At 39.5% G+C, this 57,671-nt stretch carries 56 protein-coding genes (1 of these 56 running past the window's edge); 28 read left to right on the forward strand and 28 right to left on the reverse strand.

What is annotated here, in order from left to right:
* The first annotated feature begins 416 nt into the window (after window positions 1–416).
* A complete protein-coding gene (locus ACVRYP_RS07835; RefSeq protein ID WP_447468248.1) occupies window positions 417–1,958 on the forward strand; it encodes an ATP-binding cassette domain-containing protein in 1,542 nt (513 codons plus the stop codon).
* A gap of 52 nt (window positions 1,959–2,010) precedes the next feature.
* Here the strand turns inward: ACVRYP_RS07835 and trxA are convergent, their stop codons facing one another.
* On the reverse strand, window positions 2,011–2,325 hold the full coding sequence (trxA, locus tag ACVRYP_RS07840; protein WP_447468178.1) for a thioredoxin: 315 nt from the start codon (window positions 2,323–2,325) through the stop codon (window positions 2,011–2,013).
* Between the two features lie 111 nt (window positions 2,326–2,436).
* Window positions 2,437–3,297: a helix-turn-helix domain-containing protein gene (locus tag ACVRYP_RS07845; RefSeq protein ID WP_447468179.1), complete on the reverse strand. Its 861-nt coding sequence runs from the start codon at window positions 3,295–3,297 to the stop codon at window positions 2,437–2,439.
* Between the two features lie 563 nt (window positions 3,298–3,860).
* Between ACVRYP_RS07845 and ACVRYP_RS07850 the strand changes: the two genes are divergently transcribed.
* The 3 genes from ACVRYP_RS07850 (at window position 3,861) to ACVRYP_RS07860 (ending at window position 6,151) form a co-directional block, all read left to right on the forward strand.
* Window positions 3,861–4,196, forward strand: a complete 336-nt coding sequence (locus tag ACVRYP_RS07850; RefSeq protein ID WP_447468180.1) for a hypothetical protein — start codon at window positions 3,861–3,863, stop codon at window positions 4,194–4,196.
* A gap of 427 nt (window positions 4,197–4,623) precedes the next feature.
* A complete protein-coding gene (locus ACVRYP_RS07855; RefSeq protein WP_447468181.1) occupies window positions 4,624–5,475 on the forward strand; it encodes a hypothetical protein in 852 nt (283 codons plus the stop codon).
* A complete protein-coding gene (locus ACVRYP_RS07860) occupies window positions 5,468–6,151 on the forward strand; it encodes an ABC transporter ATP-binding protein (RefSeq protein ID WP_447468182.1) in 684 nt (227 codons plus the stop codon). The genes ACVRYP_RS07855 and ACVRYP_RS07860 overlap by 8 nt, the downstream gene beginning before the upstream one ends.
* A 473-nt stretch (window positions 6,152–6,624) precedes the next feature.
* Here the strand turns inward: ACVRYP_RS07860 and ACVRYP_RS07865 are convergent, their stop codons facing one another.
* The 3 genes from ACVRYP_RS07865 to ACVRYP_RS07875 all read right to left on the reverse strand — a co-directional run bounded on the left by ACVRYP_RS07865 (window position 6,625) and on the right by ACVRYP_RS07875 (window position 9,975).
* Window positions 6,625–8,955: an endonuclease MutS2 gene (locus ACVRYP_RS07865; protein WP_447468183.1), complete on the reverse strand. Its 2,331-nt coding sequence runs from the start codon at window positions 8,953–8,955 to the stop codon at window positions 6,625–6,627.
* Between the two features lie 169 nt (window positions 8,956–9,124).
* Entirely contained in the window at window positions 9,125–9,670 is a 546-nt protein-coding gene (locus tag ACVRYP_RS07870) for a CvpA family protein (RefSeq protein ID WP_447468184.1), read from the reverse strand.
* A complete protein-coding gene (locus ACVRYP_RS07875) occupies window positions 9,667–9,975 on the reverse strand; it encodes a hypothetical protein (protein ID WP_447468185.1) in 309 nt (102 codons plus the stop codon). Before ACVRYP_RS07875 ends, ACVRYP_RS07870 begins: the two co-directional genes overlap by 4 nt.
* 89 nt (window positions 9,976–10,064) lie before the next feature.
* Here ACVRYP_RS07875 and rnhC point away from each other — a divergent pair, with 89 nt between their 5' ends.
* From rnhC to ACVRYP_RS07895, 4 genes are all read left to right on the forward strand, one after another.
* Window positions 10,065–10,985, forward strand: coding sequence for a ribonuclease HIII (gene rnhC, locus ACVRYP_RS07880; RefSeq protein ID WP_447468186.1), 921 nt, complete (start codon window positions 10,065–10,067; stop codon window positions 10,983–10,985).
* Between the two features lie 2 nt (window positions 10,986–10,987).
* A complete protein-coding gene (gene lepB, locus ACVRYP_RS07885; protein WP_447468187.1) occupies window positions 10,988–11,611 on the forward strand; it encodes a signal peptidase I in 624 nt (207 codons plus the stop codon).
* A 52-nt stretch (window positions 11,612–11,663) separates the two neighbouring features.
* Window positions 11,664–14,099: an SF1B family DNA helicase RecD2 gene (gene recD2, locus ACVRYP_RS07890; protein WP_447468188.1), complete on the forward strand. Its 2,436-nt coding sequence runs from the start codon at window positions 11,664–11,666 to the stop codon at window positions 14,097–14,099.
* Window positions 14,100–14,289: 190 nt separating this feature from the next.
* Entirely contained in the window at window positions 14,290–14,502 is a 213-nt protein-coding gene (locus ACVRYP_RS07895; protein WP_447468189.1) for a hypothetical protein, read from the forward strand.
* Between the two features lie 12 nt (window positions 14,503–14,514).
* Here the strand turns inward: ACVRYP_RS07895 and dinB are convergent, their stop codons facing one another.
* Window positions 14,515–15,585 (reverse strand): DNA polymerase IV, encoded by a 1,071-nt coding sequence (gene dinB, locus ACVRYP_RS07900; protein WP_447468190.1) that lies wholly within the window; start codon window positions 15,583–15,585, stop codon window positions 14,515–14,517.
* A gap of 260 nt (window positions 15,586–15,845) precedes the next feature.
* On the opposite strand from dinB, the gene pflB reads away from it, so the two are divergent.
* A complete protein-coding gene (gene pflB, locus ACVRYP_RS07905; RefSeq protein ID WP_447468191.1) occupies window positions 15,846–18,188 on the forward strand; it encodes a formate C-acetyltransferase in 2,343 nt (780 codons plus the stop codon).
* A 272-nt stretch (window positions 18,189–18,460) separates the two neighbouring features.
* On the forward strand, window positions 18,461–20,059 hold the full coding sequence (locus ACVRYP_RS07910; protein WP_447468192.1) for a hypothetical protein: 1,599 nt from the start codon (window positions 18,461–18,463) through the stop codon (window positions 20,057–20,059).
* Window positions 20,060–20,607: 548 nt separating this feature from the next.
* On the opposite strand, the gene ACVRYP_RS07915 is transcribed toward ACVRYP_RS07910, so the two are convergent.
* Together ACVRYP_RS07915 and ACVRYP_RS07920 are read right to left on the reverse strand one after the other, a co-directional pair.
* Window positions 20,608–21,549 (reverse strand): serine hydrolase domain-containing protein, encoded by a 942-nt coding sequence (locus ACVRYP_RS07915; RefSeq protein ID WP_447468193.1) that lies wholly within the window; start codon window positions 21,547–21,549, stop codon window positions 20,608–20,610.
* On the reverse strand, window positions 21,546–22,295 hold the full coding sequence (locus ACVRYP_RS07920; protein WP_447468194.1) for a CppA N-terminal domain-containing protein: 750 nt from the start codon (window positions 22,293–22,295) through the stop codon (window positions 21,546–21,548). The genes ACVRYP_RS07915 and ACVRYP_RS07920 overlap by 4 nt, the downstream gene beginning before the upstream one ends.
* A 368-nt stretch (window positions 22,296–22,663) precedes the next feature.
* On the opposite strand from ACVRYP_RS07920, the gene ACVRYP_RS07925 reads away from it, so the two are divergent.
* Together ACVRYP_RS07925 and ACVRYP_RS07930 are read left to right on the forward strand one after the other, a co-directional pair.
* Window positions 22,664–24,961 carry a Xaa-Pro dipeptidyl-peptidase gene (locus ACVRYP_RS07925; RefSeq protein WP_447468195.1) on the forward strand — a complete coding sequence of 766 codons (2,298 nt, stop codon included), beginning with the start codon at window positions 22,664–22,666 and terminating at the stop codon, window positions 24,959–24,961.
* A gap of 93 nt (window positions 24,962–25,054) precedes the next feature.
* Window positions 25,055–25,981, forward strand: coding sequence for a polysaccharide deacetylase family protein (locus ACVRYP_RS07930; RefSeq protein WP_447468196.1), 927 nt, complete (start codon window positions 25,055–25,057; stop codon window positions 25,979–25,981).
* Window positions 25,982–26,356: 375 nt separating this feature from the next.
* On the opposite strand, the gene hisE is transcribed toward ACVRYP_RS07930, so the two are convergent.
* From hisE to hisC, 10 genes are all read right to left on the reverse strand, one after another.
* Window positions 26,357–26,671 (reverse strand): phosphoribosyl-ATP diphosphatase, encoded by a 315-nt coding sequence (hisE, locus tag ACVRYP_RS07935; RefSeq protein WP_447468249.1) that lies wholly within the window; start codon window positions 26,669–26,671, stop codon window positions 26,357–26,359.
* Between the two features lie 2 nt (window positions 26,672–26,673).
* Window positions 26,674–27,012: a phosphoribosyl-AMP cyclohydrolase gene (hisI, locus tag ACVRYP_RS07940; protein ID WP_447468197.1), complete on the reverse strand. Its 339-nt coding sequence runs from the start codon at window positions 27,010–27,012 to the stop codon at window positions 26,674–26,676.
* Window positions 27,009–27,770, reverse strand: coding sequence for an imidazole glycerol phosphate synthase subunit HisF (gene hisF / locus ACVRYP_RS07945; RefSeq protein ID WP_447468198.1), 762 nt, complete (start codon window positions 27,768–27,770; stop codon window positions 27,009–27,011). Before hisF ends, hisI begins: the two co-directional genes overlap by 4 nt.
* Window position 27,771: 1 nt before the next feature.
* On the reverse strand, window positions 27,772–28,491 hold the full coding sequence (gene hisA / locus ACVRYP_RS07950) for a 1-(5-phosphoribosyl)-5-[(5-phosphoribosylamino)methylideneamino]imidazole-4-carboxamide isomerase (protein WP_447468199.1): 720 nt from the start codon (window positions 28,489–28,491) through the stop codon (window positions 27,772–27,774).
* 108 nt (window positions 28,492–28,599) lie between these two features.
* On the reverse strand, window positions 28,600–29,205 hold the full coding sequence (gene hisH, locus ACVRYP_RS07955) for an imidazole glycerol phosphate synthase subunit HisH (RefSeq protein WP_447468200.1): 606 nt from the start codon (window positions 29,203–29,205) through the stop codon (window positions 28,600–28,602).
* Entirely contained in the window at window positions 29,202–29,786 is a 585-nt protein-coding gene (gene hisB / locus ACVRYP_RS07960; protein WP_447468201.1) for an imidazoleglycerol-phosphate dehydratase HisB, read from the reverse strand. Before hisB ends, hisH begins: the two co-directional genes overlap by 4 nt.
* 3 nt (window positions 29,787–29,789) lie before the next feature.
* Window positions 29,790–31,067 carry a histidinol dehydrogenase gene (hisD, locus tag ACVRYP_RS07965; protein ID WP_447468202.1) on the reverse strand — a complete coding sequence of 426 codons (1,278 nt, stop codon included), beginning with the start codon at window positions 31,065–31,067 and terminating at the stop codon, window positions 29,790–29,792.
* Window positions 31,064–31,711, reverse strand: coding sequence for an ATP phosphoribosyltransferase (gene hisG, locus ACVRYP_RS07970; RefSeq protein ID WP_447468203.1), 648 nt, complete (start codon window positions 31,709–31,711; stop codon window positions 31,064–31,066). The genes hisD and hisG overlap by 4 nt, the downstream gene beginning before the upstream one ends.
* Window positions 31,711–32,688, reverse strand: coding sequence for an ATP phosphoribosyltransferase regulatory subunit (locus tag ACVRYP_RS07975; protein WP_447468204.1), 978 nt, complete (start codon window positions 32,686–32,688; stop codon window positions 31,711–31,713). Before ACVRYP_RS07975 ends, hisG begins: the two co-directional genes overlap by 1 nt.
* On the reverse strand, window positions 32,681–33,739 hold the full coding sequence (gene hisC, locus ACVRYP_RS07980) for a histidinol-phosphate transaminase (RefSeq protein WP_447468205.1): 1,059 nt from the start codon (window positions 33,737–33,739) through the stop codon (window positions 32,681–32,683). The genes ACVRYP_RS07975 and hisC overlap by 8 nt, the downstream gene beginning before the upstream one ends.
* A gap of 537 nt (window positions 33,740–34,276) precedes the next feature.
* Between hisC and ACVRYP_RS07985 the strand changes: the two genes are divergently transcribed.
* Complete coding sequence (locus ACVRYP_RS07985; RefSeq protein ID WP_447468206.1) at window positions 34,277–35,011, forward strand: PHP domain-containing protein; 735 nt, start codon at window positions 34,277–34,279, stop codon at window positions 35,009–35,011.
* Window positions 35,012–35,421: 410 nt separating this feature from the next.
* On the opposite strand, the gene ACVRYP_RS07990 is transcribed toward ACVRYP_RS07985, so the two are convergent.
* The 3 genes from ACVRYP_RS07990 to ACVRYP_RS08000 all read right to left on the reverse strand — a co-directional run bounded on the left by ACVRYP_RS07990 (window position 35,422) and on the right by ACVRYP_RS08000 (window position 38,305).
* Window positions 35,422–36,864, reverse strand: a complete 1,443-nt coding sequence (locus ACVRYP_RS07990) for a HEPN domain-containing protein (RefSeq protein ID WP_447468207.1) — start codon at window positions 36,862–36,864, stop codon at window positions 35,422–35,424.
* A 69-nt stretch (window positions 36,865–36,933) separates the two neighbouring features.
* Window positions 36,934–38,058, reverse strand: coding sequence for a hypothetical protein (locus ACVRYP_RS07995; protein ID WP_447468208.1), 1,125 nt, complete (start codon window positions 38,056–38,058; stop codon window positions 36,934–36,936).
* Window positions 38,059–38,131: 73 nt separating this feature from the next.
* The gene (locus tag ACVRYP_RS08000; RefSeq protein ID WP_018376428.1) at window positions 38,132–38,305 is read right to left on the reverse strand and encodes a YlcI/YnfO family protein; all 174 of its coding nucleotides are present in this window, start codon (window positions 38,303–38,305) and stop codon (window positions 38,132–38,134) included.
* 125 nt (window positions 38,306–38,430) lie between these two features.
* Between ACVRYP_RS08000 and ACVRYP_RS08005 the strand changes: the two genes are divergently transcribed.
* From ACVRYP_RS08005 to ACVRYP_RS08015, 3 genes are read left to right on the forward strand one after another with little or no spacing between them, the layout of a single operon-like run.
* Window positions 38,431–39,408 (forward strand): hypothetical protein, encoded by a 978-nt coding sequence (locus ACVRYP_RS08005; RefSeq protein ID WP_447468209.1) that lies wholly within the window; start codon window positions 38,431–38,433, stop codon window positions 39,406–39,408.
* Between the two features lie 15 nt (window positions 39,409–39,423).
* Entirely contained in the window at window positions 39,424–40,263 is an 840-nt protein-coding gene (locus ACVRYP_RS08010; RefSeq protein WP_447468210.1) for a hypothetical protein, read from the forward strand.
* A 16-nt stretch (window positions 40,264–40,279) separates the two neighbouring features.
* On the forward strand, window positions 40,280–40,687 hold the full coding sequence (locus ACVRYP_RS08015) for a hypothetical protein (RefSeq protein WP_447468211.1): 408 nt from the start codon (window positions 40,280–40,282) through the stop codon (window positions 40,685–40,687).
* A gap of 158 nt (window positions 40,688–40,845) precedes the next feature.
* Here ACVRYP_RS08015 and tnpA read toward each other — a convergent pair whose 3' ends face one another.
* Window positions 40,846–41,310, reverse strand: coding sequence for an IS200/IS605 family transposase (gene tnpA, locus ACVRYP_RS08020; RefSeq protein ID WP_447468212.1), 465 nt, complete (start codon window positions 41,308–41,310; stop codon window positions 40,846–40,848).
* Window positions 41,311–41,526: 216 nt separating this feature from the next.
* The gene (locus tag ACVRYP_RS08025; protein ID WP_447468213.1) at window positions 41,527–43,116 is read right to left on the reverse strand and encodes a hypothetical protein; all 1,590 of its coding nucleotides are present in this window, start codon (window positions 43,114–43,116) and stop codon (window positions 41,527–41,529) included.
* A gap of 273 nt (window positions 43,117–43,389) precedes the next feature.
* On the opposite strand from ACVRYP_RS08025, the gene ACVRYP_RS08030 reads away from it, so the two are divergent.
* The 3 genes from ACVRYP_RS08030 to ACVRYP_RS08040 all read left to right on the forward strand — a co-directional run bounded on the left by ACVRYP_RS08030 (window position 43,390) and on the right by ACVRYP_RS08040 (window position 46,035).
* On the forward strand, window positions 43,390–43,914 hold the full coding sequence (locus ACVRYP_RS08030; RefSeq protein WP_447468214.1) for a hypothetical protein: 525 nt from the start codon (window positions 43,390–43,392) through the stop codon (window positions 43,912–43,914).
* A 483-nt stretch (window positions 43,915–44,397) separates the two neighbouring features.
* Window positions 44,398–44,667: a hypothetical protein gene (locus ACVRYP_RS08035; RefSeq protein ID WP_447468215.1), complete on the forward strand. Its 270-nt coding sequence runs from the start codon at window positions 44,398–44,400 to the stop codon at window positions 44,665–44,667.
* Between the two features lie 159 nt (window positions 44,668–44,826).
* On the forward strand, window positions 44,827–46,035 hold the full coding sequence (locus ACVRYP_RS08040) for a replication initiation factor domain-containing protein (protein ID WP_447468216.1): 1,209 nt from the start codon (window positions 44,827–44,829) through the stop codon (window positions 46,033–46,035).
* A 50-nt stretch (window positions 46,036–46,085) separates the two neighbouring features.
* On the opposite strand, the gene ACVRYP_RS08045 is transcribed toward ACVRYP_RS08040, so the two are convergent.
* Together ACVRYP_RS08045 and ACVRYP_RS08050 are read right to left on the reverse strand one after the other, a co-directional pair.
* Window positions 46,086–47,297, reverse strand: coding sequence for a restriction endonuclease subunit S (locus ACVRYP_RS08045; RefSeq protein WP_447468217.1), 1,212 nt, complete (start codon window positions 47,295–47,297; stop codon window positions 46,086–46,088).
* Between the two features lie 2 nt (window positions 47,298–47,299).
* Entirely contained in the window at window positions 47,300–49,378 is a 2,079-nt protein-coding gene (locus ACVRYP_RS08050; RefSeq protein ID WP_447468218.1) for an HsdM family class I SAM-dependent methyltransferase, read from the reverse strand.
* Window positions 49,379–49,754: 376 nt separating this feature from the next.
* On the opposite strand from ACVRYP_RS08050, the gene ACVRYP_RS08055 reads away from it, so the two are divergent.
* From ACVRYP_RS08055 to ACVRYP_RS08095, 9 genes are all read left to right on the forward strand, one after another.
* Window positions 49,755–50,672: an IS1595 family transposase gene (locus tag ACVRYP_RS08055; RefSeq protein WP_447468219.1), complete on the forward strand. Its 918-nt coding sequence runs from the start codon at window positions 49,755–49,757 to the stop codon at window positions 50,670–50,672.
* Window positions 50,662–51,093, forward strand: coding sequence for a hypothetical protein (locus ACVRYP_RS08060; RefSeq protein WP_447468220.1), 432 nt, complete (start codon window positions 50,662–50,664; stop codon window positions 51,091–51,093). The genes ACVRYP_RS08055 and ACVRYP_RS08060 overlap by 11 nt, the downstream gene beginning before the upstream one ends.
* A gap of 211 nt (window positions 51,094–51,304) precedes the next feature.
* Entirely contained in the window at window positions 51,305–51,592 is a 288-nt protein-coding gene (locus ACVRYP_RS08065) for a hypothetical protein (RefSeq protein ID WP_447468221.1), read from the forward strand.
* Window positions 51,585–52,127 (forward strand): DUF6036 family nucleotidyltransferase, encoded by a 543-nt coding sequence (locus ACVRYP_RS08070; protein WP_447468222.1) that lies wholly within the window; start codon window positions 51,585–51,587, stop codon window positions 52,125–52,127. Before ACVRYP_RS08065 ends, ACVRYP_RS08070 begins: the two co-directional genes overlap by 8 nt.
* 243 nt (window positions 52,128–52,370) lie before the next feature.
* On the forward strand, window positions 52,371–52,631 hold the full coding sequence (locus tag ACVRYP_RS08075; RefSeq protein ID WP_447468223.1) for a DUF3173 family protein: 261 nt from the start codon (window positions 52,371–52,373) through the stop codon (window positions 52,629–52,631).
* Window positions 52,618–53,769: a site-specific integrase gene (locus ACVRYP_RS08080; protein ID WP_447468224.1), complete on the forward strand. Its 1,152-nt coding sequence runs from the start codon at window positions 52,618–52,620 to the stop codon at window positions 53,767–53,769. The genes ACVRYP_RS08075 and ACVRYP_RS08080 overlap by 14 nt, the downstream gene beginning before the upstream one ends.
* A gap of 77 nt (window positions 53,770–53,846) precedes the next feature.
* Window positions 53,847–54,146 carry a YbaB/EbfC family nucleoid-associated protein gene (locus tag ACVRYP_RS08085; RefSeq protein WP_447468225.1) on the forward strand — a complete coding sequence of 100 codons (300 nt, stop codon included), beginning with the start codon at window positions 53,847–53,849 and terminating at the stop codon, window positions 54,144–54,146.
* Between the two features lie 185 nt (window positions 54,147–54,331).
* On the forward strand, window positions 54,332–55,117 hold the full coding sequence (locus ACVRYP_RS08090) for an L-threonylcarbamoyladenylate synthase (RefSeq protein WP_447468226.1): 786 nt from the start codon (window positions 54,332–54,334) through the stop codon (window positions 55,115–55,117).
* A 44-nt stretch (window positions 55,118–55,161) separates the two neighbouring features.
* Complete coding sequence (locus ACVRYP_RS08095; protein WP_447468227.1) at window positions 55,162–55,902, forward strand: alpha/beta fold hydrolase; 741 nt, start codon at window positions 55,162–55,164, stop codon at window positions 55,900–55,902.
* Window positions 55,903–56,183: 281 nt separating this feature from the next.
* Here ACVRYP_RS08095 and ACVRYP_RS08100 read toward each other — a convergent pair whose 3' ends face one another.
* The 3 genes from ACVRYP_RS08100 to ACVRYP_RS08110 all read right to left on the reverse strand — a co-directional run.
* A complete protein-coding gene (locus ACVRYP_RS08100) occupies window positions 56,184–56,909 on the reverse strand; it encodes a MerR family transcriptional regulator (RefSeq protein ID WP_447468228.1) in 726 nt (241 codons plus the stop codon).
* 132 nt (window positions 56,910–57,041) lie between these two features.
* Window positions 57,042–57,629: a 3'-5' exonuclease gene (locus tag ACVRYP_RS08105; protein WP_447468229.1), complete on the reverse strand. Its 588-nt coding sequence runs from the start codon at window positions 57,627–57,629 to the stop codon at window positions 57,042–57,044.
* Window positions 57,630–57,668: 39 nt separating this feature from the next.
* Window positions 57,669–57,671, reverse strand: partial view of a DUF536 domain-containing protein gene (locus ACVRYP_RS08110; protein ID WP_447468230.1) — the final stretch only. It continues 516 nt past the right edge of the window; the window shows 3 of its 519 coding nt (coding positions 517–519); its start codon lies off the right edge, out of view — the gene reads right to left on this strand; it ends in the stop codon at window positions 57,669–57,671.

Consider the following 57,671-nt stretch of genomic DNA (forward strand, 5'->3'; position numbering starts at 1 on the left):
TATCTGGCTGAGAAAGAAAATCTTACCCAACCACATACTAGTATAAACTATGTCTCAACAAAATAACAGTGGTTTTGACACAAATAAGACCTAGTTTTGCGGGACATTTTCATTTTCGATTGACAGTAATTTTCAGAAAATATTGATTTTTCTTTCAATGAAAGCGGTTGACGATAGACCTATTATATGCTAAACTAAAGTCAAATGATATGGAGGTAAGGGAGACATGCGCAATTAATCTTTTCCAGCAGTTATACTGAATAGAAAAGATTTTTTGTGTGCCCTTATAACGCTATTTTCCCCAAAGCATGAACCGACAGGGAGATAGTGGGTAGTTTTTGGAGTTCCTTGGTCTTTACTGTTCAGTAAAGACCAATTTTCTTTTCAGTTAAAAGGAGAGCTCTATGACCCAAATGATACTTCAAACTCAAAGCTTAACCATTACTCACCTCAAGGATTTAAAAGACTTGGTCAAGGATCTTACCCTTGTTATTAACAAAGGTGACAAGGTGGCCCTTATCGGCGAAGAAGGGAACGGCAAGTCCACTCTTTTAAAACTATTGGTGAGTCCAGCAGAGATTGCTTCTTACGCCAATTATTCAGGCACGATCCATCGTCAGTTTACAAGCTTTGGCTTTCTGCCACAAAGCTTGCCTGCTGAGGTTCGAAATCTTAGTCTTAACGACTACTTCTTTGGGGATACGATGACTCTGCTCGACTATGGGAAGCTTTATCGCTATGCCAGTGAATTGGCTTTTGACAGTGATCGTTTTGCCAGCAATCAGCAATTAGGAAGCCTATCTGGTGGGGAAAAGGTAAAGGTTCAGCTCATTAAGCTCTTTGCCAGCGACGCTGAGGTTTTCTTTCTTGACGAACCCTCTAATGACCTTGACTTAGACACCTTGAAATGGTTGGAACAGACCATTCAAACATTATCACAGACCGTTGTCTTTGTCTCCCACGATGAAACCTTGCTGAGTCAGGTAGCTACCAAGGTTGTTCACTTGGAACGGATTAAAAAACGAACGGAAGCTCGAACCCAAGTCCAATCTCTCGATTATGAGGATTATAAAAGACAACGAGACCATCAGTTTGAAAAAGACACTAAAGTTGGCAAAAAAGAACGTGAAGAGCATGCGACGACCATGGCCCATAACCAGCAGCAACAGCAGGCCGTTCAGCACCGCCTGAGAACCACTAAAAATGATGTTCTAGGACGACTCCTCGCCAAAAAGATGAAGACCTTACAGTCGCAGGAACGCCGTTTTCTAAGAGAAAGTGAAGACTTCACAGAAATTCCTACTAAAGAAGATAGCATAACATTGAGATTTGACAACATCTCACCTTTGCCAGCCTCAAAAGTCCTTCTTCAGCTTCACAACCTGAAACTCGAAACTCCTGAGCGAATCCTTTCCCAGAATATCCATCTCATGGTCCGAGGGCAGGACCGTATCGGAATTATCGGGGCTAATGGTGTTGGAAAATCAACACTGCTCAAAATCCTTTATCAAGAACTTCAAGGAAGGACTGATATCAAGGTCGCCTATATGCCACAGCACTATGAAACCCTTCTGTCTTTAGAGGAATCTCCCCTAGAATTTCTCAATCCTTCTGGGGAAAAGGGGCATGAAACAAAAATACTCAGTCATTTAGCTCTGCTCAACTTTTCCCGTGAGGAAGCTAGACATCCTATCGCCCAGCTTTCTGGCGGTCAACGCGCTAAACTGCTCCTTTTAAATCTTGTCCTTCAAGAACCAACTGTTCTATTGTTGGATGAACCCAGTCGGAACATTTCTCCAACCTCACAACCCGAACTCCGCCAGCTCTTTCAGACCTTTCCTGGTGCTATTCTCACTATTTCTCACGACCGCCTCTTTCTCAGAGACGTTTGCGAAAGCTTTTATGAGCTTAAACCAGATGGTCTACATATCATTAACAGAGAAGAGTTGGACCATTAGGCTTATCGACTAAAAAAGCCAAGAAACACGAACTGTTTCTTGGCTTTTTTGATTATCCAATCTCAGCTAAAATTGCCTTGATTTGGTCTTTGGTGTGAACACCGGCCACTTGTTTAACCACTTGGCCATCTTTTTTGAACATTAAAGTTGGGATGCTCATAATACCAAATTCACGAGCTGTTGATGGGTTTTCATCTACATCCATCTTCAAGATTTTGAGGTCTGACTCATCGATTTCTTGGGACAGTTGTTCCAAAATTGGCGCTTGCATGCGGCATGGACCACACCAAGTTGCCCAAAAGTCAATCAAGACAACGCCTTCAGCGGTATCTTGTGCAAATGTTGCATCTGTAACGACTTGTGTCATAATATGTCTCCTTTTAAAACTTTATCTACTGCCATTGTACTCCAAAAAAACCATTTTGTCTCAAATCTGCTACAGGACTTAGTACTTCCCTATTTTAGTATTTTCCTATTCTCAAAGAAGACTTATGTTAAACTGCTTAATCAAGTTTAAGCAGTGTTCCTTAGTACTTTCGTCATCAGTGTCATCTGCCATTCTTAAAGCTTTGCGGATTAAGGGGTTATCCTTTCCAACAATTCCTTGGTATAGGACAGCCCTAGTCAAATAATCATACCGCTTTCTGAGTTTTGCCTCTTGCTCTAATAAGGTTGAAAATCGAAGTGCCTCATTAACATTATCATATCTCATAAAAAGGTAGGCCAAATTTCCCAATAAACTCAGTTTTGTCCCTTGAATTTCTTTAAAGTGGTCATACTTAACTAGTCTTTCTAAGATAAGATTCGCTAATTCCGGTAGCTGTTCGATGGGAAAGTAAAAGAGGATACTGGAGATCAGTCTAAAGTCATTTTTATACCAAGTATCATAGGACTTCATCTCATGCCAAATGCTTTCAGCTAAAATAGCTGCTTTTCTAGGCTTAGACAGACCTTCTTCTCGAATTTGGTAAACAACCTGAAGCATAGACAGCCGTCGCCTAATCGGAACATGCCTAGGATTATACTTGAGATAGTCCTCACAGCGATGGATAACTTGCTTTATCATGGCAAATGAAACTGTTCCAAGGAGTTCATCTATATCATTAAGAAGGGCCTGACCATTATCTTGCCGGTAAAGATTGCAAATGTATTCAAATTCGTCCAGATTCATGTCCAGCTGCCGAACGAGAAAGGACATGGTTTCATATCGAGGAGTAGACTTATTCTGCTCAAACTTGACCAAAGTCGTTCGATCAATAGTCTCGCCGCAAATAGCTTCCTGCGTTAATCGCTTAGACTTACGAATAGCCTTATAAACGGAACCATAATCCCATCTCATCTAGCTACCTCCTTACAAAAATGTGATAAAAACCAACATTTTAATCCATTTTCCTAAAATTATTGTACCATAAAAATAGAAAAAGAAAAGGAGATTGATATGAAAATTCAGAATATTCTGTTTACTACTCTCCTGTTACACTGTCTCTTTTGTTTAATGGTTTTTGTTCCTCAAGCAGAAGATGGTTGGTCAATCGGTGAGAGTCATATCATCTGGTCTAAATAAGCCATTTACTACTGAAAAGTTAAGAAAGGACAGGTGGTTCCAATGTACTAATGTTTTTAAATCTTTGCAGAAACTGGATAAGATAGCTATAATAGCTTATTGCTCCCAGAGAAAATAATATAGCGGTTAACGGCATATATAACTACCTCATAGGTGGATAGGATTATATCCAATATCAAATTCTATATTGCTGTCCTTGAGAGATCTTTGCATATAAAAAACCATACCTCGTAAAATATTTACACATTTATTATACTATTGGTTTTTTGATAATTATTAGAAATAGAAAAAAAATACAAAATAAGTATTAATTTTTTAAATTAAATAAGGAGACTATTATGGATATCAAAAAGAAACTTTTTTCAATAGCCTTATTCTTATCTCTAGCTTTTGGAGGAACAGTTTATGCCGCTACTTATTCCTATGGTGACTGGTATAATGGTGTTAGATCTACTGAGCGTTGGCACGATCTTAATTATCTAGCTGAAGCTTGGACAACTCGCCCTGGCCACAAAACAGGAATTTACTATTATCGCAGTGGTAAATATGTAGGTGGTGTAGAAGCTTACAAGGACTCTTGGAGAAGAGACGGATCACGTGTCCACAACAGCACTGTTATTTGGGATTCTTTTAGCCTATATGCCCCAAAAACATCATTTACTTATAAGCTTTAGCAGCTCATTTTAGTCTAGAGAAGGGGAGTTTTGCAATGACCAAAAACTGGTGGTTTTTATATGGTATTGCAGTGACATTGGATTTGGGTTCCTTTTTGGTTTTGGTAATTCTAGTACTAACCAATCGTTTGAACATGCTAGGTACCGTTTTCTTAATCATAGTGCATTCAGGACTGTGTTTGATGGCTATTAAAAGCCGATTATCGTTGTTTCGCACCCACCGATTGCTCGGGATGGCACTGATTGATCCGCTTTATGAGTACATTAAGTGTCATATCATTGGCCTTCTCTTCCCTTTTCTATTGACTATTGTGGCTTTTCGTTTATCTTGGATAGAACGAGGCGTTACATTCCTGATAACAGGTAGCCTTATTCTCATGTACCTGATGTGTATTTTATCGACTTATGTAACATTGAGGAGGCATTTATGACCGCTATCTACTGGTTGATGGTAAAAAAACGTTGGTATGTCTTTCTTGCTATTTTTGTGACTGGTTTTCTCATGAATCTTATAGTTTGGAACGAAACAAGCCAACTGATTCGCAACCTAGTTTCTTTAAAAACAATGCAGGTTGAAGCAGAAAATGATGGCTATGATTTAGTTTACTATCCAAGTCAAGACCAAACTCAAGATAACCCTCAGCAAGCAAAAGACCAGCTATATCAAAAATTAACCGAGTTGAATGAGCAAGGTAAAGTCTTTTACAACAAAGGAGCTTATCTCAATGGTGGTGACTTACTCCCATTAGATGATGAAATCCTAACAAAAGAATTTTCAGAGTCACAAGTATTTGGTGTATTTTTTAATGACCTTCTTTTTAGAAAGCTGAGCGATGAAGAAATTGATGATCTTGAGACTAGTTTTCTAAAACTTGGTGATAAGATAGAGATTGTTCCTTTTCAGAAACAGTACGAGAAACAACAGGACTACTATTGGAACAATATGATTTTTGGTTTAGGGGTAGGGACTTTTCTGTTAGTTATCGGTCTTTTGCTCCTCAGGTGGCTCTTACTTTCTACTTGGCGTATCTGTGAGGAGGAAATAAAAGTTCTCAGACTTATTGGGTTATCCAAGCGCCGATTAGGGCGCTCCATGACACTTTTTCTGCACTCTCCAATCATCTTAGCCTTGCTCGTTTTCATCTTTTCTTCCTATACCATTTTTTATTTTGGCATGATTGGTTGGGATTACATCTATCTAATAGCTATGAGCAGTTTACAATTTTTACTGATTAGCTATATGGTCTCTCGACGGATGAAAGGAGAAACAGATGCTTAAATTAAGTGGATTAACCAAGTCTTACAGAGATAAAACGATTTTTCGCTCAGCAAACTTTGAAGCAATGGCAGGCCAAATGACCTTGCTTTATGGAGCATCTGGGATTGGAAAGACAACTTTATTAGATATTATCGCAGGGCTAACCTCCTTTCAAACAGGGACTTATATGTGGCAAGACATAAATCTTTCCAGGGTTAACGATGAGGTGATGAGTGCTTTTCGTGGTGATACGATTGGATATATTCCACAAGATTTTGCCTTAATCGGTGACTATACCGTCCGTGAAAATCTGACTCTACCGGCTCTTTACCATTCAAAACAAAGCAAACCTGATATGGAAACACAAGCGCTGCGTTTAGCAAAACGCTTAGACATCGGAGAACTCTTAGATAAAAAAGCCCTTCACATCTCCGGTGGGCAAAAGCAACGAACTGCTATTGCTAGAGCTTTGGTAGCTCCATACGAGATATTATTGGCAGACGAACCAACGGCAAATTTAGACAGGGAAAACCATGAGATTGTGCTTAAACTATTAGAAGAGCAAAAATTGGCAGGTCGTACAATTATTATTGCAACCCATGATGACCGTCTGAAAGAGTTGGCAGACCGTGTTTATATTATTGAAGGACAGAAGCTGCATTTGGAAAAGATAAATAGTAATGATAATTTGGAATGAAAAGTTTAATAGTTTAAGAAGACATAGCTAAACTTAATCAACTAGACGCGCTTTTTGTTGTTTTATTCCTCTTAAGAGGGTCATTATTTCTCATCTAACAAGTTGAGAACGTAGACAAACCCTAGTTTTCTATCATCAGGACATAACGAAGTTCTACCAAGGATTTAAAGAGTTGATTTTTTGCGAGCTAAGCGAGCAATTATCGAAACTTTCCGCTGTGATAAAAGTGCCTGAAACTATTGCGTTTCAGGCACTCGGAAGTATTGAGACCTTAGGCTCAAAACTTAGGTTTGGAATCCCGAAGGGAGTCGCTACCGTCCGTTATCACCTAAGGAAAGTTTCAAAAGAGACTTTGTCTTCAATCTGAACAAGTTACTCAGTATTTTTTAATTTTGAAGTCAGAAACTGCTAGTCTAAATTGTCGCATACCAAGCCGTTCAAATCCCAAGCTCAGACGAACTTGGGATTCTTTATTATTTAAATATCGCGATGGTACAGCCAGAGCCACCAGCATTTTGCGGGGCGTAGCCGAAGGATTTGACGTTTTTGTTGCGTCTTAGGTACTTGGTTACTCCTTCGCGGATGACCCCTGTCCCAATCCCATGGATAATGTCGACCTGCGCCATGTTGTTCAAAAGGGCTTGGTCGATAAACTCATCCAACTCCTGCATAGCTGCTTCGTAGCGTTTGCCACGCAGGTCAAGTCTGGCTGAAGGCCCCTTGGTGTTAGCACGTTTGACCACATTGACGGGCTTAGCCTTGACTTGTGGTTCTTCCTTTTTAACCAAGTCAAACTCATCCTTAGCCAACGTCATCTTAATCAAGCCGACCTGGGCTTCCCAGCGACCGTCCTTGAGCTGGTTAACCAAGGTTCCGCGTTGCCCGTAAGCTAGAACTGTGATGTCATCGCCTACCTTAGCCGCTTTTTGACTCTTGGCCTTTTTAAGCACCTTGTTCTTAGCTAACTTGGTCTCTTCAGGGACCAACTGTTTGAGTTGGGTCTTGGCTTCGATGATTTGATGGGGTTTGAGTTGGGCTTGATCGTGAAGGTTTTTGAGGATTTGCTCACTTTCAGCCAGGGCTAAATCTACGATTTCCTGAGCTTCCCCCCTTGCCTTGTCCAGCTCATTTTCTTTTTCTCGGCTAAATTCATTGTAGAGCTTTTTGAGCACACGGTTAAATTTAAGGTTTTCCTGCTCAACTTCCTTAATCTTATCCAGTCTTCTACGACTTTCGGTGGTTTGCTGCTCCAATTTTTCGATAATCTGATTGACATCGGTATTGCCCAGGGTTTGGGATTGGGCTTCCGTGATGATGATGCTCGATAGGCCCAGACGGCGTGCAATTTCAAAGGCATTTGACCGTCCAGGAACCCCTTGCATGAAGCGGTAAGTCGGGCTCAGGGTCGTTGTATCAAACGCCATGCTGGCATTTTCGACATGAGGCGTGTTAATCCCATAAGCCTTGAGCTCCGGGTAATGGGTCGTTGCCATGGTCTTAATCCCGCGGAGACGCAAGTCGTCTAAAATCGCCATGGCCAGAGCCGCCCCTTCTTGGGGATCGGTCCCTGCACCCAGCTCGTCAAAGAGAACGAGGCTGTCTTGATCGACGTCTTCTAAGATGCGAACGATATTGGTCATGTGACTTGAGAAGGTCGATAAGCTTTGCTCAATCGACTGCTCATCACCGATATCCGCAAAAACTTGACGAAACATCCCCACGCGACTTCCTCGGTCAGCTAAAATAGGAAGGCCGGACTGAGCCATGATTTGGGTCAGCCCCAAGGTTTTCAGCATAATGGTCTTACCACCCGTATTGGGACCAGTAATGACTATAGCGATCAAATCCTTGCCAAAATAAAGGTCATTCGGTACTGGCTTTTCCAAGAGAGGATGCCGCACATTTAAGAGTTGAATACTCTGATCTGCCGATACTTCTGGAACGACAGCCTGGTACTTCCTAGCAAAGAGATGTTTGGCGCGCACCAAGTCGATATGACCAATCAGCCAAGCATTGTTTTTAAAGGCAGCATGATGGGGCTGAACCATCTGAGACAGCTCTGTTAAGATTCGGTTAATCTCATGACGTTCATCTGCTCTAGCATTAGTGATGGCTTCGTTTAATGTCACCACTGCTCGCGGCTCGATATAGACAGTTGTTCCTGATGATGAAATGTCATGGACAATTCCTGGTACACGGTTGCGGTAGGTATTCTTAACTGGCAGGACATTGCGCCCGTTACGGTTAACGATAATGCCTTCAACCAACATTTCTCCTTGTTTTTTAAGGATGTCCTGCATGACCTGACGGGACTGGTCTTCGCTTTCTTGGATGGTCCGTCTGATTTTCGCTAATGCTGGGCTGGCAAAGGACTCCACAAAGCCTGCGTCATTAATCGACTGGAGGCTACCTTGGAGGTGTGGGAAGACTTCTAAGTTTTCAAAGAGTCGCGATAACTGCAACAGCTGGACATTTTCCAAGTCCTCGTAAAAATCCTTGAGCTGCTTCGTAACCTCTAAGAGTCGCTTGAGGGCCAAGAATTCCTCTATATTGAGTTGACCTTCTAGAGCTAGACGAGCCACTAAACCACTGACGTCTTTTGTTTCCCCCAGTGCAAACTGGGGCGACTCTACAAAGATGTCAGCCATCTCAGTTAGCTCTTCAAACTGACCCTTGACCCGCTTCATATCTGCCACCGGCCCTAGTAGCTGCAATTCAGAACGTCCTTGGGCTGTGACTAAGAAAGGTTCAAACAGACCCTTGACCTTTTCAAATTCTAATGTTTCTAATATTTTTTCGTTCATTCTTGTTCTTTCAATTATTCGTCATGCTTATCACAGCTGGTTAACTTGATACTACGGTAAGAAGGAGTTAAATCGTAAAACTCATAAACCCAGTATCCTCATCGTTATCTGTGGGTTCTATCGCTATTTACCAACTGATTTTAAGGTTATTAAAAAGGGAGGGCAAGCCCTACCCCAATATTTTTGTGACCCACAGGTTCTTCAAGAAATGAGACACCAATGGTGTGTCAACCATCATACGAACCATTAAACTTTCATGGAGTTTATCTTGAACCAAGCCTATCGGTACAGTTGCCAAGATCGTTAAAACCATCTCAATACCTATCCATGAGATGATAACAGACATAATTCCCGCAATAATCCTGGTATGAGGCACATCTAAACTCTCAAGATCCATAATATGTAGGAAAAGTCCTAGAAAACGGATGATTGCATACACCACTAAGTAGATGATGAAAAAAGCTAAACCTGCATAAAAGACCTGATCTAAGTCAAACAGTTGACTCTGGTCAAAAAAGTAGGTAGAGGAGCCTTCAGTAGCACTGGCATAAGGCACCCAAAGGTAGAGCCATTGCCCCAAAGGACGATAGTATAGGCTAGCTACAAAAAGAGAAATTAAACTCCCTAGGAGATAGGTTCCTTGAAGACCGAGTCCTCTGCGATAGCCAATGTAAAATTGCCATGCTAAGATAAGTAGAATTCCTAAAGAAATCATGGTAAAACCTCCTCAGTTGGCGTTTCTGATGTTTGAATATGCTCCAACATTTTTTTGCGAAGGCGGTTTAATTCCTCCTCTTGCTTTTCAAACTCAATTTCACGGGCCAACTGAACAGATAGAGTGTTGATAGCTAGTAAAATTGCCAAAGTCTCAGAATCTGCGGTCGGCATTTCCTCCTGCAAAGCCTGATATTTTTCTTTAGCGACCCGCTCGATTTCTTCCATAAACAGGTTATCGTGCTCTGTGGTTAGGGTCAATTGTTTATCTGAAAATGTAAATTTATATCGATTTAAGTTTGCCATAAATTACCTCAGCCTTCATTATACCTTATTTTTAAGCATTTGACCATTTGACACGGTCATTTTTCTAATTTTGTGGTAAAATAAAACCTATGAATCCAATCGTTTTGCTTTTGACTGATGACGAAATCAGTCGACTGACTGCCCATTATGCCAACTACAATAGATCAAATAACGACCCCAATAAAAAGTACTTTTTTAAGGTCAATGGGACAGCCATTAGTGTTTATGCTTCTGGCAAGGTCATGTTTCAGGGACCAGAGGCCCAAACTTTAGCAAATCAGTGGCAGACCACGACTGATAATCATAAAAAAACCAGTGACAAGCATTCATCTACACCTTCTCGAGTGAATCAAGCTCTATCGACGGTTGGTTCTGATGAGGTTGGAAACGGCTCCTACTTTGGAGGCATTGCGGTAGTGGCCAGTTATGTGCGCCCCGACCAACATTCTCGACTCAAAGCCCTGGGTGTTGATGATTCCAAAAGTCTGACCGATGCTAAGATTCTACAGATTGCGCCCATTTTGGAAAAGGAAATTACTCACCAGGCCTTACTATTGTCGCCTTCCAAGTACAACGAAGTTGTCCCAAGTCGCCACAACGCAGTTTCAGTCAAGGTCGCTCTTCATAACCAGGCCCTTTACTTGCTCCTTCAAAAAATTGAAACACCAGAGCAGATTATTATCGATGCCTTCACCAGCTCTCAAAATTATAAGAAGTATGTGACCAAAGAGCCAAATCAATTGCTCATACCTGTTCAGCTGATTGAAAAGGCTGAGAGCCAATGTTTAGCTGTTGCAGTTTCATCAATCATGGCCCGAGCGATGTTTTTAGACCAGTTAAAAGAGTTGGGAGAACAGGTTGGTTACAAGCTTCCAAGCGGAGCAGGTCCAGCCTCTGATAAGGTTGCTGCCCAACTGCTACAGGCCTACGGCCGATCATCCCTCCACCAAACCGCTAAACTTCATTTTAAAAACACTGAAAAAGCAGAGAAATTAGTCAGGAGATCTTAACCATGTCAGGACGTCAAAAAAATCAATTTAATCTTAGAAAGTTCCTCAGAGAATGGGGCGGATTTATCCTCATCATGGGACTCTTTCTCATCTCACGCTACACCATTTGGAATCCCGTTACAGTCGAAGGTCATTCCATGGACCCAACTTTGAAGGATCGTGAAATGCTCATTGTCTTGCTTCATACTGATATTGAGCGATTTGATGTCGTCGTTGCTAATTCTGTTGATGATGGTGGGGAAACTAAGAACATTGTGAAGAGAGTCATCGGAATGCCTGGTGATGTGGTCAACTTTAACAATGATGTTCTCACCATTAACGGTGAAGTTGTCGACGAGCCCTATATTGCAGAATACTTAGCAGCCTTTAAAAAGGACAAGCTTCAAGAAATCTATAGTTACAATAGTTACTTTCAAGAGCTCGCTTTGAAATCCCAGACCTTTACCACAGATGCCAATTACAATAGCAATTTTACGGTTACTGTTCCTGAAGGGCAATATTTCTTAGTTGGAGACGACCGTATTGTCTCTAAAGACAGCCGACATGTCGGGACCTATTCAGAAGAAAGCCTCATTGGTGAGGTCAAAGTCCGTTATTGGCCGATTACCAGTATAGACTTGTTTTAAAAAGCCCGGCTCCAGCTCAAGAGCTGGGTTTTCTCACATAGGAAAGGATATCATGGAATATTTTTTTTCTGGAACGATTGAACGGGTTATTTTTGAAAACCCAAGTAATTTCTACAAAATTATAGTCCTCACTATTGATGAGACAGACTACGATGACTACGATGACTTAGAAATCATCGTTACAGGTACAGTTGCTGATGTTATTGAGGGTGAAGACTATCGTTTCTATGGTGAGCTCGTTCAACATCCAAGATACGGCCAACAACTTAAGATTACCCGCTATGAGCGCAGTAAACCTAGTGCTAAGGGATTAGTTAAATATTTTTCGAGCGATCATTTCAAAGGAATCGGTCAAAAAACAGCTGAGCGCATTGTGGGAGCCTATGGTGAAGAAGAGACGATCGACCGAATCCTGGCTGAACCCGAACAACTGACCGAGATTCAAGGCCTGTCCAAAACTGCCCGTAACAATTTCCTAGAAAAATTGCGGGCTAACTATGGAACAGAGATGATTTTGGCAAAGCTAGCCACCTATGGTATCCCTAATAAATTAGCCTTTCAGATTCAAGATACCTATAAAGAAACAACCTTGCAAGTTATCGAAGACAACCCCTATCAGCTGGTTGAAGACATTCAGGGTATCGGGTTTAAACTGGCCGATCGCATTGCCGAGGCACTTGACATCAAAAGCGATGCCCCAGAGCGCTTTCGAGCAGGACTCATTTACAGCCTCTTAAGCCGTTCAATGGAAACCGGCGACACCTATGTGGAAGCTAGGGACCTCTTAGAAACAACCATTTATCTATTAGAAGATGCGAGACAAATCGAGGTCTCCCCAGAAGCAGTCGCTGCAGAACTCGGTAACCTCATTGCTACTGATAAGGTCCAACAAATTGATACTAAAATTTTTGACAACAGCCTCTACTTTGCTGAGCAAGGTATTGAAACCCAATTAAACCGCCTCATGAAGCATGGCCCTGAGCGCGTTTTTCAAGAGGCGGTTATTTTAGAAGAAATTGCTAGACTAGAAGACGAGCAGGGGATCACCTATGATAGCCTGCAAAAAGACGCTATTGTCAAAGCCATCAACCAATCCGTCTTCATCCTAACAGGTGGACCAGGGACTGGTAAAACAACTATTATCAATGGCCTTATTGCCGTATACGCTCGACTTCACAAGATCGATCTGACCAAGGTTACAGGTGATTGCCCGATTATGCTAGCTGCCCCTACTGGCCGAGCTGCCAGACGGCTGAATGAGTTAACCGGTCTTCCTGCTGCTACCATTCACCGACATTTAGGTTTAACGGGAGAATCTAATGACGAAGTCAGCTACCTTAATGATTATCTCGATGCCGAGTTTATCATTGTCGATGAATTCTCAATGGTGGATACTTGGTTGGCTTACCAACTATTATCCAATATTTCAGGTAATACCCAACTCCTAATTGTAGGGGATAGCGACCAACTCCCTTCGGTCAATCCTGGCCAAGTGCTAGCTGACCTCCTCAAGGTCAACAGCATCCCTAGTATCAAACTGAAGAAAATCTATCGCCAGTCCGAGGAATCAACTATCGTCACCCTAGCCAATGCCATTCGGCAAGGTGTCTTGCCAGCGGATTTTACTCAGAAAAAAGCTGATCGCTCCTATTTTGAAGCCCAGCCTGAACATATCCCGCAAATGGTCGGACGCATTGTCTCAGCTGCCATCTCCAGTGGCATCAAGCCTCAAGACATCCAAATTTTGGCTCCCATGTACCGGGGGACTGCTGGAATTGACCAGCTCAATCAGCTCATGCAAGCCCAGCTCAACCCTTTGCTTGATGGTCAAATCGAGTTTGCTTTTAATGACTTAGTTTTTCGAGAGCACGATAAGGTGATTCACCTGGTCAATGATGCTGAAAGCAATGTCTTTAATGGCGACCTAGGCTACATCACAGATCTCTTACCAGCTAAATATACTGACAGCAAACAGGACGAACTGACCATTATCTTTGATGGCGGTGAAGTGACTTACCCGCGCAATGAGTGGTACAAGATTACCTTAGCCTACGCCATGTCCATTCATAAATCGCAGGGCAGTGAGTTTCCAGTGGTTATCCTTCCCTTGACCAACAGCAGCAAGCGTATGCTCCAGCGAAATCTCCTCTATACAGCTATCACTCGTAGTAAGAGCAAGCTCATCTTGCTAGGCAATCTGTCTGCCTTTGACTATGCTCGAGCACATACAGGAACTGCCCGAAAGACCTATTTGGTTCAACAGTTTGGTCAGAAGGCCAGTGAGAGTCCAGAAGTAAACCCGTCAAGGACTGACACAGCTAGGGAATTAGCAGACCTTACTGGAGAAAAAGAGCCTGACACCACCCCAACAGAAGCTGCCACAACTGAGCAAAAACCTGTCAGCTATACCCTCACCCCACATAATTACCAATCGATCGATCCCATGATCGGCCTAACCGAAGAAGAGATCAAGAAATTCTTTAGATAAAAAACAAGCCTAGCGTTCTTTATGCCAGGCTTGTTTTGTCGTTAAGTGAAACAGCAATTGTTTCTATTGGGATTAAGCCCCAAAAAACACAGGGCTTTACCCTACCAGCCATCACTCTCTAAAATTGGGTTAATTGCAAGTAGATGTAGCTGATGACAGAGATAATGACCAGTAAACTATTATTGAGCAGATGAAGGCTTACCTGCAAGATATACGAACTCAGTCGGAACTGGCCAATATTATTATTGTGGGAAGTCACATTGATTACGAAGACCTGCTTAAAAACCATTACCGTGTTTTTGGGGTTATCGATAGAACGGACAATCAGTCTATCTCGTTTCTTATAAAAGAAATTCGTTACTATCTTGATGGGATTTATGGCGACTCATTAGGACGAGACTAGGCAGTCATAGCGTTAGTCTGCTGATAAATTTGTCACCGTCACTCCTAATAGACGGATGCCCAAGTCTTTTTTGTCCAAATTATCGTAGATGCTGTGGACAACTGTTTCTAGCTGGGCTGGGCTAGCGACTGGTTCAGCTAGGCTTTTGCGCTTAGTCAGGGTAAAAAAATCTTCATAACGCAGCTTTAAGACCACGGTTTTTCCCTTCAACTGCTGTTTAGCAAGGCTCGCAGCCACACGCTGGCACAGGTTGCTCAACTCTTTTTTGGCGTCTTCATCATGATACAAGAGTTTGCCGTAGGTTCGCTCCTTGCCCAAGGACTTACGTACACGTTCTATCTTAACGGGCGAGTTGGAGATCCCTCTGGCTTTACGATAAAGGTCGTAGCCAAAGCGTCCAAAACGGTCAATCAAGGTCAGCTCTGGGATACTCTGCAGGTCAGCTCCTGTATATACCCCCATAGCATGCAGCCGCTCAACGGTTTTTCGCCCTACGCCATGGAATTTCTCAACTGGAAGTTCTGCCAGTACCGTCATGGCTTCCTCTGGCAGAATAACGGTTAAGCCATGGGGCTTTTTCATGTCTGATGCAATTTTGGCTAAAAATTTATTGTAGGACACACCGGCTGAAGCTGTCAAATGCAGTTCCTCCCATATATCCCGCTGGATAAGTTGGGCAATTTTAACTGCTGAGGAGGAGCCGATCTTATTGACCGTGACATCTAAGTAAGCCTCATCGATGGACATGGGCTCAACCAAATCGGTATAGCGCTGAAAAATGTCCCTGACTTGGCAGCCGACTTGGACATACTTATCGTAGTTGCCAGAGATAAAAACTCCTTGGGGACAACGTTCATAAGCCTCTTTGGCAGACATAGCCGAGTGAATACCAAACTCCCTCGCTTCATAACTGGCTGTGGAGACGACACCCCGTCCTCCAGACTGTCTAGGATCACGGGCAATGATGACAGGCTTTCCCTTTAATTTAGGATTATCCCTTTGTTCAATCGCTGCAAAAAAAGCATCCATGTCGATATGGATAATCTTTCGACTCGTGTCATTAATGAGGGGAAAAATCAACATGATAGCATCCTTTCCAAACTCAATTTTTTCCTATTATAGCTTATTTTTGAAATTAATATGAAAACGACATCTCTTTATTAAATTGTCAAAAAATTGTAATGTGATTCACTTAACATTCTTAATTAAGTATTTAACCTAATTAATCAGTGTAAAATAAATCACAGAAGAAAACGTTTACACTTGTTAATTTCCTTGTGTAAACGATTTCCAAATGTTATAATTGTAATTGTAAAAGCTATAAAAAGAAAGAAGGAACTCACATGTCAACAACAGTTAAAACAGCTAACGTGACAGAAGATGTTTTCGCGCAAGCCTGGGAAGGTTTCAAGGGAGATGACTGGCAAGATAAAGCCAGCGTAACCCGTTTCGTACAAGCAAACTATGCGCCGTACGATGGGGATGAAAGCTTCTTGGCAGGGCCAACAGAGCGTTCGCTTAAAATTAAGAAAATCATTGAAGACACTAAAGCACATTACGAAGACACACGTTTCCCTATGGATATCGATCGTGCGACTTCTATCGCTGATATCGGTCCTGGTTTCATTGACAAGGACAATGAAGTGATCTTTGGTATCCAAAACGACGAACTCTTCAAGTTGAACTTCATGCCTCGCGGTGGTATCCGTATGGCGGAAACAACTTTAATTGAGAACGGCTATGAGCCTGATCCACTCCTTCATGAAATCTACACGAAACATGCGACAACTGTAAACGACGGCATTTTCCGTGCCTACACGTCAAATATTCGCCGCGCTCGCCACTCTCACCACGTTTCAGGTCTTCCTGATGCCTATTCTCGTGGTCGCATCATTGGGATGTACGCTCGTCTTGCCCTTTATGGTGCAGACTACCTCATGCAAGAAAAAGTTGCTGACTGGAATGCGATCACTGAAATCGACGAAGAATCTATCCGTCTCCGTGAAGAAATTAACCTCCAATACCAAGCCTTGCAAGAAGTTGCAAAACTCGGTGACCACTATGGTGTCGATGTTCGGAAACCAGCGATGAACACTAAAGAAGCTATCCAATGGGTCAACATCGCCTTCATGGCTGTTTGTCGCGTTATTAACGGTGCTGCTACGTCACTTGGTCGTGTACCAATTGTTCTTGATATCTATGCAGAACGTGACTTGGCTCGTGGTACCTTCACAGAATCTGAAATTCAGGAATTTGTAGATGATTTCGTCTTGAAACTTCGTACAGTTAAATTTGCACGTACGAAATCATTCGATGAAATCTATTCAGGTGACCCAACCTTCTTGACAACATCAATGGCTGGTATGGGTAATGATGGCCGTCACCGTGTGACAAAAATGGACTACCGTTTCCTCAATACCCTTGACAATATCGGTAACTCTCCTGAACCAAACTTGACAGTTCTTTGGTCTGACCAATTACCATACGCTTTCCGCCGCTACTGTATGGCCATGAGCCACAAGCACTCTTCTATTCAATACGAAGGTGTCTCAACAATGGCTAAAGACGGTTATGGGGAAATGTCATGTATCTCATGCTGTGTATCACCACTTGACCCAGAAAATGAAGACAAACGCCACAACATCCAGTACTTCGGTGCCCGTGTTAACGTTCTGAAAGGTCTCTTGTCATCATGGAACAACGGTTATGATGATGTTCATAAAGACTATAAAGTCTTTGACGGTGTGGAACCAAACAATGACGAAATCTTCGACTACGATAAAGTCATTAAAAACTTTGAAATTGCCCTCGACTGGTTGACTGATACGTATGTCGATGCCATGAATATCATCCACTACATGACGGACAAGTACAACTATGAAGCTGTCCAAATGGCCTTCTTGCCAAGTCACCTTCGCGCTAATATGGGATTCGGTATCTGTGGTTTTGCCAATACTGTTGATTCCCTTTCAGCTATCAAGTACGCACAAGTAAAACCAATCCGTGACGAAGATGGCTTCATCTACGACTACGAAGTGACTGGTGAGTTCCCTCGCTACGGTGAAGATGATGACCGCGTTGATGACATTGCGAAATGGCTCATGGAAGCTTTCTATACTCGTCTTGCTAGCAAGCCACTTTACAAAAACGCTGAAGCTGCTGTGTCTATCTTGACCATCACTTCAAACGTTGCTTACTCTAAACAAACTGGTAACTCTCCAGTTCACCGCGGAGTATTCCTCAACGAAGATGGCTCTGTCAACACTTCTAAAGTAGAATTCTTCCCACCAGGTGCGAACCCAACGTCTAAATCACGTGGTGGTTGGTTGCAAAACTTGAACTCTCTTGCAAAACTTAACTTCAACCACGCTAACGATGGTATCTCACTCACAACTCAAGTCTCACCAAAAGCTCTTGGTAAAACATTTGATGAGCAAGTGAAGAACCTTGTGACCATTCTTGATGGTTACTTTGAAGGTGGTGGTCAACACGTTAACTTGAACGTTATGGACCTTAACGATGTTTACCAAAAGATTATGGATGGAGAAGATGTTATCGTTCGTATCTCAGGTTACTGTGTCAACACCAAGTACCTCACTAAAGAACAAAAAACTGAGTTGACACAACGTGTCTTCCACGAAGTGCTCTCACTTGATGATTCTGTAGATGAGTTGGTTAATAACTAAGTCCCTCTACTAGCAATCTGAGGCTGGATTATATAATCCAGCCTCTTTGTTTGTTTTAGATAAATACAACTATCCTTTTAGTTCGTGCATCGTTTCACCCTTTCGAAATCTCCATACAAGCTTTAAAACTCTCTCTTAAAAAGAGCTTAAGATGCTAAAAATACTATAAAATAGGGGGTTTGCGCGACTAGCTTCTATATGTTAAAATGAAGACAGGATGAACTGTTTCGGACAGTGACCCTATTCTCCATCAATAGATAAGGACATACAATATGAAATTATATTTAACCGATAAAGCCAAAGAAGTTTATTTACTACTGGGCTTTGTCCTCTTTATTTTTATCAATGTATTTTTATTTAATAACAAAACTGGCATTGGCTTCTCTGTTTTTTCAACATTGACTTTACTTGCTATCGGGTTGTTATCTCAACGCCGATCACTCAAAATCCTAGCCATCATTTCCTACCTGATTAATATCATCGTAGCATGGCAAGGATTGAATTATCTAGGATGGTTAACCGCTGTCCAAGCGATTGAATTGATTTTTATTGTCTGGTTTCTTTATCCTAAAGATACTTTCCTAAAAAATGATGCTACTGATCGCTTTTTATTTCATTATCGTCTTGGTAAGCTAGCAACAATAGCAAGTTTAACAGCCCTTATTTATATCCTTTTCCAGATAGCTCGCCTATTTTGGGATGGTACTTTTTTAGAATTCGGCGGGAACACAGCCTTTATCTTTGGGACACAGTATTTCTTATACACCATGCTTCAAAAACTGCATTTCGAAGAGGAGGCTGCCATTGAAGCACGGATGGCTAAAGCAAAACAGCTAGCTGAATTAAAACTTGTCCAACAAAAAATGAGGGAAAATACTCCTAAAAAAACAAGTGCTATTCCACTTGTTACCAATAACTTTGTGAAACTAGCCGGCATATGGTTGATTGTGATGGATTTGTCTATCCTGTCCTATATCATAAAGCCAAATGATGTTGGCTTTGGCTTTGGGGCTTTCTTTGTTCTCTTGAGTATCATTGTTTCACTCATCGTCAAGACAGAAGAAGATCCAAATGATGTTTTTTCACTCATTTACCATAAAATCCGCCCTGTACAACCCGTGTTCTTTATCATTTTGTTGATTGCCCATGCTCAAAAATTTAGCTATGGCGCAGCCTATGCCCTACTCTTTGCTATCGCTTATTTTATTTGGGCAATTGGCAAAATCAATATGAAAACCTTGCTGACTGCAACTGTACTGATTTACTTCTTTCCTGTCTTTGGCTACATTTCAAACCCTTATCGATTAGGGGCAGAGTCCCTATCTGATGTTGGGAAAATGCTAGTTAAAAAGGGGAGTCCAGACTATTACAACCTAATCAATTGGCTGGACTGGTCATCCGAAAGTTTTGAAGATGATGATCTTGAGGATGATTATTCTGTTGACCATTATGATGAAGATACCTTGACTGAGCAAACGCGTACCTATGCTGATACGGTTTGGGTTAGCAGTTACACTTCTGAGGCGGGGATTGAAATTGAAGAATATGTCTCTGAATTAGAACTCAGCTACAATTCCATTATCGATAAGGTAGAAGTCCAGGTGCGAACCACAAATGACTTAGTCACTCTATCTGGCTACCAAGAAGCTTATGAGCGTGCAGTATCTAACCCTGAAGGTGAGGATTTCCCTTACCAATACAGAGGCTATGTGTATCTCCAAGATATCGAAGGAGCCTACGGTATTTATCGCATCTATATCAGGCTTGACGAACAATGGTTGGAAGAGTTTGCTGAGAATCCTGATGGGCTATCCTTCGACTTACTGATTTCTGGCGTCGACGGTGATTTATCTGTCATCGAGAGTTATTGATGAAGAAAATAACAACAGATCGAAGACAAAGTCATTTTTGGAACTTTCCTTAGGTTTTTCGCTCTCTTATTTTCAGTCTCAAACTTTACATGATCGACTGAATCGGTTAAACAGACGGTAGCGAATCCCTTCGGGATGATTGTTAAGGCCAACCTAAATTTTGAGCCTTCTTCACTATTTCATCTCCATACTCAGACCCGAAATAGTCCAATGGACTATTTCACCTCAAAAGTTCCGAATGCCTGACACGATAAGGTTTCAGGCTTTTTTATCACAGGGGAAGATTTCAGTTTTGGCTCGCTTCCCTCGCTCAAATTCTATATTTTTAACAAAATCATTAGCACAGAAAATAGAGTTTGTCTGAGATCTCATAACACGTCTTTAATTTCTAAAATTAAGGAGGCCGGGCAAAAAGTTATAATTTAATTATTCTTTTTAAAAGTAAAATGGCATAGAATCAACGTTTTAACAACGTTATTCCATGCCATTTTCTATTTTTCGAGACTTTTTGCCCAACCTCTTTTCAACTTTTTTCGTAAAACTATTGACTAGAAAGCCATTGAGGTTTCTTTCATGGTTTGTTTAATGACCTCTCTCAGTTCTCGACGCTTAGTAATCCATTGAGGTCGGTCATCATAGGCAAAGGTCCGATTGGTTAAGAAAATAGCAGCCTGCTGGTCTTTGCGATTAATCATGACAAAGGGACCTGTATAACCTGTATGGTCTATCCAATCGCCATCTAAATTCCAACCTAAAGAGCGTGTCTTTTCTTCTTTAGCATAATTTTCCCAAAGATTCTCCGCAAAATCATCCTCTAAATAATGCTGGCAAAAGAGCTGCAGATCTGAAAGGGGTGAAAAGAGTCCTGCAGACCCACAATGATGTCCCAGCACCTTAGCCTTGGGATCGTGCACCTGTCCATCTAAAATTCCTGAGATGGTAGGCACCGCTCCTAAAACAGGACCAAATCCTGTCTCTGACATTTGCCAGGGGTCAAAGAGCTGTTCAGCAAAAATACTGGCCAAGTCTTTCTCAAAAACTTCTTCTAAGAGAAAACCAAGCAGGATGAAATTGACATCTGTATAGCCAAAAGTCTTTTGTTTAGTGACCTTAATCTGATCAATAGCAGCCTTTAATCCTTTGGCATCTAGCTTATCGCGATTGGGAATGAAGGGATCAATTCCGGAGGTGTGCGTCAAGAGTTCTCTAATCGTGACATTTGGATCAGTGACCGCAGGATAATAGGCTTTTAAGGGAGTATCTAATGCGAGACGACCCGCTTGGATAAGCTTAATCATGACTGTCGCGACACCCACGACTTTTGATACACTGGCTAAATCATAGACCAGATTTGATACGGTAGGTTGATGTCCATCAATGGTTCCATAATAGTCGTTCTGCCATTTTCCATGGTCATAAAGAGCCAGACTAGCTCCAGGATATAGCCCTTGGTCTATCTGGCTTTGAATTTTATTTTGAATTACTGTCATTTTCGTAGCTTAATATCCAGTCCATTTTGATCAGTAACAGTTAAAAATCGTTCTTTCTTATCTACAAAGACTTCCAGTCCAGATTTGCGAGCTTTTTGAGCAATAGGCGCTAAGTCTTTATCTTGCCCCATCATAAGTTCCAGACCGACTAAATCCCAGGTGACATTGTTAGCAACCTGTAAGTCCTCTCCCTCAGCTTGGATAAAACGTACAGGAACATCTGGAAAAAGATCTACAAAAAGATTTTTACTATTAGCAACATCCTTCGTTCTCACATCAACAGATTCAATAGCAAACCGACTCAGTCCGTCAAATACGGACTCACCCTTTTTGAAAATTGGCTCTCCTTTAAAAATTTCAAGTTCAGCAACATTATCTTCTGCATGTAGCAAAAAAATATCCCCTTCGGGAGACTCCGCCGTAAAAGCCCATCCCTTTGGACCTTGATAAAGGGCTTGGTAAGGTGCTCCCAAATCTAATAAATGTTCAATTTCTTCAGGAATAGCAACTTTTACAGTAACCTGGGCTAACTTTTTAGGACCTTTCACTTTACGAGTTCTTGCCGCTGGCGATTCTTCTAAAATCAACTGCACTTTTTGATCTCCATAGCTTCCCAAATCTGCAAAAGCATTTTCCTCATGGAGTACCTTAAATCCTAGGACTTTTGTATAAAATTCAATGTTTAAAAAACGGTTATTAACCTTTATTACTGGAATCATTTCAATTACTTTCCCATTTCTTTTCATACTTTATATTGTAAGGTAAATAACTGATTTTGACAACTATTTAACGGTTTATAAGATAAGTTTCCTGCTGTCTGAAAACGTATTACTCTTCCTTATGAAAATCCTTTTCAATCTATGGCTAATTAAAATACCACTTCCAGACCTAGCAAATAATATCCAAACATGCTGTAATCTATTTCAATAGCCTTGTAGCCCTCATACCATCGCTCTACTACTCTATTGATTATTTTAGACAATCATCTCTTTATCAAGTATAATAGAGAAAGTAAAGCTCGGATAGGCTATCGATACTCATAACATCATTTCTTCATTGAATTATTCATCTGTTCATCCTATCCTATAAATTAAATCTTTCAGAAGGGATTGCCATGCGCTACAATCAATTTTCCTACACACCTGTCTCCAAAGAGCAGATGCTTGAAGAACTTCAAGAACTCGGATTTGCCCTCTCAGTTGATCAGTCTGATAAAGCAAACTTTGAAACCTTTGTCCGTAAAACTTTCTTTAATTACCAAGACACCGATTATCCCTTGTCGACACTCCTTGCCGATGAGAAGACAGATCTTCTGGATTTCTTCCAGTCTGATGCCCCTTTAACCCCTGATATTTTCTATCAGGTTACCCTACAACTCCTCGGTTTTGTACCAGGAGTTGATTACAACAATCTAACAGAATTTTTAGACCAGCTAAATTTTCCTATTATTTTCGGGGATGTAATCAATAATATCTACCATTTGCTTAATACCCGTAAGAAATCTGGCAATACCCTCATTGACCATTTGGTGGCACAGGATTTGATTCCCCAGGACAATACCTACCACTTTTTCAATGGCAAGGTACTTTCAACCTTTACCACCCATGACCTGATTCGTGAAGTGGTCTACGTGGAGTCAGGTCTCGATACAGACGACGATGGTGAGATTGACTTGGTCAAGGTGAATATTATTCGTCCCCGCTTTAAAGGTAAGCTTCCTACTATCATCACCAACAGTCCTTATCAGCAGGGGATTAATGACGTTGCCAGTGATAAGGCCCTCTATAAGATGACTGGCGACCTACAGGAAAAAGAGAACAACCAAATCACGGTTAGTGAACCAAGGCAACCAGAACTCCTCGCTGGGACAGCACCAGCTGCTGAAACCTTTGCAGCGGAAGAAACCTTTACCTATCAGGGGCGCTTTACCACTATCAACGACTATTTCCTCTCCCGTGGCATGGCCAATATCTATGTATCGGGTATTGGAACCCTAGGCTCTCAAGGAATGATGACTAGTGGTGATTACCGCCAAATCCAGTCCTTTAAGGCTGTGATTGACTGGCTCAATGGCCGAGCTGTGGCCTTTACCAGCCATCGAAGAGACAAGCAGGTCCTAGCGACTTGGTCAAATGGGAAAGCAGCCACCTCTGGGATTTCCTATCTAGGAACTCTCTCAACAGGGCTTGCTACCACAGGTGTTGATGGCCTCGAAGTCATTATGGCAGAAGCTGGTATTGCTTCTTGGTACGACTACTACCGGGAAAATGGCCTGGTTGTCAGCCCAGGTGGCTATCCAGGTGAAGACCTCGATAGTTTGGCAGAATTGACCTACTCCAAGTCCCTCCAAGCTGGTGATTTCCTCAAAACCAAGGATGCCCACAAGGCCTTTATCGCCCAAATGGCTAAGGACCTAGACCGGGAAACTGGTGACTTCAACCAATTCTGGCAGGACCGTAACTACCTGCCTCATATCGATAAAATCAAGGCAGAGGTCGTCTACACCCATGGCCTCCAAGACTGGAATGTGAAGCCTGTTCATGTCTACAATGTTTTTAAGCGCCTCCTGCCTGAGACTAAGAAACACCTCTTTCTCCACCTCGGGGAACATGTCTACATGAATAACTGGCAATCCATCGATTACCGGGAGAGCATGAACGCTCTTTTGAGCCAGCGGCTCCTAGGGCACGATAGTACCTATACCTTACCAGAAGTCATCTGGCAGGACAATACTGCCCTTCAGACCTGGCAGACATTAGACAATTTTGGCAGTGGGGAGCAGGTAACTCTCAGCCTTGGAGATGGGGAAGCCAGCATTGAAAACCAATACACTGAGGAAACCTTTGCCCGCTATGACAAGGACTTTAATGCCTTTAAGCAAGACCTCTTCATGGACAAGGCAAATCAAGTGACTGTTGACCTCACCCTAGAAGAAGACCTCTTCTTAAACGGTCCGCTTCGACTAGATTTACGGGTTAAATCAAGCATTTCCAAAGGCTTCATCTCGACTCAAGTTTTGGATTTTGGTCCAGCCAAACGGATTACCTCTATCCCCATGCCAATCGCCCCTCGCTCCGTAGACAATGGACGCAACTTTGCCCAAGAAGACCTGAGAGAATTGGCAATGCCTGAGACGCCACATCGGGTCGTTACCAAGGGTCACCTCAATCTGCAAAACCGTACCGACCTTATGACGGTGGAGCCTGTCACACCAGATACCTGGATGTCCGTTAGCTTTGAGCTCCAGCCGACCGTCTACAAATTCAAAAAAGGCGATAGCCTTCGCATCGTGCTCTACACAACCGACTTTGAGCACACGGTGAGGGATAATCATAGCTGGCAAATCACTATTGATTTAGCTAAATCTCAGATTCATTTACCAGTGAATGTTAATTCGCAAACGAATGGCTAACGAACAGTATTGAGGATATCCTTAAGTAGGTAAAATTTTTATGATAGTAAACTGTAACTATAGTTATCTCTTTGTTTTTGCTATAATAGATTTATGAATAGGAAAACTCTAATCAAAAAGCGTCGAGAGCGAGCCAACCGCCGACTGTCTCTCCTTATGAGCCTCATTCTTTTAATGGCTTTTGGAAGTCTTTTAACGCTTTATTTTTGGTCAAGGCCTCAAGAAAAGTCGATAAAGCACCTACAGCAAAATCAAACTAAGACTACACTCAATTCCTCAGATTCTCTTCAAGACATACCAGTATCAGCAGATGATGAGCTAGATTGGGAAAAGCAAGACCAGCCTGTTCAAGTGCCGATTTTGATGTACCATGCTATCCACATCATGGATCCTGCCGAAGCTCCTAATGCGAATTTAATCGTTGCGCCAGATGTCTTTGAAAGTCACTTAAAAGCCTTAACAGAGGCTGGTTACTATAGCCTAACTCCAGAAGAAGCCTACAAGGTGCTTACTGAGAATGTCCTTCCCAAGGGCAAAAAAGTCGTCTGGCTAACCTTCGATGATAGCTTGTGGGATTTTTATGAGATTGCATACCCTATCCTAAAAAAATACCAAGTCAAGGCGACTAATAATGTCATCATCGGAACCCTAGGCCATCACGGACACCTCTCTATCGAACAGCTCTTGGAGATGAAAGGCAACGGCATGTCCTTTCAGGCACATACTGTCAACCATCCTGACCTTGCCATTAGCACCATCGAAAGCCAGCAACACGAATTGGTTGAGAGCAAAGCCTATTTAGACAGTTTTCTGGAGCAAGACACCATTAGCCTGGCTTATCCAGCTGGGAAATATTCACCAGACACCTTAGCCATTGCTGAGGCTGCTGGTTACAAGATGGCCACTACTACCAATCCCGGCCTAGCCAGTTTGGATAATGGCTTGTTAACACTTAACCGTGTCCGAATCATGCCGACAACAACAGCAGAGAGCTTACTTCACGAATTATATATTGATTAATGAATTATTCCTATTGGAACTTGAGGTAATTTAACCAACTCAACCTATATTAATCCCGATATTCGGAATGAATCAAATAGTCCAATAAAAGCCGTCATCGATTGCCTCAATGTAGCTCGTAACCTGTAAATCAACTCTATTGAATTTAAAAGAGCATATTTCACTCCAAGAGTTTACCTGCTGATTCCTTATTTCATCCGCAGTAGTCCTCAAAAACCTCTCCCAAAAAATCGCCTTGATAAGGCAGATTTTAGGAGAGGTTTCATTTGTCTGGATAAGCCTTTAAATCAAAATGAGTCGAGGCGACACAGGTTATCTTTGGAAGTCATCCCATCAAGGCAACACTGTTTCTGTTTGATTTTTAGAGCGCATGGTTTAATAATCTATCACCTCTTTGCGGTCCTGAATACGGCTCTTTTTACCGTGACGCTCTTCTAACACTGCTTTAACGTCTTCTGTAGTCACATTGGTTTCAACCAGCATAACGGCTAGATGGTAGAGAAGATCCGCCACTTCGTTGGCTGTTTCTACCTTGTCAGCATTTTTGGCTGCGATCACCACTTCGGTCGCTTCTTCTCCAACTTTTTTAAGAATCTTATCGATTCCCTTGTCAAAAAGGTAATTGGTGTAGGAACCTTCTTTGGGCTGTTCCTTGCGACTTCGAGCACTTTGATACAATTCTTCTAACATCATCATTCTTCTCCTTCTTGGGCCCATAGTTGCTGGTAAAAGCAGGAATAGGCTCCAGTATGACAAGCTGCGCCCTCTTGCTCTACTTGGATCAGCAGGGTATCTTGATCGCAATCGGTTCGAATCGACTTGACATGCTGGTAATGCCCTGATGTCGCTCCTTTATGCCAGAGCTCCTTGCGAGACCGGCTCCAGTAATGCATTTGCTTGGTTTTTAAGGTCAAGTCATAGCTTTCTTGGTTCATGTAGGCCAACATGAGCACCTCATTGGTCTGATAGTCGGTCACAATGACAGGAACGAGTCCGCCCTGCTTGTCAAAATCAATCCTTGCAGTTGTCATGCTGGTCGTACCTCGATTCCTTGAGCTTTCATGGCTTTCTTGACATCCTTAATGCTGACTTCACCGTAGTGGAAAATCGAAGCCGCCAGCGCCCCAGTTGCTGGGGTTTTTTCAAACACTTCTAATATATGCTCTTGATGACCAGCACCACCTGAAGCAATGATTGGCACATCGACCACCTCTGCCACGCGATTGAGCATGTCAAGATCAAAGCCAGACTTGGTCCCATCCTTGTCCATCGAGGTCAGCAAAATCTCACCCGCTCCTAGGGCGACAACTTCTTGGACCCAGGCGATTAAGTCCTTACCTGTGTCCTTACGTCCCCCAGCCACATAGACGTGCCAGCTGCCATCGTCTTCCTTTCGAGCATCAATGGCAACAACCACACACTGGTTTCCAAATTTTTCGGCGCAGTCTTTAATCAGTTGCGGGTTGGCCACGGCTGAGGAATTTACTGCTACCTTATCAGCACCTGCCTTGAGCATCTTGTTCATGTCTTCTACCGAGCGAATGCCACCACCGACGGTAAAGGGGATAAAGACCTGCTCTGCGACACGCCGCACCATCTCAACTGTTGTTTCCCGTTCTTCATGGGTGGCTGTAATGTCCAAGAATACCAGTTCATCACAGCCCGCTTCATAATAGGCACGCGCTGAGTCAACTGGATCCCCAACATCCGTCAGATTGACAAAATTGACCCCTTTGACTACACGGCCATCCTTCACATCCAGGCAGGGGATAATTCGTTTTGCTAGCATCTTAATTCTCCACCTTTTTTAATTCCTCTAAGCTAATATTGCCATTATAATAAGCCTTCCCAACGATAGTCCCAGCTACCCCAATTTCTTGTAGCTGAATCAAATCGTTTAGTTCGGCAATGCCTCCAGAGGCAATGACCTTGGCAGTTGTCAATTCAGCAACCAACTGTTTATAGTGCTCAAAGTTCGGTCCGCTCAGGGTACCATCCTTATCCACATCTGTATAAACAAAAAGCCGGACACCTCTTTTTTCCATGGCTTTGGCCAGGTCTAAAAAGTGAACATCCGAGGTTTCTAACCAGCCTTCTGTGGCTACCATCCCCGATTTAGCATCGATGCCGACCACAATTTTATCCGTCCCAAAGGCTTCAATGGCATCTTGCACAAAACTAGGATTCTTGACAGCCATTGATCCAATAATCACACGGTCAATACCGACATCGAGGTAATCCTGGATTTGCGCCATAGTCCGAATACCACCACCAACTTCAATACCTAGTCCAGTCTCTTTTTTGATGGTAGCAATGAGGTCTCGGTTGGTCGCTTGGCCGTCTAAGGCCCCATCTAAATCCACCACATGAATAAAGGCAATCCCAGCATCGGCAAATAGCCGGGCTTGTCCTAAAACATCCGGATTAACAACCGTCTGTTGCTTAAAATCTCCCTTAAAGAGACGGACAGCTTGGCCATCCTTGATATCAATTGCAGGTAAAATTTGCATGTGTTTCTCCTTATTTAAGCCATTTGATCACCAAGCGAATCCCAATGGTTGGTTTTCGCTTGACCGATGAAGATAAGCGCTCCATCACGTTCTTGAAGCCTAGTTCTGCTACTGGCAAAGCGCAACGAACTTGGAAAGGATCCCTAGGCCAACATCACCGGATTTCTCAGGATGAAATTGGGCCCCATAGACATTGTCTTTATGAATCATGGCAGGCACTGTCAAGCTGTATTGAGCCGTGACATCGATGTATGGTTTGGGAACATCTGTGTAATAGCTATGCACAAAATAAACGGACTGGCCCTCAAGACCTGGTGTCAAAGCTGTTTCCTGCTCGACTTCTAAAGCGTTCCACCCCATATGAGGAACAGGATAACCTGCTTGATGAGGGATTTGACGACAGACGCCTGGAATAAAGCCGAACCCCTTGGTTTCTTGATGTTCTAAACCCGTTTCTGTTAATAGCTGCATGCCCAAACAGATGCCTAGAAGAGGAGTCCCCTCAGCAACTGCTTGCTTGATTACCTCAACGAGCCCACGTTTTTCAAGTTCTGCCATGGCAGCAGGGAAAGCCCCAACTCCCGGTAATATCAAGGCCTTAGCATACAAGATGTGATCTGGATCAGCTGATAACAGGGCCTGGACCCCTAATTTTTTGAGGGCTCTCAGGACATTAGCTGTATTGCCAGCATCATAATCAATGACAACAATCATAATAACCCCTTTGTTGAATTTACCCCATGAATCTCTGGATTAATGGTAATGGCTTCCCGCAAAGCTCGACCTGTGGCCTTAAAAAGACTTTCTGCCTTGTGATGGCTGTTTTTGCCATGAATAATTTTAAGGTGGAGGGTCATTTGAAGATTAAAAGCCAGAGCCTGGAAAAATTCCTCAACCAACTCCGTGTCAAAGGCACCAAGCTTAGGATTGTCAAATTGACAATCAAAAACCAGATAGGAGCGCCCAGATAAATCTAGACTTGACAGGCCTAAGGTTTCATCCATGGGGACAAAGCTCGTCCCATAACGGTTAATTCCGGCCTTATTTCCCAGTGCTTCTTTAATCGCTTGTCCTAGCACAATCCCCACATCTTCTACGGTATGGTGACTATCCACATGCAGGTCTCCATCAGCTTTGACGATAAGGGAAATCCGACTATGTCTAGCAAACAGGGTGAGCATGTGGTCAAAAAAACCAACTCCTGTATCGATGTCTACAGGCTCCTGAGCATCAAGATTGAGCTTTAGTTTAATTTTAGTTTCAAAAGTGTTGCGTTCAATGGTTGCTGTTCTCATCGGTTAATCCTTTCTGATTTCAATAGCTTTTGCATGAGCTTGTAAGCCTTCAGAGTATGCCAAAGTCGTGATATCCTTTTCAGCCTCATGAATAGCCGCCTTAGAATACTGGGTGTACTGGATGCGCTTGATAAAGTCATAGACACCAAGAGCAGATGAGAACCGACTAGTTGCCGTTGTCGGCAAGACATGGTTAGTTCCAGCGTAATAATCTCCAATCGGCTCACTTGTGTAATGGCCCAAAAAGATGGAGCCGGCGTTTTCAACCTGATTCAGGTAGCCATAAGCATTTTCCATAGCGATTTCCAAATGTTCAGGTGCCACTAAGTTCATCAGGGCAAACATGCTATCCTTGTCCTTAGCGATAATGATGCGTCCATTGTTTTCCACCGATGGGCGCGCTATGTTTTCTCGTGGCAGCTGTTTTAATTGCTTTTCGACTTCAATCTCAACCGCATCTGCCAACTTTTCTGAGTTAGTCACTAGAATCGCACGGGCTAACACATCATGCTCAGCTTGGGATAATAAGTCAGCAGCCACATAGGCTGGATTGGCTGTCTCATCAGCAATAACTCCAATTTCAGAGGGCCCTGCAATCATATCGATGCCGACTTGACCAAACACTTCTTTCTTAGCTGTCGCAACGTAGATATTTCCTGGTCCTGTGATTTTGTCCACTTTAGGAATTGTCTGCGTCCCATAAGCCAAGGCCGCGACTCCTTGAGCACCTCCAACTTGGAAAATCTGATCAACACCTGCTAAGTCAGCCGCAACTAAGATGGCTGGATTAAAGGTTTCCTGAGGCGGTGTGATCATGATGATTTCTTTGACTCCTGCAATTTTAGCAGGAATCACATTCATCAGGACAGAAGACGGATAGGCAGCTGTTCCACCTGGCACATAGACGCCGACACGTTCGATGGGCCGAACCAACTGGCCTCGGATAACCCCGTCTACAGGCTGATCTTCAAAGCCTGTTTCCATTTGTTGTTTATGGTAGGATTCAATATTTGTGGCCGCATTTTTAAGAGCCGCTAGAACGTCTGGCTCAATGGTGTTATAGGCTGATTGGATGGCTGTCTCAGACAACCTAAAATCCGCGATTTCTATACCATCAAAAGCTTTTGTGTATTCTCTAAGCGCCTCATCGCCTCTTTGGCTAACGTCTTGGATGATTTCTCGAACAGTCGCCTCAACGGTTATATTTTGTTGGGTTAAAGCTACCTGTTCCTCAGCAAGAATACGGGCGATTTCCTCATTTGTTCCTTTTAAACGTTTCATGTGAAGGGTACCTCCTCTGTTCCGACCATCTTTTCAATTTTCTTAATAAAGTCTAACACGGATGGGTTGTTTTTCAGCGCTGCTTTATTAACAATTAGACGAGCTGAAATGCGGCAAATATCTTCGTACACTTCTAGCCCATTGGCCACTAAGGTCGACCCTGTTTCCACGATATCGACGATAGCATCCGCTAGGCCAATGATCGGAGCGATTTCAACACTCCCTTGAATGGAAATGATTTCGACATCTTCCCCTTTTTGGTTAAAGAAATCCGTCGCTACCGTTGGGTATTTGGTGGCAATAACTTTCCGTTTGTGGTCATTCGGCTGGTAATCTTTGGTAGAAGCTACCGAGAATTTACAAAGTCCAAAGTTGAGATCCAGCATTTCTAGGTAACCGGTCGGATGCTCCATGAGTACATCCTTACCGACAATGCCTATATCCGCCACACCATGCCGGACATAAGTGGTCACATCCGGTGCCTTGACGAGTAGAAATCGCAGCTGTTGTATCGGATCCTCAAAGATTAAATGCCTGCCCTTGTCTTCCATGAAAGTAAGATCAAACCCGGCGCGTGTCAAGAGCTTAATGGTGTCGTTTTCGATACGTCCCTTGGTTAGGGCTATCGTAATTGGTCTTGTCATCACCGCTCACCTCCTTCATATAAAAGTGAATCCTTTAGGGCATCATAAATCGCATCAATATCAATGGCCCAGCCTACCGCTGTTAAGTCTTCGCCACCGAACCGTTTGAACAGTTTATCATAACGACCACCAGACATGAAAGCGCTCGGCACTTTCGGATTAAAAACCTTAAACAGAATGCCTGTGTAGTAATCCTGAGTCGAAAGCTGGGCTAAATCGATCGTCGTTCCTGCTAAATCAGGTGATAGACTCTTAATCAGGGTTTCTAGATTATCCAATGCTTCTAAAATGGCTTTATCTTTGACCAGTTGCCTTGCTTTTTCTAAAACCACATCACTGTCTCCAAAGAGATAAGGTAATTCCTTCAATAAATCGGAAAATTCACTAGGATAAACGGTTGTGAATGTATGGAGACCCGTAATGTTTTTATCTCTGATGAGTGTTTCTAGCTTACCCTGATTTTCCTCATCTAAGGCCAAAGATTCAAACACAATTTGCAGGATACGGGCATGTGAAAATTCAAAGTGGTATTGAGTTAAACCAGCTTTTTGCAAGGCCTCATTAGCTGTTAAAACAGCTTCTTGGAGGGCAGATTGGACCGGATAGCCGATCAATTCAATACCCGCTTGCGTGCGCTCATTGACCAAGCCTCTTAGTTCTTCATTGTAATAGAAGACCTTGCCTGAGTAGGAAAAACGAATGGGTGCTTGAACACGAGTCGAAGCCATGACACGCCCAATCTGACTGGTAATATCCGGTCGTAAGGTTAGGAGGCCACCTTTTTTATCAAAAAGATTGTAGTGATTCGGGTTAATGGTGTTGGAAAAGACTTCTGAGTGCTCCAGAGTTGGGGTTTCAATGCGGTGGTAGCCTTTATCCATCAATAAGTCCGAAATATCGTGCTCTAATTTATACATGCTTTTGGCACGTTTAAAGAGCTTATCGCGCATCCCAATGGGGAGTTGAGTTTTAGTCATCTGTCAAGGTCTCCTTAATCACTTCTATCACGGTCCTCATTTCCTGATCAGTTCCTATGGAAATCCGCAAATAATCCTTGATGCGCTCGCTCTTAGGAAAATAACGAACGTAGATATGCCGAGATTCCAAATGGTCAAAAAGAGCTTGTGCAGAACAATGGTTGGGTTTCGCTAAGACAAAATTGGTCTGACTGTCTAAGACCGTAAAGCCTAAAGTCTCTAATTCCTTTGAGAAGGCATCTCTTGTCGCCATCGTCTGCTTACAAGTATCACGATAATAGTCCCAGTCCTTGACTGCAGCAGTCGCTAAGCTCTCCGCCAAGCTATCGACAGAATACGGATTAACAGAGTCCTTAACCGCCTGCATCACTTGAATCAAATCAGGGTGCCCAATGCCGTAACCAACCCTCAATCCTGCGAGACTTGCGTCTTTAGAAAAGGTCCGTGTGATAAAAAGATTAGGATAGTGGTCTAATAAAGGGATAGCTGTCTGCCCACCAAAGTTGACATAAGCCTCATCCACTATTACCACAACATCCTCATGGGCTTTCAAGAACTCTTCCAATGCCTCCAATGGCTTTCCAAATCCTGTTGGGGCATTGGGGTTGGCAATGATTATGCCACCATTGACTTGCTTGTAACCCTCAAAGTCAATCGAAAAATCATCTGCCAGGGGAATTTCCTTAAAAGGGACCTGGTAAAGGTCTGCCCAGACCTTGTAAAAGCCATAGGTTAAATCAGGAAAGAGAACCGGATCTTCCGAATTAAAGAAGGCTAAAAAGGCCAGTGAAAGGATATCATCACTCCCATTTCCGATAATCAGCTGTTCCTTAGAAACCCCTAATTGCTGGGCGAGAGCTTCCTTTAAGGTTGATTGATCTAAGCTTGAATATCGCGCCAGATTCTGAACAGAAAATTCTTCTAAGGCTCTGGCTACAGCAGGACTTGGTGGATAAGCATTTTCATTGGTATTTAATTTAATCATATTCGCATCATCGGGTTGTGCCCCTGGAATATATGGTTCCATTTGTCGTAATCCTTTAAGCGCCATCTCTGTCTCCTTCTCTTCTGTTCTTAGGTTTCAACTAAAGGGTTAGCTAGTCAGCCCCAATTCTTATAGGTGAACCCATTATTATCTTTATCCAACTTTTTAAAAAAGTATAAAAAAACCTCTTAACAGTTAACACTGTTAAAAGGACGTATTCCTACGTGGTACCACCTTAATTTAGTCACAGATTGCCCTGTAACCCTCATGAAGTTTGAAACTTCCCTCGTAACGTGAGTCAACCGTCATGCCCTACTCATTGGTCATTTTTCGAACATGCACTCCAGAATGTGCTCTCCTAAGGGTGTACGCTCTCACCTCACGTACTCTCTGTTGGGTCCTTGGGATTTTTTTCTGTCGTCGTTTTAGTATTTCCCTTATTGTACCTTTATTTGTCAGAAAATTCAATAGTTTTGTTATCATTTCTGGCATTCTTTCGGAAAACACGCTTTTACGATAGGGTTTTTCGGCAGTTTAGCTCAAAAAAACCATTTGAACCTTCAATTTGATATAATGGTAGCAACCACAATCAAGGAGCTTAACATGCGTGATAACCATCTACACACCTATTTTTCATACGACTCTGATGAAAGCTTTGAAGCCTATCTCGACCATTACCCTGGTGAAATCGTCACAACTGAGCATTTTGACTACTCTAACCCCTATACCAAGCAAGACGATGTCCCTGATTATGAAGCTTATGTTGACCATATTCAAGCACTAAATGAGCGTTATGGTAATCGCATCAAAACAGGAATCGAAATCGGTTATTACCAACCAAGGGAACAAGATATCCTGGACTATTTAGAAGGTAAACACTATGACCTCAAGCTACTCTCTGTTCATCACAATGGCACCAATGACTACCTCGATGATGAGGTCAAAGATTTTCATCCAGACCAGGTTATCCGCGAGTATCTAGACCTCTTAGAATATGCCATTGGTCGGGTTGAAGCTGATGTTCTGGCGCATTTTGATTATGGTTTTCGACTCTTTGATCTTGAAGTTGGCCAGTTAAAAGTCTATGAACCACAGCTCATTCGTATTTTCCAAAAAATGATAACTCATGGTCTAGCCTTCGAATTAAATGCGAAAAGTATGTACCTATACGGTCATGAAGAGTTATACAAGTATGCCCTTCACCTCGTCCATGATTTGGGCTGTCAGCGCTATTCTATTGGTTCTGATGGGCACCGTCTAGACCATTTCCGCTTGCAATTCGACCGCATTAAAAAGCTCTTGGATGCCGAAGGAATCCAAGAAAACCAAATCATCTAACCCTCTTCTTCTAACCTCTTTCTTTAATTTGACCCTTTTCCATGGTATAATATAGAGAGTAAAGGGGAATAGGAAATGGTTTCCCTAATTTTTTAAAAGGGATCTTTTGATCGCCTAAAACAAACACATAAGGGCTTAGCCCTTGATACGAAAGGAATCTTAAAAATCTTATGATGAATATGCAAGACTTGCTCCACGATTTTTTAAGTCTTGCAATCGTCAAAAACGTTGATTTAAAGCCTTTCTAAATTCACTAAATTAAACTAAAATCACTTAAAATTCTACCAATAAGACCAAAAATAGACAATGGCAGTATCTGAGTTGTACCAAAAAAGCTTCCTTTTAAAGAGAAGCTTTTTACTTTTTTTCATTTTAATTTAATCATCAAAAAAGAAGTACGGTGTAATTATTTAGAAATTTTTATATACATATTTCATACCCAATTCTTGATAGATATAGTATCTCAAAACTTCTTGAAGAAGCAACTTAGTTTCATACATCTCATGAATATCTGTTATCATTTCTGGATATTTATCTTTTGAATCGCCATGAGTATAATAATTGCGCGTTTGAATCAATTTTGTTATCAATAATTCCTTATCACTATTCAAAAAAATTTTAGTTTGATTAAACTCATCTATTAACTCAAATAAATTTTTTAAACGTTCCGAAAGGCTAGGCTCTTTTTTATTAAATTTTAATCTATTTCTAAACTTTCTTCTAACCTCTACTAAAATATGTGTATTTATATAATCAAGCAACGATTGTTTTTCTTTTTCTTCTATATCAGATAAACATTGTGCAATTTTAAAATTCTTAAAATTTCTAGAATAGACTTCTATATTCCTAATAGCATCAACTAGCTGGTCTTCTAAATATAAATCACCATGAAGATTTTTTGAAAATTGACCTACTATAAATTCAAGTTCCTCAGATTTATTAAACCAATGATTTAAAATCCGTTCAAAGTCATCTTCTAGTTTCCTCAAAGAAATATCTTGCTGAGAATGTCCCCATTTTTTAGACTTTCTAGCATGTTGAACAAAGTATTTCCCCTTTATAATCGGCAAACGCTTATCTTTTAACATTTTATAATCAACTAGAAACTCAATATTAGTAAATGATAATGGGATATTTGACAATATCTCAATAAATTCTTTAAATTTACGTGAAGCTTGATAGAATTCATCAAAACATCTTATACTTGAGTCAGCTGACGTAAGTTTAATAAAATAATCACTTGTAAATGACGTAGTCGTAAACGAGGAATGTAGTATTGCCATATCTTCAAAGTTCATCCCAAGTGATTCTATTAATACTTTTGTTGGTTGATATTCATTTACTGCACTCTCAAAAATAGTTTGCTTCTCTCCATGCTTAATGGTCACTAATGATTTTTCAATCCATTCTTCAATATGTTCAAAACTAAATTTATAATCTTTAATTTCTTGAGATTCCAACTTGTTAATTAAGGCTTTGAAAGATTCTGAACCTCCATCAAAATCATCAATTGCATTATAAAATACGTTATATATTTTAAAATTTTTTACGCGATATTTGGTGATAGGAAATCCAGGGTAAGTAGAGGTCACGCTTGGCTCTCCATAAGTATTTAAAATTAAGATATTACCATTGCTAGAATACCCATATACCTTTTCTAAATTCTTACCAAAACCGAATGAAATACCTGTTTCCTCTTCAAATGCACCAAATAATTCTAGTACGATTTCTCTCGGCGAATAATGTAAAACACCACTTAGGCTATTATTAGTAGTAGCAATATCATCAGAACGTTCTGAAAAATATCCCTTTATTTCAAATTCTTTATCCCAAGTATAATCTTTAAACTTCATATTTTGTCTTTCTAACTATTATTCAAAAAGGCTTCATATTCTTCTAAAATATTTCTATTATAATATCTTTTATTTATCTAAGACCAGCTTCCAATTTTCATTATCTGAATTATCAATCATAATTTTTCTACGATGACTTAACAATTCGTCGCTCACAAAATATTGTCCTAATCGTTCTACAAACCCACATTTCTGACAAGTATAAAGATAATCTTCTCTTATTTCATTCACTAAAGCTATATTGAATTCAAATTGATTGCCACACTCATCACAGTTCATACTAAGATGGTCACTGCTAAATATTAAATCAAAAATGCTCTCTAATTCTTTATTATCATCCTCTGATAGTGCTAATATTATCTTCAAATTTCTGATATATCGGTTAAACTCTGATATTTCCTCATCTATATCTACATATTTTTCAAAAATAGCAACAATAACCTCCACCAAATATAGTAGAATATATGGGATTTTTTCGTAGTACAAATTCCAGAATTCATCCCAAATTTCATCATCTGCAAATATAAAATTAAGATTTTGCTTCTCAGTGGGATAATTTTCATTTCTAGTCACCAAATGAATTGATTTATCAAATGCACTAGTCAAACTATTTTCAGCCTTTCTATTGTATACTACATCATACAACAATTCTGGATTAAGTAATTCTTGACTAAAATCCAGTGAACTATTTTTAGATTGAACTAATACCTTCGCTTTTGAGAATAAATCAATAATAAAATCTTTCTTTCCTTTTAAATCACTAACATCATATTCTTTAGGGCTTCCATATTGCATTTTTCCTAAAAATTCATGTGGTTGAACTAGTATCCAACTTAAATAGAACAAATTATCCTGTAAAGGTTTCCTAGCAAGTGAAAAAGCAACTGTTACCTTTCCCCTCTCTATACAGCTCAGTGATTCAAAAAGATAGTAATTTAAATCTCGTAGAATTGAAAAGAATATATGAGGGATAAAGACTTTTTCAGAAATATCTTTATCCTTTCGTCTCTCTAACTCATCAAAAAGTTCAAGTTGCTCATCTACCTCATTAGTAAATTTAAAAGATAGGCTTGACAATTTATATTTATCAGCCTTAACCAATATATCAACTAAAATATCATACAAATAAAGCATCAATTGATGACGTTTTATATACTTGGCTGGTAATAATTCCGAGATATATGATTCGACCAATATTTTTCCCTCGTTTCTTTCTCACTACTAAATATTATACTCTAAAAATAATCAATAGTTCCTTATTATTAGACTATTTTTTATCTTCCATATCCCTCAACGCATACTCACATGCTTGAATCACAAAGCTGGAAAAGGTAACATCCTTGTTTTGAATTGCTTTCTCTATTTCTTCAATAAGTGGTACTGGAAAACGAATTGTTTTATTTTCTGTTTCTTTGCGATTTGATTTTAGTTGAAATGCCATATCTTTTCTCCTCTTTTTGTTTTTAGGATATAGCATTTTGCGCATTAAATATGCATTGCGTTTTGCATTGCAAACTTGGTATTAATACGTTATAATGTAATAAAAATTAAAATATAGGAGCCCAGATGGATATTGCTAATTCATTAAGAAGGTACTTATTATTAAAAAATAATCTAATCCCATCAACACAAAATAGAATAAAAGAACTTGAAAGAGAAATTTTTCAAGCTGAGGTTACCCTGAATGCTATTTCAGATGAAAAAGTATTTCTTGAGGACTTTAAATGGGATATTCGCATAAGAGGGTTTACTATTTTCAATCTGATTCATATACCATCTCTGATTGTATTTATCATATTTTTTATAGTTGCACTATTATCTATGGCAGGGATTGCCATTATTGGTGTCATTATAGAAACAATTATTCGAACTTTTATACTTTTCCAAGATTTTGAGTTTGAGGATACATTCTTCTATATCCCAATAAAAGCGGTTGAAGACTTTATCTATTATCCACCCTCAATTCCTGTTCCGATTGTGGTTGGGCTTTTGATAGTCTGGGTTTTATATAGTATCAGACAGGTTCAAAAAAATAAAATCTACTATGAAAATGTTGTTATTCCAGAGAATCGAAAGAAAAACGCTCTCGTACCTGGAAAGCGTAGAAAGCAACAATTAGTGGTAGATAATCTGAAAAATACCTTGAAATCCACTGAAACTCAACTACTGAACCATCAAAATGAATTGATGAATATTATGAATACCATTTCCATTCCCAACCAGTATTGGACTAATGATGAAGTCATAAATTTCTTCATACAGAAATTAGAATATGGGCAAGCGAAGACCATCGGAAAAGCTTTGAATCTTTGGGATATAGAATTATCGACTAGAAGGGTTGAGCAAGCATCGAAAGCTGTTATAAAAGAGACAAGAGAATCGGAAGCTCGTCTGGCTAGACAACGTGCAGAACAACACGCGCAAGAGCAACGTAACATTAGAGATAATACCGAAGCTCAAAATAAAGTAGCAGAAGAATTAAAACGAAGGAATGACCGTTCTGAGTTCTATGATGATATTGCGAAGAAGAACGGTTGGTTATAAATAAGGAGACACACTATGAACAAAAAGAAATTTTTAGCGAGCTTTACACTATTGGCATCTACAGTACTCTTATTTGCTTGTCAGAGTAATGAAAATACCACAAAATCGTCTGAAAAGATTGTTGAAACTTCATCTTCTTCAAAAGATGTAATCTCCGAGGAACAAAGAAATAATTGGTTGAAGGAGTTTTATGAAGAAGTAGCTGAAACTGATGGTTCAAACTACCATAATGAGATTGAAGAACGTAGTCAAAAAGCATGGAATGAGAATCAACCCAACATCTTCAACGGACAGGCTAGTCTAAATGTTACTAATGACTACCTTCCTTCTGAATTGACAAAGCTAAATGTCACGATTAACGGTTATGATGAAGCAACTAGACGATTGAAATTAACAGTCACTAATCACTATGACGAGAAGCTCTTAGGGACAACCACAGATTCTAACAACCGTTACCTATATGGAGCATATTTTACTTTATACGGTTATACAACATTGTCAGGACGAGCAGAAAGAGTAAAAATCGCTCAGGTTGCTCTAGCTAGTGATTTATCGGCCAATGAATCTGTTCAACTAGAAATACTTCCACCAACTCTTGCTAATCGTCAAACAGATTATGCCCAAAAATTTCAAAATAATGAATTAGATTCTAAATATTTCTTAATATCTACTGATTATGGAAACTCTTTATGGGATATTACTAGTAACCAAGTAATAGGAGAAGAGATTATTTCAGAACAAATAATATTATCTAGCCTTGCGAATATCTACATTGTACCCAAGCTAGTATTTGAAACTTACCCATCTACAGCTCCAAATGATTCTGAGCTAGAAAATATAATTTCAAACAATTAAAGAAAAGAGCAGACTAATGAATATAAAGAAACTAATATTGACCCTACTAACTCTAACACTATCTATTGTCCTTTGTGCTTGTGGTAATCAATCGAATACTAATGATAGTCAGTTATCAGGAACATATTCATATGAAAAAGGCGGTATTGATGGCTCTGAAATGGGATTCGAAGACGAAAACTTAACATTACATTATGAACTAAAAGTCAGTGATAATAAGAATATTCTGAATCTCAATCTTCTTTCTGAGAGAGGAAATAATGTAAAATATCTTTATTCCGAGAAAGTAACCATCGATACAGACAAACAGATTATCAGTGATAGTAATGGTACTGAACTGAAATATTCAGTATCAGGAGATTCTGTAACAATACCTGACTTAGCAGGAGATACAGGGGATACTGTAACTTTAATAAAAGAATAAGCCGTTCAAATTATTAATCATGACCACCCGTCAAACGGGTGGTTTGAACAGGGGCTATAAGCCCACATCACCAGCCAGCGCCTAAAGACGCTGGCTTTCACTTTGTTCAAGCCTCACTGCTCTTGACACGTCACAAACCTCTCAAAGAGGTGTTGGTACTACTTGCCATTATCCCTAAAGGGATCTTCATATTCTTTCACACTCAGTTTATCAAGTACAATATCATGCTTTTCCTGCTCTTGAATATATTTCTTTATGGTGGCTTCATTAAGACCAACTGTGCTCACGTAGTAACCCTCTGCCCCAAAATGGCGATTCCCAAACTTATATTTGAGATTGGCGTGTTTGTCTAACATCATCAGAGCACTTTTGCCTTTCAAATAGCCCATGAAACTAGATACGCTAATTCGCGGAGGAATACTGACCAACATATGAACATAGTCTGGCATGAGATGTCCTTCAATGTTTTCTACACCTTTGTAGCGACATAAACGGTGGAATATCTCGCCTAGACTGCTTCGATATTGATTATAGATGATTTTTCGTCTATACTTAGGGGTGAACACAATGTGATATTTACACATCCACTTTGTGTGTGATAAACTATGTGCCTTTTGTGCCATACTTTTCTCCTTTCGCTTTACAGTGGGCTTGAACACCTCTATTGTAGCGCGTTTGGAGTTTTTTGGGTATAACCTCCATTGCGCACCCGCATAGCGGGTGGTTTATTTGTCTCGCACCTTACGGAGCGAGACGGACTAAAAGTCACATAATAAAACAAGCGATTTCATAGTTATAAATCGCTTGTTTTTCTTTTATTGATAAGTTCATTGTGAATATCACTCTATGCCATACATCCTCCATAAGTTTTCTGGAATATATTCCTTTGGAATACAAGTGTCACTATTCACATTATTTGATGATTTTATAGATGTAAGATTGCCACCTCTATTATATTCTTGACACAACTTTACTATTTCCTCATAGGCTACTGTTTGATTCACTTGAATATTAGAAGAGGTTTTCAGTAATTTTAATTTCCAATATTGAACCCTGCTAAATTTTTCATCATCATCCATAAAAAATGCACTGACTCTTCGAAATACACTATTGATTTTCTTTCTATCTTGTTTAACTTCAATGTACAGATATTCTGTTATGAAAGAATCAATGACATTTGAAAACTTCAGTTGATTTTTACTTCCTCTGAATAGTTCAAACACACTATTTAGCCTATTTGATGGTATCACTCCAAATGCTCTAAGACTTGCTTCAGTGCTTGTGAAATCATATCGGAAAGATTCGGTTTTTGCTAAAGTCATACATTGAATAAAGGTATAAATATGCTCTATATCTAAAAGTACCTTCTCTCTGTCAATCAGCATATAGACTTCATTAGATTGTTGTTTAATATTATTCAAGATTAAGTCACAATATCTCTCACTAATTACCAGAATTGGATTCCTATTCAATTCTTCCAACAAGTTTTGAAAAATAAATTGTTGGATTTCGGCATAGATAACAGGCAGGTATAAATCGGAAAGTAGACGGTAAACCTTTTTTTCCACATCGTTTTTATCCTTTTTATCATCACTTTTAAAATCTGTAAGTACCTCAATAGTCCTTGAAATATCATTAACTATATCTGGTGAAATAATTAATTCCATCGAAGGGATAGTTAGCTTTCGTAATTTACGACTTTTATCTGCTATTAACGTAAATATCCTTTTGTTATAAAAACTTTTTCCATCTTGAGTCACTTTCTCAGGTAAAAAATCATCATCCCCGTCGTAAATCTGTTGAATAATACGGTCAATACTTTGACGACTAATATTTTTATTCGGAAAATCATTGTTTTTTATATAATACCCTATTGGTAGAAAGCCATGATTGAAAAAATATAAAATCTCCTCAACTGAATAATATTTTTTAGGATTAACTAATTCTAGTGTTAATATCATAGCATTCTCAATATATACTTTATACTGACTCTGTGTGTGGTCATCTTTTGAAAAGTCATCATCAACAGGTTGAGAAGATTTTAATAAGACCTCAAGCTTACTGTATAAGCTTAAAACAGTACTTTCTAATAATCGCCTATCTTTCTTTTTCATTTTGAATTGAGCAAAACATTCTCGCAGAAGTTCATGAATTATTTTTAATTCTGTAACTGAATTTGAAGAATCAATATGATATTCTAATCTTTCAACTATTTCTGTTATCTCTAAGCTTTTAGATAATTCATCCATGAATATTTTCCATGAATGGTTGTCAGACCAGATTTTTCTATTGACTACATGACACTCATAAAATAATCTACTTTCTTCTCTCTCAGCTAATATTTTATAAAATTCATCTCTACTCGAACAGCTACTCATGATATTTTTGATGGATAGCTCAATTTTTTTATCAAAAATTTCAAATAACATAGGTCACTTAACTCCTTTATTTTTGTGAAATATTTTTATCTACTTTTCTTCAAATTACGCTCAAACCCTTGTCAAACAAGGACTTGTGGCTATACTCAAAACTCGTTCAAAAACTCATATCTTTTGTTTTTTAAATGTCTTATACTTAGACTCAAGAAGTACTTCAAAAAACGAAAGAGAGGTTTGAATGTGAAAAAAATAATTGTCTATCTCTATAATAACATCTTTCACAAATAAAAAAAGATGATGCTTTCTAAAAGAAAGGAAAACACTATGCTTATTTACCCCGACTGGGACGGCATTCCTGAAGAACTACAAACTAAAATCGTATTATTTGATTTCGACGAAACAAAAAAATCACGTTCCGGCATTGAAATCAAACCAAACGAAGAGTATAAAGTCGTTGGCTTCTCAAATGAAAATCGAGCCCCTATTTTTATCGGCATTATCGTCGGTGAGAATAAAAATAATTTACGTGTTGCAAGCACAAACACAAGACTTGATTCATTTTTGTGTGAGTATGTTTCAAAAAAAGACAAACTGATAAAAGAAATTACTTCTCTTGAGTGTGAGCTTGAAGAAAAAGTTGATTTTAAAAAACGTGAGCTTAACGATTTAGCCGATGAAATTGAGCAACAAAAAAATCAACTCAAAGAATTACAGCTAAAATACAAAAATTGTAAAAAATTAGTTGATTCTGAACTCAGAAAAAACTTTTATAATGGATTGACAGCAACTTGTTTCTTAAATTCTTGTATTCGCTTTATGAAAACTTCTCATAAGTTGAATCTACTTTAGACTTAATCAGCGAATTTTATAAAATTGAGAAAAGTTGATATGGAGTAGTGCGCAGTTTGACGAAAGCATAGATTGTGTAGCGAATGAATCTGCTTTGCAGATAGCGTTATGCATCAAGTCTGAACGATTGCGTGAAGACGCAGAAAATAACGCGTCAGAATGAGTGTAACAATCTATGCTTTCTAGGACTCGCATTAGCATCAGCAACGGTTTCAATTTTATAATTACGATTAAACAAAGCATTCAACTTATGACGTTTTCTTAGTTTACAAATTTAAAAACTTGCTGAAACACAGCTAAAATTTTAACTGTTCAGCAACTAATTTTACAACTTTGCATTTAGATGCTTCGATTGATTTTTTATCGTCAAGAAAGTCTAAATTATAATTCACGATTGAAAAACTATTTACGCTCTCATCGAGAGAAAATATCTTTTCAGTTTATCTGATTAAAAATAACAAATAAAGAAAGAGGAATAATCTTATGATTACAGAAATTATTACGGTAGTCGGAATTAGCAACAAAGAAGAGAAAAAAGAAGGTTGGTTGGCCTGTGTAAAGTCTAACACTGCTTCTTGGAAGACCCTACTACTACCATTTGATAAAAATATCTTTAGTACTATTTTCACAAAATTAGGCATTTATGAGGTCAAACTTGTTGACAATTCTTCCTTTGGAGAAAGACCTAGATATCAAATCGCAGAAGCTAAGCTAATCGTATCATTTGACGAAATACTTAAGGCTTACAAATAAATTATTACTTCTAACCAGTACAAGCTAGAAAACAACTATGGGTTGGGCAATAGGTTGGACTGGTTAGAAGTCCACCTGCGGTAGGCAAACCATAACTCATCTGGATAATGTAATAACCCAGATTCCAGTACAAATACTGTATTACAGGAGAACAAATCAGTGACAAACGATATACTTCAAAACATAAATTTCAAGAACAAACATCTTCATGTCAGTGTAGATGAGCTAACCATAGTGATTCAACCAAACGAAGATACAATTGGTGAATGGCCAAATCATTGGAATCAAATTGCTAACGAACTTTCTGCAATCATTGCAGAAAAACTTTCCCTCCCTTCATTATTTGGAGAAATGATTCAAGAACGGATTTCTCCACAGGGATATACTACTTCTTACAGCTTTGAAAATATGCCCTATTTTTTAAGAATTGCTTTTCATGAAGACTATTTTAAAATGGGAATCATTATTAAATTTTCAGCATCTGCTTTGAGCTTGTACCAACAAGCCTATGAAAATTCCTATAAAGAACCTTTCGGAATCTATGAGATTATCCAAAAGTTAAATGAACCATATTGGAACATGCATTTAAGTAGGATTGACTTTTGTGCTGACTACTTCAACTTTCCTTTATCTGTCAACGACATTTATAGCAATATAAAAAGTCATAAATTTGAAATTATCAATTACAAAGGAAATCGTAATCACTCGAAGATGTCTGCGATTGAAATAGATGCTGACGCTAAAACAGTGACTATTGGTTCACGTAAAAAAGGGTCAAATAGTTTCCTCAAAATTTACGACAAACTCACTGAACAATTAGAAAATCATGGTAGATATGCTCAACTCGCTCAACAATTTCAATCTTGGGTACGATTTGAAGTGACTTTTAGAGGACAATATGCAAAACAACTGACCAAACTAATTCTTTCTCTACCTTCACGAGATATGCTTCAACAATTTATTACCAATAAAATTGCGGAAAAATATTGTTTGTTCGACACGGAGACGAGACAACTAACTGAGTATAGTGAAGCGTTGATTAATTTCTCTACTGATACTTCTCCCTTAGTAACAACTAGCCCTAGAAACAATCAGTTATCACAAAATATACATTATATATTAAAGGGAAGTGGCTTCTTCCCTATGTTAAAAAAGGTAAATGAAATATGGGGCGAATCAGCGGTTGTAATTCTCCTAAAAAGATTACTATTCGAATATGAACACAATTATACCCCAAATCAAGACCTTGCTATTTGGTTAAAGAAAAATGCACTTGAATTACAAATTCTAGAATTTGAGTCATACCTTGATAGTATCATAGAAATTTTTGGGAACTATATACCAGTTTACACCAGACACAATATATAGTAATTGCGAGAATATCAAAAAAGGCGACTTCCAAACGGAAATCGTCTTTTTTACTCATTGACAAAATTTTGACTGGTAGTTATAATTTTATCTTTATACTTTACAATGTCTTCAATAGTCGCTTTTTTGATGGATTGTATATATTGGCTCATATATTTTAAATCAATATTCCCACAGTCATCAACAGGTAATTCTATTGGTATTTCTGCAATAGCATCCAAAGCAAATGATTGTTGTCCCCAAACAAAGTTGGCAAATGATTTTTTCATAGAGCTTATAAGGTATAAAGCTATATTTTCAGTTAAAGAACCGTAAACTTCATTTAACTTGAATACTTGTATTTTATCTCCTGTGAAATAAGAATTTGGTTGATAATACATGGTCGCCGTATCTTGTCCAAATGAGATGGTATTTTTAGGGTTAAGATATTGTTCTTCAAAGTTTATATAACCTCGAATGCCATTTTTACTTTCCCCTCTTGCCACATAAGGGAATTGACCATCAAAAGTGATGCTATTGGCATTTATCTTCTTTTTGGTTGGAACAATATCAAACAATCCCTTTTCATCTACCTCAATCAATTTACCACGCATAACATAAGTCGAAGCTAATTTGAATGATTTAAATTTTGGCTTATAATCTAACCAAATTTGTTCTTCATCTGTCAAACGATAGTCATTTAGGTTAGTTGCTATCAAATAGGCTTCCAGCTCTTGGATACGTTCGGCTTCCAGCTCTTTTATAAACTCTTCCATAAATTCCCAGTCAATATCAGATTTACTATAGTTATTGAGGTCAGAACTGATTTTTAATGGCAAATCAATAGTTTCGTTCTCAACTTTATCATCCCAAGTTGCTTTATTATAGTAATCAAATTTGAGCTGAATATTTGTTTGTAAGCATCGTTGTAAAAATAAAAGCTGTCTATATGTAGGAATCCTGTCTTTTAATCGAATCTGATAAGCATTATACAAAGTGCCTGTTCTTTGTGGTTGAGCATAGACCATTCCAGTTGATATTGCTCCATCATTTACAACATCTAAAGTAAGTTCCTCTGATTCCCAATCACATTCTCTACCATAATACATGATACCATTGTTGCCAGCCTTAGCATTGATAAGTGGTAAATTATACTCTTTCGTTTTCTTAGTAGAAACATCACTTTTCTTGTCAAATGTCTTTTTTAACCGTTTTAATGATAATTTTTCAAAAAGTTCATTATTTTTGAATGTCCCCCAAGTTCTATCTAACAGTCCTTCCATGGCTACTTACCTTGTTCTTTCATAATTTGACCTACTTGCCAAGATAAAAAATCGCTAACAGACTTCTTAAAATCTTCTAGTTGTGGTATACGTTCAATTTTTGCATGCTGATTAAACGTCCAATCATCTCCTTTTAGAGTAATTCTATCTCTGATAACTTTCCTATTTTCTACTGTATAGTAAGTTGTATCAGGTAGGTTTCCTAAAACGATGTCCACAATTTCTTGATACCTTGCTTTAGCATTATCAGTATCACGAAGATTGACGGCTTGGCTAGATTTCTTACGATTTTGACGTGTATAGCCATCTTCTGAAAAATCAATAAAAGTTACTGCCTGTTTTTCATTATGTGGTTCATTTACCTTGAATACATAAATAGCTGTTTGTACACTTGCTTTTCCACCAAATAAATCGTGTGGCATGCGAATTGATGCAATTAAGGAACTTTTCTCTAAGATGCGTTTGGTATATGGTAGTCCTTGGCTTGAACCAGCATTTTCTTGTATTAAAACCGCTCCATAGCCTCTCTCCATTTTTGAAAAAGCTTCTTCAACAAAGTTAAATCCTTTACCAGATGCAGAGTATGGAGGATTCAATAAGAAGACATTAGCTGGAAAACTCTCTCTATGATATAACTCATGGGAGTTTCCATTTTTCATATTACTAGAGCCATCTCCCATCAAAATCATATTAAGAATAGCTAAAATATAGATATTCCCGAGAAGTTCAATCCCAAGCAATTGTTGTTCTTTGATGTGCGAAATCTTATTAGATAATTTTTCCTTATCTTGAATTTTGGAGCGTGCATCTTTTAGCATGGCATCCATTGCCGATACTAAGAATCCACCTGAACCCATCGCAGTGTCCCAAACATAGGAATCCATATCAGTACGTGTCAACTTGACCATCAATTCTGTAACATATCTTGGTGTTAAGACGACATCATTAGATACATCATTTTCAATAGATACCCAGTCGTTGAGGGAATTTAGTATTTTTCCTGTGAAATCAAGTTGTAAATCTGATTCTAGTAATGGAATGATGGTATTATAAATATCAGTAAAAATTTGTTTAATTAAGGATTCTCCATTATAAGGTTTCCAAAGAACTTGTTTTGTGAAAATTGGTCTCAGCAAATCTTCAATCATTGTTATTTTATGGGAATCTGCTTTACGTTTCTTCAAAAATGTTTTGATTCTGCGTAGAATTGTCTGACCGTCATTCTCTACTTTGTCATCATTTCCTTCAAGGGCTTTGGGGGTTAATCGGCTAACTCCACTTGTTTGCAAACCTGCCATGATTAGACCAGAAAAGACATATAATTTCTCATTGGTAGTCAGAGCATTTTTTAAAGATGCGTTTTCATAAATCTCTTGGTGTATTTTCTTGACCGCTTTTTCAAGTTCATCTTCCGTCCTATGAGTTAGAGCTTCTAATTCTTCTTCGGATAGAGTTAGTTTATCTAAAATAGCAAAGAGTTTTTCTAAATTAAAATCTTTCAACAAATCCCATGATTTATCCAAATCAGCAATATGCTTAGGTTGGAATTTATTTAGCTTTGATAGATAATAAGCTTTTTGTTCAGGATTTTTTACTTTGTTATCTTCATCGAGTTCAGTTCCGTTAATCCCTATGAAAATAATCTCATCATAAATTGAAAATTCACTCTCTAATATATTTTTTGCATAATGATAGGCACCATTTACAGCAAATTGGACAATAGCAGTGGGATTAGGGTCGCCTTTTCTATGTGGATTCTTAGCACCTTCTTTTGAATCAGATGCCCATGGTACAATTTGAACTATATTCTCATCTTTATCAATTTTTTCCAGTTTATTCTTAGAACCCTTTGCTTCAATAATAACTGGAATATGTCGGTTCAATGTCTTAGAACTAAGCATTAGCATAATATCAGGGTAATTACTGCCTTGCCCACCAGATTTAGAAGGAGCTGAGGACAAAGCATCAGAAATACTTTTACTCATCAAATTTGCTTGTGTTTTACCATAGTATGTAATACCTAAGTTATCAAGATTTGTTTTGTAAAATTCTTCTACTTTTTCTTCGATAGACTTAGGCATTGCACACCTCGATTCTAATAAAACAAAAAACTCTTCCACAAAAACGTGAAAAAGCCTGTTTTAGTGCTTGACAAAAAACACGTCCGATTACATAATCAGCGTGAGCTGTGAGCTGTGAGCTGTGAGCTGTGAGCTGTGAGCTGTGAGCTGTGAGCTGTGAGCTGTGAGCTGTGAGCTGTGAGCTGTGAGCTGTGAGCTGTGAGCTGTGAGCTGTGAGCTGTGAGCTGTGATTGCGTTCATATCAATCATTTCCTTTACTTTTTGATACTCCTATTATACCAAAATTTTCAGAACTTGCATAGCAGAAGTTTACACTTTTTTTGACTTTATTTCATTCTTGTGCTAAAATTGAATTATCAACAGAGGAGTTTAGTCTATGAAATTTGAGTTTAAGTCATTATTTGATTTACAATCAGCTTTTCCGACAGAGCAAGCATGTATAGACCATTTGGAAGAATTACGCTGGGGTGATGTTGTTGTCAGCCCTTTTGATGCTACATCAAAAGTTTATAAATGTAAAGGCAATAAATATCGTTGTGTGAACACGAAAAAATACTTCAATGTCAAAACAGATACGCTTTTTGAAAATACTAAAACTCCTTTACGAAAATGGTTTATGGCAATTTGGATGGTCACTTCCCACAAAAAGGGTATCTCATCTGTCCAACTGGCAAAAGACATTGATGTGACCCAGAAAACAGCTTGGTTTATGTTGGAACGTATTCGCAAGTGTTTTGGTTCTGAAAACAATAATGACCTAGATGATGTTGTTGAAGTGGACGAGACTTATATTGGTGGTAAAAATAAGAATCGTCATCATTCTAAAAAGGTCAAGAATGCTCAAGGTCGTTCGTTGAAAGATAAATCTGCGGTCGTAGGAATGGTACAACGTCAAGGTAAAGTAAATGCCCATCATGTCTCAGATACCAAAACGCAAACCTTGACAGATGAGATTATCAAATACGTCAAACGTACAGCTCAACTTTACACTGATGAATGGTTGGGGTATAATAAAGTTGCGGATATGTACGCACATGCCTATGTGAATCATGGGGCAAGGGAGTATGTTAATGGAGATGCTTATACAAATACTATCGAAGGCTTTTGGGCTGGATTGAAGCGTGGTGTTCTCGGTATCTATCACTCATGGTCTAAAAAACACCTTCAAGATTATGTTGATGAATTTGTTTTTCGTTACAATACTCGTGATTACTCTGACAGCCAACGATTTAATTTGTTATTGTTAAACGCTGGTGTACGCACAACTTACAAGGAGTTAATCAATGGTTACTGATACAAAAGAACTACACTTTGAACTAGAGCGGTCTATTGCTCGGCGAGTAGATAGCAAGCTTATCCCTTTCCAAGTTAGTATTTCAGATGGTTTTTATAGTAAATACACCAAATTATGGAAAGCTATTTTCTCTATAGATTTTGTAACAGAACATCGTTCTTTTTATGCCTATTTAACAAAAGATTGCGTGTACGACAATTTGGAACAAATTGACCGTAAAAGTATTGCCAAGCGAATAGCTGAATTAGAGGCATTAGCAGATGTATCGGAAACAAAAGAAGACTTTTGTCAATTCTTTGAGAAAAAGTACAATCGAAAACTACCAGACTATAGCATCTATATCTACAAAGAAGAAAAAGAATTATCTGATTTTGATAACAAATTGTTAGTTGCTTTGAAATTTAATGATAAGAGAGCGTAAATCATGGGCAATACGATTGAATTTTAAACAGTCTTAGATGGTACTCCTATCTATGTTCGGTCTGTTAGCGATAATGAGATAGAGCAAAGATACAATCAAGAAACAGCAAAAAGCATTCGCCATACGGATAGAATGCTCGCAGAAGAAACTCTTCGTCCCATATCAGAAGACATTGATAGTTATTGGGAGAAGTTGATGGAGGAAATTCACAATGACAACTTGGTATGATTACATGGTTCGTGCCAGCGAACATGCTCAAAAAGATGGCGATTTATGGTTTCGCTATCTTTACAAGGTTATTCAAGATGGCGAAACCAAACTAACAGCTGATGATGTTGAGCAATTACTAAAGAATCCAAATGTAACGCCATTCCAAAAAATAACCTTGCAAGATGCTTTAACCGAAGGCACTCATACACGAGAACATGTCTTACAGGCAAATCGTAAGACACCGCCTAAAGATATTTTAAAGTTGTTTAGAGAGGGAAATTATGGATAAAAAAGTTCTCTTTGACGCTCTGAACAGTGGACTTACCACAGAAAATATTACACTTGAGATTATCTGTGTAGGTGGATTTGTTCTTGAGTATTATGATTTACGAGGAACACAAGATGTAGATGCCTTTTATCAAGAAGATGCTAAAATCAGAAGTATTATCAAAAAAGTCGGCGATGATTTTGGAGTAAATGAACCTGATGAATTGTGGCTAAATAATAACGTTGCAAATATGAATAAAATACCACCACGTTCTATCTGCATAAAAGCATTTAGCTACTCAAATTTGACTGTTCTTGTACCGCCCTTATCCTATATTCTTGGGATGAAATTAGATAGTGGGCGAGATAGGGATAGACAAGATGCAGGCGATATTATTAAGTTGGCTAAAATTCGCTCTATAAAAGAGGTTATCAATAAACTCAAAGAATATGGTTTTCAACCAGACCTTTCTCTGATTTTAGAAACCTTTGAGATAGCTTATGGTATGGAATGGTTGGTAGAGTATATGACCGAACATCCTGATGAATTTAGATAAGTCAAAAGACGATTTCCATTCGGAAGTCGCCTTTTTTATTTTTCTCATAGATACCACATCTTGTGGTTAGTGTAAACTGGTATATAGTTCCCAAATTTTTTATATAAAAAACGCTCCTTCTTCCCCAGAATCCGCCAAGAAACCAAGAAGAAAGAACGCTGAATAATGTGAAGATAAGGCAAACTTATCCCTTGCCCATTATCTCACAGATTTTATTTGAAAGAAAGTATGAGAGGCAAAAAAATGATTAGTATCGTAAACAAAGATGATATCGTTAAGCTAACTGGATTTTCTGAATCTCAAGCCCAAAAACTTATCAGAGAAGCCAAAGTAAGATTAGTTTCTGAAGGATTTTCTTGGTACAATAACAAACGTATCGGACGAGTCCCAATCAAAACTATCGAAGACATTCTTGGTTTTGAGTTATCCCAAAAACATGATATAATAGCTAACGTACAAGAAGATACTGCTCTTGAAAAAGGAGTTTCAAATGGCAGTAACTAGACAACAAAATAAAAAATGGAAGGTGGATATTAGCGACGGTTATGATGCCGTAACTGGCGAACAAAAACGTCACAGAAAAACAGATTTTAAAACACGCAAAGAAGCTGAACGATATGAGGCAGATTATCGTATCAATAAGCTACATCAAGTCACTCATAAAGATAAAGTTTCTGTTTCCTATCTATACTCACTCGTTAAAGAAGAAGATGAGCTTCGAGGCAATAAACGAGGAACAATAGATAGTCAAGAATCTTACTATCGAGTATACATGTCTAAATACTTCAAAAATGCGGACATGCGAGCTGTTTCCATCACGGACATCAAAGAATATAGAAATTGGCTTAAAAGCCAACCTAGTGTAAAAGGTGGAACACTAACTAACTCTCATGTTAATCAACAAATGATTTTCGTCCACAAAATGTTTGATGTTGCAATTGCCAATCGTATTCGTCAAGATAATCCCTGTAATGGATTGAGACGATTGCCACAGCAACATAAAGAAATGGCGTACTATACCCCTGAGCAGTTCAAACAGTTTGATGCACTTTTTGAAGAGCATGAATACCCTTTCCAACTCTTGTATCGGGTACTGATGTTTACTGGGATACGTCTTGGTGAAGCACTAGCCTTGACTTGGAAACAGGTCAATCTTGATGAAAAGTACATTGATATTCGTTATTCAGCCTACTATCGTAATGGAAAAGTACATATAGGAACTGTTAAAACTACACAATCCAATCGTCGGATTTATATACATTGTGCCTTCGCGGAAGAACTAAAGCAATGGAAAGAAAAACAGTCTCAGCTACTAAATGAATTTACTGATAATCCAAGTAGTCTACAAATTTTTCAAGCAACTCCAGAAGTATTGACTGGTCCAAATGTCTCTAATTTCAGAGTCGTACTTAAGAAACGCATGCCCAAAAATCTTAAATTAATTCGCAACCATGATTTCAGACATTCTCATGCTACATTTCTAGTTTCTCAAGGTTTACGAAATGGAGAGGGTAAAGACTACATTTTCTTTACTTTGATGAAACGATTAGGACATAGCTCTATTAACACTACAATAAATATCTATTCACATTTATTTCCAACTCAACAAAAAGAAATCGCCTCTGCCTTTGAAAATTTTTAACAATAAGGCAAAATAAGGCAACGAAAATTTAACAAGAGGGTCTAACCCCTTGATACGAAAGGAATCTAGAAAATCTTATGATGAATATGCAACAAATGATGAAACAAGCTCAAAAGCTTCAAAAACAGATGGAAAGCAGTCAAAAAGAGTTAGCAGCAACTGACTTTGTCGGTAAGTCTGCCCAAGACTTAGTGATCGCAACCTTTTCAGGGGATAAAACCTTAAAAGCCATCGACTTTAAGGCTGATGTCGTTGATCCTGACGATCTGGAAACCCTGCAAGAAATGACGCTTCAAGCTGTTAACGATGCCCTAACTCAAATCGACAAAGCTACAGAAAAGTCTATGGGTGCTTTTGCAGGCAAACTCCCCTTCTAGTCGTTAGGCTAAAGATGCCCAAAATGGTTCACCCAGTCAAGACAAGTTTAAGCTCTATTATGATTTTAAAGGAGTTGTTTTAGTAGGTCTACCAGGCTTGCTTTTTCTTTTATTTTTGTTATAATATGAATTATCTGAAAATTGAAATTTTCAATAGAATTTTCCGATTAGAAATGAGGAGTTTTATGACTAAACAACTGCATTGGGATGGTAATCTTTCTAAAGAAGGCCTTGCTATTCTTCAAAACCCTGGTGGCCTTATTGTCTGTCCGACCAAGGTCGGCTATATCATTATGACCAGCGATAAAGAGGGATTGGAACGTAAATTTGACGCTAAAGAACGTAAACGCAACAAACCAGGTGTTGTCCTTTGTGGCAGCATGGAGGAATTACGTGAACTCGCGCAGCTAACACCTGAAATTGATGCCTTTTACCAAAAGCATTGGGATGAAGATATTCTTCTTGGCTGCATTTTGCCATGGAAACCAGAAGCTTTTGAAAAACTCAAAGCTCACGGGGATGGCCGTGAAGAATTGATGACCGATGTGCGAGGCACCTCCTGCTTTGTGATTAAGTTTGGGGTCGCCGGGGAACAAATTGCCAAGGAAATGTGGGAATCTGAAGGAAAGATGGTCTACGCTTCTTCAGCTAACCCATCTGGTAAAGGAAACCGTGGCAAGGTCGAAGGAATTGGTGAACGCATTGCTTCCAAGGTCGATCTCATTTTGGAGGCAGATGATTACGTGGCTTCTATCCAGCCTGACAAAACCATTGAAACGCGCTACGAACAAGGGGTCATGGTCTCAATGGTAGATGCAGAGGGAACCTTAATTCCTGAGCAAGGAGCGGATAGTCGTTCCATCGAGCCCTGTCCAGTTGTTATCCGCAAAGGCCTTGATATTGACAAGATTATGATGCACTTATCCGATCATTTCAACTCTTGGAACTACCGCCAAGGGGAATACTATTAAAGCTGAAAAGCGCCGTTTGGCGTTTTTTATGTTATCATAAGTTTATGATTCCTATTTATTTTTTAGGTGGCCTTGGGAGTAATCCCTATCATGCCATGGATTTGATTAGTCAACTGCCCTTTCCTGTAACAGTTCTTGAATTACCTGGACATGGAGAGGCTTTTGACACGATTCTTACTAATCTTATCGACCTGCACCTTTGGTTTGAAGAGAGGGTCAATACAGCAGAACCTTTTTACCTGATTGGGCATTCAATGGGTGCTATGCTTTTTTCCTACTTAGCGAGCCAATACAAGACTACAGAAAGCCTTATTCTTATCGATGGTGGCTATTTTAATCTTGATGCCCTAGTCAGTCTAGAAGACGAATGGCTACAAACTCGAGCTTATCTGGAACAACAAGTCTTCCAAAATCCAGAGGAGATCATTGCCCAAGAACAGCAAGATGCTCTTTTTTGGTCTGAAAACCTTCATAAAGCTAGTTTGGCTAATTACATAGTAACTGAAGATGGCCTCTGGAAATTAAACCTGAACCCCTCAGCTCTTAAGGAGCTGCTATCCCTTCAGCGGCATTGCCAAGGCTTTCTCCCTCAGGTTACCTGTCCTACCTTGTTGATTCCACAGACACGCAACTGCCCTGATTGGAAAACAGAGATGATAGAGCAACTCCCCCAAACCATTGATATCCAAAAATTGCTACCAGTTGGCCATAGCCCTCATACCGATAGGCCCCATGAAGTAGCAAAAGCTATCAAAGACTTCCTTTTGTCTAGCAAGAAACTATAATCTTGTTAAGAGAGTCTCTCTTCTGGCGTTAAAAATACTATAAAGTTACTTATTTCAAAAAACAGCCGTTCTCGTCTAACTCTGGTGATAAGTGCAGTGTCAATTCTTTTATTAGTCAAACTGGGAGGTTACCGTCTTATAGTCTCCTCAGTCGACTGACTACCAACACCATCAGCTTCACTTCTAGCTAAAGAAACTCCTCAAAGCTATTTACTGTGACCACTAATAAGACTACTGAAAAAGAAGCTGACGAGATCAGCTCCTTTTTTTAATAATCCCCTTCACACCTCTTTAGCCAATTCCAGACAATAGGATTTGGTTTTGCAGTGGGGGCAGGTTAACATTCGGGTCCTAGGCGTATGACCTGAAATGACAAACGCTTTAAACGATGGGACAAAAGTCTTGTGGCAGGATGGGCAAAGGTATTCAATTTTTGATAGATAATACATTTGCAATCGATAAAGGCTAGCCAAAAAGATCATCAAACTTATCCCCATCACCCAAGGCATGTATCCTGTCTCTGCAAACAGATAATTGACTAAAATAAACATGAGACACATCAAGAAAAGTCCTGATAAAATTCGCCATTGCAGACGACGCCAGTTATCCTTATTTTTCATGAGCCTTGAAATGTCGTTCAAATAGTCTAAGGAGTTGGCCTGATTCCGACTAAGGCTATTTAGAAGCTTTACAGTCCTGTCAAGCTTGGTTTTCTTGTCAGACACTTCTGCCTTAAGACGGCTAATTTGATCTTCTACAAGCATTTCTAAAACCTGACCAGCATTGTCTTCTGCTAGGACTGACCTAATCTGCTCAATCGAGAAATCCAGCTCTCTTAAGAAACAGATGAGTTGCAGGCGTTCCAAATCTGCTTGACTGTATAAGCGACGACCACCTTCAGTTAGGCTGGACGGTTGAAGAATCCCACGCTTGTCATAATATTGAACTGTTCGGACAGAAACCTCTGCTAGCTTGGCCATTTCTCCTGTTGTGTAGGTTAACGACATTTCATCTCACCTCCTTTCTGCCCTTACTATAGCACATGACCTAGGGGCATTAGCAAGCCCTTACCCTAGGGGATTTTTTATTTTTTTGAAAAATCGTATGAACCTTCGTTGACAGCTCTGTCAACATCTCCCTTATTCCCAGAGACTACCCAGGGCAGCAAAGGGATTATCCGTAGTAACCTGCTCTTGTTGAGCCAGATAAGCCTTATTGGCATCCAACTCTAAGAAGGCTTCATAAACCTGAGCTGTCATGCGGGCGTCCTCAAGGCTGTTATGACCGCGACCCTTAATGCCTAAAAAATCTGCGACACTGGTCAATTTCAGGTTAATAATGCCATTGAGGTCGGTGCTCCTGCGCTCAGAGGCCTCATCATAAAGGTCGACTTGATAGTGACCAGTCAAATCTAATCCCTCTTTTAATAGCAAGGGAAGATCTGATTTCTGAGCATTGTAGCCAATTAATGGCAAGTCTCCAACAAAGTCTGCAAATGAAGCCATGACTTCTGAGATTTTAGGGGCAGTAGCAACCTTGTCGGCTGTAATTCCCGTCAAACCATTGATAAAACTTTGTAAGGGCGTGTCTGTATAAACATAGCTGTCAAACTGGTCAACTTCCTTATGGTCAATCATCTTTACTGCTGAGAGTTGGATGATTTCCTCTATACCATTGGCTTGGTTAAATTCCAAATCTAAGGCTATATAGCTTGATAAATCTTTCATTTTAGTTCGCTCCTAAAAAAGACCCTTACGGGCCCCTTCTTA

The sequence above is a fragment of the Streptococcus rifensis genome (genome assembly GCF_053203525.1).

Coding starts and splice junctions, on each gene's coding strand:
- trxA (WP_447468178.1), bottom strand. CDS start 2,325: ATGACACAAGTCGTTACAGATGCAACATTTGCACAAGATACCGCTGAA.
- ACVRYP_RS07845 (WP_447468179.1), bottom strand. CDS start 3,297: ATGAGATGGGATTATGGTTCCGTTTATAAGGCTATTCGTAAGTCTAAG.
- ACVRYP_RS07850 (WP_447468180.1), top strand. CDS start 3,861: ATGGATATCAAAAAGAAACTTTTTTCAATAGCCTTATTCTTATCTCTA.
- ACVRYP_RS07855 (WP_447468181.1), top strand. CDS start 4,624: ATGACCGCTATCTACTGGTTGATGGTAAAAAAACGTTGGTATGTCTTT.
- ACVRYP_RS07860 (WP_447468182.1), top strand. CDS start 5,468: ATGCTTAAATTAAGTGGATTAACCAAGTCTTACAGAGATAAAACGATT.
- ACVRYP_RS07865 (WP_447468183.1), bottom strand. CDS start 8,955: ATGAACGAAAAAATATTAGAAACATTAGAATTTGAAAAGGTCAAGGGT.
- ACVRYP_RS07870 (WP_447468184.1), bottom strand. CDS start 9,670: ATGATTTCTTTAGGAATTCTACTTATCTTAGCATGGCAATTTTACATT.
- ACVRYP_RS07875 (WP_447468185.1), bottom strand. CDS start 9,975: ATGGCAAACTTAAATCGATATAAATTTACATTTTCAGATAAACAATTG.
- rnhC (WP_447468186.1), top strand. CDS start 10,065: ATGAATCCAATCGTTTTGCTTTTGACTGATGACGAAATCAGTCGACTG.
- lepB (WP_447468187.1), top strand. CDS start 10,988: ATGTCAGGACGTCAAAAAAATCAATTTAATCTTAGAAAGTTCCTCAGA.
- recD2 (WP_447468188.1), top strand. CDS start 11,664: ATGGAATATTTTTTTTCTGGAACGATTGAACGGGTTATTTTTGAAAAC.
- ACVRYP_RS07895 (WP_447468189.1), top strand. CDS start 14,290: ATGAAGGCTTACCTGCAAGATATACGAACTCAGTCGGAACTGGCCAAT.
- dinB (WP_447468190.1), bottom strand. CDS start 15,585: ATGTTGATTTTTCCCCTCATTAATGACACGAGTCGAAAGATTATCCAT.
- pflB (WP_447468191.1), top strand. CDS start 15,846: ATGTCAACAACAGTTAAAACAGCTAACGTGACAGAAGATGTTTTCGCG.
- ACVRYP_RS07910 (WP_447468192.1), top strand. CDS start 18,461: ATGAAATTATATTTAACCGATAAAGCCAAAGAAGTTTATTTACTACTG.
- ACVRYP_RS07915 (WP_447468193.1), bottom strand. CDS start 21,549: ATGACAGTAATTCAAAATAAAATTCAAAGCCAGATAGACCAAGGGCTA.
- ACVRYP_RS07920 (WP_447468194.1), bottom strand. CDS start 22,295: ATGAAAAGAAATGGGAAAGTAATTGAAATGATTCCAGTAATAAAGGTT.
- ACVRYP_RS07925 (WP_447468195.1), top strand. CDS start 22,664: ATGCGCTACAATCAATTTTCCTACACACCTGTCTCCAAAGAGCAGATG.
- ACVRYP_RS07930 (WP_447468196.1), top strand. CDS start 25,055: ATGAATAGGAAAACTCTAATCAAAAAGCGTCGAGAGCGAGCCAACCGC.
- hisE (WP_447468249.1), bottom strand. CDS start 26,671: ATGTTAGAAGAATTGTATCAAAGTGCTCGAAGTCGCAAGGAACAGCCC.
- hisI (WP_447468197.1), bottom strand. CDS start 27,012: ATGACAACTGCAAGGATTGATTTTGACAAGCAGGGCGGACTCGTTCCT.
- hisF (WP_447468198.1), bottom strand. CDS start 27,770: ATGCTAGCAAAACGAATTATCCCCTGCCTGGATGTGAAGGATGGCCGT.
- hisA (WP_447468199.1), bottom strand. CDS start 28,491: ATGCAAATTTTACCTGCAATTGATATCAAGGATGGCCAAGCTGTCCGT.
- hisH (WP_447468200.1), bottom strand. CDS start 29,205: ATGATTGTTGTCATTGATTATGATGCTGGCAATACAGCTAATGTCCTG.
- hisB (WP_447468201.1), bottom strand. CDS start 29,786: ATGAGAACAGCAACCATTGAACGCAACACTTTTGAAACTAAAATTAAA.
- hisD (WP_447468202.1), bottom strand. CDS start 31,067: ATGAAACGTTTAAAAGGAACAAATGAGGAAATCGCCCGTATTCTTGCT.
- hisG (WP_447468203.1), bottom strand. CDS start 31,711: ATGACAAGACCAATTACGATAGCCCTAACCAAGGGACGTATCGAAAAC.
- ACVRYP_RS07975 (WP_447468204.1), bottom strand. CDS start 32,688: ATGACTAAAACTCAACTCCCCATTGGGATGCGCGATAAGCTCTTTAAA.
- hisC (WP_447468205.1), bottom strand. CDS start 33,739: ATGGCGCTTAAAGGATTACGACAAATGGAACCATATATTCCAGGGGCA.
- ACVRYP_RS07985 (WP_447468206.1), top strand. CDS start 34,277: ATGCGTGATAACCATCTACACACCTATTTTTCATACGACTCTGATGAA.
- ACVRYP_RS07990 (WP_447468207.1), bottom strand. CDS start 36,864: ATGAAGTTTAAAGATTATACTTGGGATAAAGAATTTGAAATAAAGGGA.
- ACVRYP_RS08000 (WP_018376428.1), bottom strand. CDS start 38,305: ATGGCATTTCAACTAAAATCAAATCGCAAAGAAACAGAAAATAAAACA.
- ACVRYP_RS08005 (WP_447468209.1), top strand. CDS start 38,431: ATGGATATTGCTAATTCATTAAGAAGGTACTTATTATTAAAAAATAAT.
- ACVRYP_RS08010 (WP_447468210.1), top strand. CDS start 39,424: ATGAACAAAAAGAAATTTTTAGCGAGCTTTACACTATTGGCATCTACA.
- ACVRYP_RS08015 (WP_447468211.1), top strand. CDS start 40,280: ATGAATATAAAGAAACTAATATTGACCCTACTAACTCTAACACTATCT.
- tnpA (WP_447468212.1), bottom strand. CDS start 41,310: ATGGCACAAAAGGCACATAGTTTATCACACACAAAGTGGATGTGTAAA.
- ACVRYP_RS08025 (WP_447468213.1), bottom strand. CDS start 43,116: ATGTTATTTGAAATTTTTGATAAAAAAATTGAGCTATCCATCAAAAAT.
- ACVRYP_RS08030 (WP_447468214.1), top strand. CDS start 43,390: ATGCTTATTTACCCCGACTGGGACGGCATTCCTGAAGAACTACAAACT.
- ACVRYP_RS08035 (WP_447468215.1), top strand. CDS start 44,398: ATGATTACAGAAATTATTACGGTAGTCGGAATTAGCAACAAAGAAGAG.
- ACVRYP_RS08045 (WP_447468217.1), bottom strand. CDS start 47,297: ATGGAAGGACTGTTAGATAGAACTTGGGGGACATTCAAAAATAATGAA.
- ACVRYP_RS08050 (WP_447468218.1), bottom strand. CDS start 49,378: ATGCCTAAGTCTATCGAAGAAAAAGTAGAAGAATTTTACAAAACAAAT.
- ACVRYP_RS08055 (WP_447468219.1), top strand. CDS start 49,755: ATGAAATTTGAGTTTAAGTCATTATTTGATTTACAATCAGCTTTTCCG.
- ACVRYP_RS08060 (WP_447468220.1), top strand. CDS start 50,662: ATGGTTACTGATACAAAAGAACTACACTTTGAACTAGAGCGGTCTATT.
- ACVRYP_RS08065 (WP_447468221.1), top strand. CDS start 51,305: ATGACAACTTGGTATGATTACATGGTTCGTGCCAGCGAACATGCTCAA.
- ACVRYP_RS08070 (WP_447468222.1), top strand. CDS start 51,585: ATGGATAAAAAAGTTCTCTTTGACGCTCTGAACAGTGGACTTACCACA.
- ACVRYP_RS08075 (WP_447468223.1), top strand. CDS start 52,371: ATGATTAGTATCGTAAACAAAGATGATATCGTTAAGCTAACTGGATTT.
- ACVRYP_RS08080 (WP_447468224.1), top strand. CDS start 52,618: ATGGCAGTAACTAGACAACAAAATAAAAAATGGAAGGTGGATATTAGC.
- ACVRYP_RS08085 (WP_447468225.1), top strand. CDS start 53,847: ATGATGAATATGCAACAAATGATGAAACAAGCTCAAAAGCTTCAAAAA.
- ACVRYP_RS08090 (WP_447468226.1), top strand. CDS start 54,332: ATGACTAAACAACTGCATTGGGATGGTAATCTTTCTAAAGAAGGCCTT.
- ACVRYP_RS08095 (WP_447468227.1), top strand. CDS start 55,162: ATGATTCCTATTTATTTTTTAGGTGGCCTTGGGAGTAATCCCTATCAT.
- ACVRYP_RS08100 (WP_447468228.1), bottom strand. CDS start 56,909: ATGTCGTTAACCTACACAACAGGAGAAATGGCCAAGCTAGCAGAGGTT.
- ACVRYP_RS08105 (WP_447468229.1), bottom strand. CDS start 57,629: ATGAAAGATTTATCAAGCTATATAGCCTTAGATTTGGAATTTAACCAA.